This window comes from Bacillus sp. Brlt_9 (assembly GCF_051948935.1).
Lineage (GTDB): Bacteria > Bacillota > Bacilli > Bacillales > Bacillaceae_G > Bacillus_A.
Genome location: NZ_JAYJLO010000005.1, coordinates 287080 through 344750, shown reverse-complemented (window position 1 = coordinate 344750; position 57671 = coordinate 287080). Strand labels below are relative to the sequence as shown.

The 57671-nt window shown below is 32.6% G+C and carries 50 protein-coding genes, 6 pseudogenes, 3 riboswitches and 1 other annotated feature (2 of these 60 only partly in view); of the genes and pseudogenes, 45 read left to right on the top strand and 11 right to left on the bottom strand.

Features of this window, described 5'->3' with window-relative positions:
• A protein-coding gene (locus VF726_RS21785) for a lipoprotein BA_5634 family protein (RefSeq protein WP_440172037.1) crosses the window boundary here: on the top strand, nt 1-493 show its 3' portion. 179 nt of this gene lie to the left of the window's left edge; the window shows 493 of its 672 coding nt (coding positions 180-672); its start codon lies off the left edge, out of view; it ends in the stop codon at nt 491-493.
• A 74-nt stretch (nt 494-567) separates the two neighbouring features.
• Here the strand turns inward: VF726_RS21785 and VF726_RS21780 are convergent, their stop codons facing one another.
• Complete coding sequence (locus VF726_RS21780; RefSeq protein WP_440172035.1) at nt 568-909, bottom strand: DUF3914 domain-containing protein; 342 nt, start codon at nt 907-909, stop codon at nt 568-570.
• A gap of 269 nt (nt 910-1178) precedes the next feature.
• Between VF726_RS21780 and VF726_RS21775 the strand changes: the two genes are divergently transcribed.
• The 7 genes from VF726_RS21775 (at nt 1179) to VF726_RS21745 (ending at nt 8560) form a co-directional block, all read left to right on the top strand.
• Nucleotides 1179-2420 carry an esterase/lipase family protein gene (locus VF726_RS21775; RefSeq protein ID WP_440172033.1) on the top strand — a complete coding sequence of 414 codons (1242 nt, stop codon included), beginning with the start codon at nt 1179-1181 and terminating at the stop codon, nt 2418-2420.
• Between the two features lie 87 nt (nt 2421-2507).
• Nucleotides 2508-3548, top strand: coding sequence for a homoserine dehydrogenase (locus tag VF726_RS21770; protein WP_440172031.1), 1041 nt, complete (start codon nt 2508-2510; stop codon nt 3546-3548).
• A 165-nt stretch (nt 3549-3713) separates the two neighbouring features.
• A complete protein-coding gene (gene pdxR, locus VF726_RS21765) occupies nt 3714-5162 on the top strand; it encodes a MocR-like pyridoxine biosynthesis transcription factor PdxR (protein ID WP_440172029.1) in 1449 nt (482 codons plus the stop codon).
• A 4-nt stretch (nt 5163-5166) separates the two neighbouring features.
• On the top strand, nt 5167-6081 hold the full coding sequence (ddlB, locus tag VF726_RS21760) for a D-alanine--D-alanine ligase (RefSeq protein ID WP_440172027.1): 915 nt from the start codon (nt 5167-5169) through the stop codon (nt 6079-6081).
• Between the two features lie 72 nt (nt 6082-6153).
• A riboswitch (TPP riboswitch) is annotated at nt 6154-6259 on the top strand.
• Nucleotides 6260-6386: 127 nt separating this feature from the next.
• A complete protein-coding gene (tenA, locus tag VF726_RS21755; protein ID WP_440172025.1) occupies nt 6387-7076 on the top strand; it encodes a thiaminase II in 690 nt (229 codons plus the stop codon).
• 294 nt (nt 7077-7370) lie between these two features.
• Complete coding sequence (locus tag VF726_RS21750) at nt 7371-7712, top strand: heterocycloanthracin/sonorensin family bacteriocin (RefSeq protein ID WP_170957599.1); 342 nt, start codon at nt 7371-7373, stop codon at nt 7710-7712.
• A 368-nt stretch (nt 7713-8080) separates the two neighbouring features.
• The gene (locus VF726_RS21745; RefSeq protein ID WP_440172023.1) at nt 8081-8560 is read left to right on the top strand and encodes a homoserine dehydrogenase; all 480 of its coding nucleotides are present in this window, start codon (nt 8081-8083) and stop codon (nt 8558-8560) included.
• A 300-nt stretch (nt 8561-8860) separates the two neighbouring features.
• Here the strand turns inward: VF726_RS21745 and VF726_RS21740 are convergent, their stop codons facing one another.
• The gene (locus tag VF726_RS21740) at nt 8861-9718 is read right to left on the bottom strand and encodes an exosporium protein D (protein WP_440172021.1); all 858 of its coding nucleotides are present in this window, start codon (nt 9716-9718) and stop codon (nt 8861-8863) included.
• A 404-nt stretch (nt 9719-10122) separates the two neighbouring features.
• Nucleotides 10123-10814, bottom strand: a pseudogene (locus VF726_RS21735) (collagen-like protein).
• Nucleotides 10815-11718: 904 nt separating this feature from the next.
• Here VF726_RS21735 and VF726_RS21730 point away from each other — a divergent pair.
• Nucleotides 11719-12000 (top strand): ArpU family transcriptional regulator, encoded by a 282-nt coding sequence (locus tag VF726_RS21730; RefSeq protein ID WP_440172019.1) that lies wholly within the window; start codon nt 11719-11721, stop codon nt 11998-12000.
• Nucleotides 12001-12241: 241 nt separating this feature from the next.
• A complete protein-coding gene (locus tag VF726_RS21725) occupies nt 12242-12838 on the top strand; it encodes an ABC transporter permease (protein ID WP_283791614.1) in 597 nt (198 codons plus the stop codon).
• Nucleotides 12839-13149: 311 nt separating this feature from the next.
• On the opposite strand, the gene VF726_RS21720 is transcribed toward VF726_RS21725, so the two are convergent.
• The gene (locus VF726_RS21720) at nt 13150-13329 is read right to left on the bottom strand and encodes a hypothetical protein (protein WP_440172017.1); all 180 of its coding nucleotides are present in this window, start codon (nt 13327-13329) and stop codon (nt 13150-13152) included.
• 442 nt (nt 13330-13771) lie between these two features.
• Between VF726_RS21720 and VF726_RS21715 the strand changes: the two genes are divergently transcribed.
• The 5 genes from VF726_RS21715 to VF726_RS21695 all read left to right on the top strand — a co-directional run bounded on the left by VF726_RS21715 (nt 13772) and on the right by VF726_RS21695 (nt 19754).
• Nucleotides 13772-14593, top strand: a complete 822-nt coding sequence (locus VF726_RS21715) for a VOC family protein (protein ID WP_440172015.1) — start codon at nt 13772-13774, stop codon at nt 14591-14593.
• An 886-nt stretch (nt 14594-15479) separates the two neighbouring features.
• Complete coding sequence (locus VF726_RS21710) at nt 15480-17867, top strand: RNaseH domain-containing protein (protein WP_440172013.1); 2388 nt, start codon at nt 15480-15482, stop codon at nt 17865-17867.
• A 208-nt stretch (nt 17868-18075) separates the two neighbouring features.
• Entirely contained in the window at nt 18076-18849 is a 774-nt protein-coding gene (locus tag VF726_RS21705) for a DUF3959 family protein (protein ID WP_440172011.1), read from the top strand.
• Nucleotides 18850-18992: 143 nt separating this feature from the next.
• Nucleotides 18993-19409 carry a DUF3995 domain-containing protein gene (locus VF726_RS21700; protein ID WP_440172009.1) on the top strand — a complete coding sequence of 139 codons (417 nt, stop codon included), beginning with the start codon at nt 18993-18995 and terminating at the stop codon, nt 19407-19409.
• Nucleotides 19410-19550: 141 nt separating this feature from the next.
• Nucleotides 19551-19754 carry a hypothetical protein gene (locus VF726_RS21695; RefSeq protein ID WP_000878375.1) on the top strand — a complete coding sequence of 68 codons (204 nt, stop codon included), beginning with the start codon at nt 19551-19553 and terminating at the stop codon, nt 19752-19754.
• A 248-nt stretch (nt 19755-20002) separates the two neighbouring features.
• Here VF726_RS21695 and VF726_RS21690 read toward each other — a convergent pair whose 3' ends face one another.
• Nucleotides 20003-20215, bottom strand: a complete 213-nt coding sequence (locus VF726_RS21690; RefSeq protein ID WP_212959066.1) for a hypothetical protein — start codon at nt 20213-20215, stop codon at nt 20003-20005.
• Between the two features lie 228 nt (nt 20216-20443).
• Here VF726_RS21690 and VF726_RS21685 point away from each other — a divergent pair, with 228 nt between their 5' ends.
• From VF726_RS21685 to VF726_RS21655, 7 genes and pseudogenes are all read left to right on the top strand, one after another.
• Complete coding sequence (locus VF726_RS21685) at nt 20444-21445, top strand: DUF1835 domain-containing protein (RefSeq protein ID WP_440172007.1); 1002 nt, start codon at nt 20444-20446, stop codon at nt 21443-21445.
• A 175-nt stretch (nt 21446-21620) separates the two neighbouring features.
• Nucleotides 21621-21905, top strand: a pseudogene (locus tag VF726_RS21680) (hypothetical protein); the annotation flags it as partial.
• Nucleotides 21906-22051: 146 nt separating this feature from the next.
• Entirely contained in the window at nt 22052-22456 is a 405-nt protein-coding gene (locus tag VF726_RS21675) for a hypothetical protein (protein WP_440172005.1), read from the top strand.
• Between the two features lie 159 nt (nt 22457-22615).
• Complete coding sequence (locus tag VF726_RS21670) at nt 22616-23851, top strand: cytochrome P450 family protein (protein ID WP_440172003.1); 1236 nt, start codon at nt 22616-22618, stop codon at nt 23849-23851.
• Nucleotides 23852-24118: 267 nt separating this feature from the next.
• Complete coding sequence (locus VF726_RS21665) at nt 24119-25402, top strand: MFS transporter (protein WP_440172001.1); 1284 nt, start codon at nt 24119-24121, stop codon at nt 25400-25402.
• Nucleotides 25392-26024 (top strand): Vat family streptogramin A O-acetyltransferase, encoded by a 633-nt coding sequence (locus tag VF726_RS21660; RefSeq protein WP_440171999.1) that lies wholly within the window; start codon nt 25392-25394, stop codon nt 26022-26024. Before VF726_RS21665 ends, VF726_RS21660 begins: the two co-directional genes overlap by 11 nt.
• 70 nt (nt 26025-26094) lie before the next feature.
• Nucleotides 26095-26250: a DUF1540 domain-containing protein gene (locus tag VF726_RS21655; RefSeq protein WP_000046091.1), complete on the top strand. Its 156-nt coding sequence runs from the start codon at nt 26095-26097 to the stop codon at nt 26248-26250.
• A 101-nt stretch (nt 26251-26351) separates the two neighbouring features.
• Here VF726_RS21655 and VF726_RS21650 read toward each other — a convergent pair.
• Both VF726_RS21650 and VF726_RS21645 read right to left on the bottom strand, forming a co-directional pair.
• Nucleotides 26352-26420 (bottom strand): annotated as a pseudogene (locus tag VF726_RS21650) (PadR family transcriptional regulator); the annotation flags it as partial.
• Nucleotides 26420-26788: pseudogene (locus tag VF726_RS21645) on the bottom strand (hypothetical protein); the annotation flags it as partial. The pseudogenes VF726_RS21645 and VF726_RS21650, both read right to left, overlap by 1 nt.
• A gap of 255 nt (nt 26789-27043) precedes the next feature.
• Between VF726_RS21645 and VF726_RS21640 the strand changes: the two are divergent.
• The 7 genes and pseudogenes from VF726_RS21640 (at nt 27044) to VF726_RS21610 (ending at nt 36140) form a co-directional block, all read left to right on the top strand.
• Nucleotides 27044-27346 (top strand): hypothetical protein, encoded by a 303-nt coding sequence (locus VF726_RS21640; RefSeq protein WP_000717620.1) that lies wholly within the window; start codon nt 27044-27046, stop codon nt 27344-27346.
• A gap of 42 nt (nt 27347-27388) precedes the next feature.
• Nucleotides 27389-28216 (top strand): annotated as a pseudogene (locus VF726_RS21635) (cytochrome P450).
• A 215-nt stretch (nt 28217-28431) separates the two neighbouring features.
• Nucleotides 28432-29010 carry a cysteine dioxygenase gene (locus tag VF726_RS21630; RefSeq protein ID WP_440171996.1) on the top strand — a complete coding sequence of 193 codons (579 nt, stop codon included), beginning with the start codon at nt 28432-28434 and terminating at the stop codon, nt 29008-29010.
• Nucleotides 29011-29187: 177 nt separating this feature from the next.
• Entirely contained in the window at nt 29188-30039 is an 852-nt protein-coding gene (locus tag VF726_RS21625; RefSeq protein ID WP_440171994.1) for a Cof-type HAD-IIB family hydrolase, read from the top strand.
• A 451-nt stretch (nt 30040-30490) separates the two neighbouring features.
• A complete protein-coding gene (locus VF726_RS21620; protein ID WP_440171992.1) occupies nt 30491-32278 on the top strand; it encodes an ATP-binding protein in 1788 nt (595 codons plus the stop codon).
• A gap of 220 nt (nt 32279-32498) precedes the next feature.
• Entirely contained in the window at nt 32499-34625 is a 2127-nt protein-coding gene (locus VF726_RS21615; RefSeq protein WP_440171990.1) for a peptidoglycan D,D-transpeptidase FtsI family protein, read from the top strand.
• A gap of 336 nt (nt 34626-34961) precedes the next feature.
• Nucleotides 34962-36140 (top strand): macrolide family glycosyltransferase, encoded by a 1179-nt coding sequence (locus tag VF726_RS21610; RefSeq protein WP_440171988.1) that lies wholly within the window; start codon nt 34962-34964, stop codon nt 36138-36140.
• A gap of 49 nt (nt 36141-36189) precedes the next feature.
• On the opposite strand, the gene VF726_RS21605 is transcribed toward VF726_RS21610, so the two are convergent.
• The gene (locus VF726_RS21605) at nt 36190-36870 is read right to left on the bottom strand and encodes an aspartate/glutamate racemase family protein (RefSeq protein WP_440171986.1); all 681 of its coding nucleotides are present in this window, start codon (nt 36868-36870) and stop codon (nt 36190-36192) included.
• Between the two features lie 153 nt (nt 36871-37023).
• Nucleotides 37024-37139: riboswitch (SAM riboswitch) on the top strand.
• A gap of 139 nt (nt 37140-37278) precedes the next feature.
• Between VF726_RS21605 and VF726_RS21600 the strand changes: the two genes are divergently transcribed.
• From VF726_RS21600 to VF726_RS21585, 4 genes are all read left to right on the top strand, one after another.
• The gene (locus tag VF726_RS21600) at nt 37279-37827 is read left to right on the top strand and encodes an ECF-type riboflavin transporter substrate-binding protein (RefSeq protein WP_440171984.1); all 549 of its coding nucleotides are present in this window, start codon (nt 37279-37281) and stop codon (nt 37825-37827) included.
• 10 nt (nt 37828-37837) lie between these two features.
• A complete protein-coding gene (locus VF726_RS21595) occupies nt 37838-39538 on the top strand; it encodes an ABC transporter ATP-binding protein (RefSeq protein WP_440171982.1) in 1701 nt (566 codons plus the stop codon).
• Complete coding sequence (locus tag VF726_RS21590; protein ID WP_440171980.1) at nt 39531-40331, top strand: energy-coupling factor transporter transmembrane component T family protein; 801 nt, start codon at nt 39531-39533, stop codon at nt 40329-40331. The genes VF726_RS21595 and VF726_RS21590 overlap by 8 nt, the downstream gene beginning before the upstream one ends.
• A gap of 135 nt (nt 40332-40466) precedes the next feature.
• Nucleotides 40467-40574 (top strand): YjcZ family sporulation protein, encoded by a 108-nt coding sequence (locus tag VF726_RS21585; RefSeq protein ID WP_000120182.1) that lies wholly within the window; start codon nt 40467-40469, stop codon nt 40572-40574.
• Nucleotides 40575-40666: 92 nt separating this feature from the next.
• On the opposite strand, the gene VF726_RS21580 is transcribed toward VF726_RS21585, so the two are convergent.
• A complete protein-coding gene (locus VF726_RS21580) occupies nt 40667-41935 on the bottom strand; it encodes a LytS/YhcK type 5TM receptor domain-containing protein (protein ID WP_440171977.1) in 1269 nt (422 codons plus the stop codon).
• A gap of 86 nt (nt 41936-42021) precedes the next feature.
• A complete protein-coding gene (locus VF726_RS21575) occupies nt 42022-42903 on the bottom strand; it encodes a protein kinase domain-containing protein (RefSeq protein WP_440171975.1) in 882 nt (293 codons plus the stop codon).
• 127 nt (nt 42904-43030) lie between these two features.
• Between VF726_RS21575 and VF726_RS21570 the strand changes: the two genes are divergently transcribed.
• From VF726_RS21570 to VF726_RS21520, 11 genes and pseudogenes are all read left to right on the top strand, one after another.
• On the top strand, nt 43031-43534 hold the full coding sequence (locus VF726_RS21570; RefSeq protein WP_440171973.1) for a GrpB family protein: 504 nt from the start codon (nt 43031-43033) through the stop codon (nt 43532-43534).
• A gap of 148 nt (nt 43535-43682) precedes the next feature.
• Nucleotides 43683-44672 (top strand): zinc-binding dehydrogenase, encoded by a 990-nt coding sequence (locus VF726_RS21565; RefSeq protein WP_440171971.1) that lies wholly within the window; start codon nt 43683-43685, stop codon nt 44670-44672.
• 97 nt (nt 44673-44769) lie between these two features.
• Nucleotides 44770-45926, top strand: a protein-coding gene (locus tag VF726_RS21560; protein ID WP_440171969.1) for an IS3 family transposase whose coding sequence is annotated in 2 segments (ribosomal slippage) — nt 44770-45019 and nt 45019-45926 — 1158 coding nt in all. Because the reading frame shifts where the segments join, the coding sequence is not laid out codon by codon here.
• Between the two features lie 300 nt (nt 45927-46226).
• The gene (locus VF726_RS21555; RefSeq protein WP_440171967.1) at nt 46227-48365 is read left to right on the top strand and encodes a penicillin-binding protein; all 2139 of its coding nucleotides are present in this window, start codon (nt 46227-46229) and stop codon (nt 48363-48365) included.
• A 177-nt stretch (nt 48366-48542) separates the two neighbouring features.
• Nucleotides 48543-48802, top strand: a binding site (T-box leader).
• A 65-nt stretch (nt 48803-48867) separates the two neighbouring features.
• Nucleotides 48868-50103 carry an MFS transporter gene (locus VF726_RS21550; protein WP_440171965.1) on the top strand — a complete coding sequence of 412 codons (1236 nt, stop codon included), beginning with the start codon at nt 48868-48870 and terminating at the stop codon, nt 50101-50103.
• Nucleotides 50104-50210: 107 nt separating this feature from the next.
• The gene (locus VF726_RS21545) at nt 50211-51233 is read left to right on the top strand and encodes a serine hydrolase domain-containing protein (RefSeq protein WP_440171963.1); all 1023 of its coding nucleotides are present in this window, start codon (nt 50211-50213) and stop codon (nt 51231-51233) included.
• Between the two features lie 4 nt (nt 51234-51237).
• A pseudogene (locus VF726_RS21540) lies at nt 51238-51853 on the top strand (GNAT family N-acetyltransferase).
• Between the two features lie 47 nt (nt 51854-51900).
• Nucleotides 51901-52407 (top strand): DUF3189 family protein, encoded by a 507-nt coding sequence (locus tag VF726_RS21535; RefSeq protein ID WP_440171961.1) that lies wholly within the window; start codon nt 51901-51903, stop codon nt 52405-52407.
• Nucleotides 52408-52607: 200 nt separating this feature from the next.
• The gene (locus VF726_RS21530; RefSeq protein WP_144611499.1) at nt 52608-53414 is read left to right on the top strand and encodes a DegV family protein; all 807 of its coding nucleotides are present in this window, start codon (nt 52608-52610) and stop codon (nt 53412-53414) included.
• Between the two features lie 254 nt (nt 53415-53668).
• Nucleotides 53669-54082 (top strand): DUF6892 domain-containing protein, encoded by a 414-nt coding sequence (locus VF726_RS21525; protein ID WP_440171959.1) that lies wholly within the window; start codon nt 53669-53671, stop codon nt 54080-54082.
• 244 nt (nt 54083-54326) lie between these two features.
• Nucleotides 54327-55544 carry a MerR family transcriptional regulator gene (locus VF726_RS21520; protein ID WP_440171957.1) on the top strand — a complete coding sequence of 406 codons (1218 nt, stop codon included), beginning with the start codon at nt 54327-54329 and terminating at the stop codon, nt 55542-55544.
• A gap of 87 nt (nt 55545-55631) precedes the next feature.
• On the opposite strand, the gene VF726_RS21515 is transcribed toward VF726_RS21520, so the two are convergent.
• Nucleotides 55632-56816, bottom strand: coding sequence for an MFS transporter (locus tag VF726_RS21515; protein WP_440171955.1), 1185 nt, complete (start codon nt 56814-56816; stop codon nt 55632-55634).
• Between the two features lie 58 nt (nt 56817-56874).
• Nucleotides 56875-56974: riboswitch (purine riboswitch) on the bottom strand.
• Between the two features lie 258 nt (nt 56975-57232).
• Between VF726_RS21515 and VF726_RS21510 the strand changes: the two genes are divergently transcribed.
• Nucleotides 57233-57671, top strand: partial view of an MFS transporter gene (locus VF726_RS21510; protein ID WP_440171953.1) — the start only. It continues 860 nt past the right edge of the window; only the first 439 of its 1299 coding nucleotides appear in the window; it begins with the start codon at nt 57233-57235; the stop codon falls past the right edge of the window.

Genomic DNA, 57671 nt, shown 5'->3' with positions numbered 1-57671 from the left:
TGTGAAAACAGGTACATTTGGACAAGGACAAGTATTAATTTTAAATGAATCTACAGCACAAGCATTGATTAAAACAAAGGTTTTTCGTAAAAGAGAGAATGGATCCGAATTTAGACCTATAGATACGTTACCCAAGTTACCAAAAGAAGGCTCGCTTTTGTTGGCACAAGAAGATGAAAAAAATTTAAAAAGTATTGAATTAGAAGGAAAGGAGATTGCTGTTAAATACGGTAGTGATGCTTGGATAGGTAACGCTCGTAAATATCCAACGCAATGGTATGTGATTGTAGCAAAAGATAGTGTGTATAAAGAATTAAAAGCGAATGAAACGAAAATGCATCTTCTCCACCTGAACAAGTCTTTAGGTGATGAAAAACCTAAGATGTCGACAGATAATACATTAATAAATGAAAAAGTAAAAGTAGAAAAGTTAATTAAAGATCATCAAGGGGAAGTATCATTTCAGTTTGTAACGATTGGAGAAAAATCTTAAAAAAGAGTTCGAGGTTGATAGAAATTTTATCAACCTCGAACTCTTTTTAGTTTAGAGCATTCATATAACATAGATTACATTACTTCATTTAATCGATTCTCGTTTGTTTCTTCGATCACATTTGGATTTTGAACCGAATTATTTTGAGATTCCTTCTCTTTACGGAATTTTTGAAGCATTTCAAGTATCATCCATAAAGGAACACCTTTATCTTTTAACATTTTCCATAAATCTAATTCATTAAATTTATGCTCAGGTTGTTTCATATCTTTTTCAGATGAACGAATATCAAATTTGATTGGATCATTGGATTTTTTATCTTCAAGTTTTGTAGAAGAGATAGTATTATGCTCAAGATTAGATGGAGTTATTTTGGTAGTTTGAGATAATGTATGAATATTTAATCCGATTTGCATGCCTTTTCCTCCTCCTAAAGTAATGGAATTAGTTTTCTTATGATTTTTAAAGCTATTTAACTTGAGGAAACTAAATCTAATTATAAATTCAAATAATAAGATTTACAAGTTGTATTCTAAAAAGTAAATGCTTACTTGATTTAATATTTATCAACATTTGTGTATGTTTTCTATATATACAATGTATATAAAATACTTTACATTATGTTTAAGTTAAGAACTCTTTTTTTATAGAAATATGTAAACGTTTTATTAAGGGGGAAGTAAGAATGGGGAAGTTAATTTTAAAAATATGTTTTTTCGCATTAGTGACTGTTTTTTCGTTCACAGTGAAAACAACATACGCTGAGGAGAAGCAACAAAATAATTATCCTATCATACTAGTGAATGGATTTGCTGGATGGGGTAGAGAGGAAATGTTAGGGGTTAAATATTGGGGTGGTGTTCATGATATACAAGAAGATTTAAAAAGAAGTGGCTATACAGTACATACTGCTGCTGTTGGACCTGTTTCTAGTAACTGGGATCGCGCATGTGAATTATATGCGCAAATTAATGGTGGTACAGTAGACTACGGTGCCGCACATGCTGAGAAACATGGACATAATCGTTTTGGCAGAACTTATAGTGGTTTCACGCCGAATTGGAGTGAAACAAATAAAGTTCATTTAGTTGGGCATAGCATGGGTGGACAAACGATTAGAACATTAGTACAGTTATTAAAAGAAGGTAATTTAGAAGAAAAAAATTATGTGAAAAATCATCCGAACACGAATATATCACCACTATTTGAGGGAAAGAAATCATATGTTCATAGTGTGACGACAATAGCAACTCCTCACAATGGTACGACACTTGCGGATGGTAGTCTTCTAGTACCGTTCGTTAAAGATTTGCTCATTACAGCTGCAAGTTTTGGAGGGAATAATAATTTATCGTTATATGATTTTAAATTGGATCAATGGGGTATAAAAAAGAATACCGGAGAGCCTTTTTTCCAATACACAGATCGTATTGTAAATAGTTCACTTTGGAAAGATACAAAAGATATAAGTCAATGGGATTTAAGTACAGATGGTGCAAAGGAGCTTAATAATTGGGTAAAGACGCAATCAGATGTGTATTACTTATCCTATAGTGGACATGCATCACAAGCAGCACCTATTACAGGTTTACATCTACCCCATATAACGATGAATAAAGTGTTAATGGGGAATGCATTTTTCTTAGGTTCCTATGCAAGATATGAAGAAAACCGTCCATTCATTGATACTTCTTGGTGGCAAAATGACGGTGTAGTAAATACAAATTCTATGATCGCGCCTTCTTCTAATACTGCGGTAAATAATAATGAGACTTTACAGATTGGAAAATGGAATCATATTGAAACGAAAGCAAATTGGGACCATCTCGATATGGTAGGACTTAGTGTTTCAGACACGTTAGGTTTTTCTAGCATTCAAGAGTTTTATAGAACAATTGCAGAAAAGATATCAAGATTACCGAAATAGGTAATAATAAAGCGCTCTCGATGGAATTCGAGGGCGCTTTATATTATATTGAAAGAGGGATTTAGTAGAAAAATATGGGGGGATATTATGAAAATTCAAGTTGTATTATCAGGATATGGAACAGTTGGCAGAGAGTTTGTAAAATTATTAAACGAAAAATATTCATATATATATGAAACATATGGGATTCAATTAATTGTAAGTGGCGTGTTAGGTAGAAATGTTGCAATTCATAATGAGGATGGCTTATCTATTCAACACTTATTAAGGTATGGTGGCGGTAGCTCTGCAATTGAAGAATATATTGAACATCATCCGAAGGAAAGAGCAACAGATAACATACGTGGTACTGTACTGGTGGAATCGACTGTTACAAATCTTAAAGATGGAAATCCAGGAAAGCAATATATAAAACAAGCGATTGAGAAACATATGGATATAGTAGCAATTTCAAAAGGTGCGCTCGTTACAAACTGGAGAGAAATAAATGAAGCAGCAAAAATCGCAAATGTACGAATTCGATATAGTGGTGCAACTGCGGCGGCATTACCGACACTAGATATTGGGCAATTTAGTTTAGCTGGATGCCATATTGAAAAAATAGAAGGAATATTAAACGGGACTACAAATTATATTCTCTCGAAAATGAATGAGGAAGATATTACGTTTGAAGAAGCACTGAAAGAGGCGCAAAGTAAAGGAATTGCTGAGACGAACCCCACATTAGATGTAAGTGGTTCTGATAGTGCGTGTAAATTGTTACTTTTAACAAACAGTTTAATGGGAACAGAGAATACGCTTTCAGATATACATATAAAAGGAATCGAACATGTTACGCAACAACAAATTCGAAATGCTAACGAACATAATAAATATATTAAATTAATAGCTTCTGCATATAAGGATCAGGTTGGAAATGTGGCTCTTAATGTGGAACCGCGCGAAATAGATAAAGATCATCCGCTGGCAAAAGTAAATGGGACAGAAAAAGGGATTACGTTCTTTACAGATACGATGGGGCAAATTACTACAATTGGTGGTGCTTCTAATCCACGCGGAGCCGCAGCAGCGGCTTTAAAAGATTTAATTAACTTATATCGTAAAGATTTATCACGTGTTAACGGGTAGTAAAATTCCTGATTGGTGAGGGCTAATAAAAAGTGAGCGGGATGAATCCCCTATTGATTAAAGTTTCGTTTTATAAGACCGTACCGCCCTTTATAAAAAATACAGATGTAGTGGACCTTTTGAGAATGAAATAAATATGCAAAAATAATTGCAGGGGGTAAGGAATTGTTTAAAGATTTTAAAGTTGTGAAAGATCGTCCCGTTTATATTCAATTGAAAGATTATTTGAAAAAGATGATTATGAAAGGGCATTTGCTCGGGGATCAAAAAATCCCTTCAACAAGGGAACTAAGCGAATTACTAAGTGTGAGCAGAAATACTGTTCTTGCTGCTTACGCAGATTTAGAGCAAGAAGGACTCATTTATGCAGTTAAAGGTAAAGGGAATTTTGTAGCGAAGGTTGATATATCGAACACTTCGTCAGTTGAAATAGATTGGAAAAATAAACTTAATACAGTTACTTTATTAGCGGATGAATTAGATTTAATGAAACATGGTGTTCGCTGGGAAAAAGGAATGATTGTTTTTAACAGCATTGCTCCGGATGAAAAGCTATTTGATGTGGAAAATTTCAAAAGAGCTTTTCTTACTCGTATGTCCATTGAAGGGGATGTCGTACTAAACTACGGATACGCAAAAGGTTATAGACCTTTAATGAATTATCTACTTCATTATATGGAAATGAAAGGTGTAGATATATCGAACAAAGATATATTAATTACAAATGGATTTACAGAAGGATTAGACATTGTACTATCCTCGTTATCGAAGAAATCAGGGCGAGTTATTTGTGAGAATCCAACTCATCATGCTGCACTGAAGCTTTTCCGCTTACATGGACTTGAAGTTCATGGAATTAATATGAATGAAGATGGTATTGATACGAACGAAGTTGAAAAAAGCTTACGTGAAAAAGAGTTTGATTTCGCGTATTTAATTCCTTCCTATCATAATCCAACCGGTATTGTTACGAGTTCGGAGAAAAGAACGGAACTGATGAGATTATTCTCAAAGTATAAGGTTCCTATTATAGAAGATGGATTTAATGAAGAGCTACGTTATTCAGGTTCACATTTAGCACCATTATTAACTTTTGCTGGCGCTGGTAATAATGTAATTTATATTAGTAGCTTTTCAAAGGTACTTTTCCCTGGTTTACGTGTAGGCTGGATTATTGCAGATAAAGAACTGATTCATCATTTAGAAAGTGTAAAAAGAGCAAGAACGATTCACACATCTACGTTAGATCAAGCCGTTCTATTTCAATATTTACATGAAGGATATTTTGAAAAATATTTAAAGAAGGCAAGATCTGTTTATAAGAAAAAATATGAGTTAGCTGTTGGGGCGTGTAACGAGTACATTCCGTTTCAAAGAATGACCGGTGATGGTGGACTCCATTTATTTATAGAGTTAGAAGAAAAAATTCATGCCCGCACACTTTTACAAAAGTGTTATGAGCAAGGTGTTACATTTTCTCCTGGAGATGTTTTTTATTCTGATGGAGGAGGATCGACTACTTTTCGATTAGGATTTTCACGTCTGAAAGAAGAAGAAATAGTACGGGGAATCAAAATAATCGGTGATACAATAAAAAATGAAATTTGGAGTTGAGGAAATGAGAATTGGCGTTATTATGGGTGGAGTATCTTCTGAAAAACAAGTATCAATTATGACTGGAAATGAAATGATTGCAAATTTAGATAAAAATAAATATGAAATCGTACCAATTACGTTAAATGAAAAAATGGATTTAATCGAAAAAGCGAAAGACATTGATTTTGCGCTGCTCGCATTACACGGAAAATACGGAGAAGATGGGACGGTTCAAGGCACGCTTGAAAGTTTAGGTATTCCGTATAGTGGCAGCAATATGTTATCTAGCGGTATATGTATGGACAAAAATATTTCGAAAAAGATTTTACGTTATGAAGGAATAGAAACACCAGATTGGATTGAACTTACAAAAATGGAGGATCTTAATGTTGATGAATTAGATAAGTTAGGATTTCCGTTAGTAGTAAAACCAAACTCTGGTGGTTCAAGTGTTGGAGTAAAGATTGTCTACAATAAAGACGAATTAATTTCAATGCTGGAAACTGTGTTCGAATGGGATTCTGAAGTTGTAATAGAGAAGTATATAAAAGGTGACGAGATTACATGTTCCATTTTTGATGGAAAACAGTTACCTATCATTTCAATTCGACATGCAGCTGAATTCTTTGATTACAATGCGAAATATGATGATGCTGGTACAATTGAAGAAGTTATCGAACTTCCAGCTGAATTGAAGGAACGTGTAAACAAAGCGTCATTGGCTTGTTATAAAGCATTGAAATGCAGCGTTTATGCAAGAGTTGATATGATGGTGAAGGACGGTATTCCATATGTAATGGAGATTAATACATTACCAGGGATGACACAAGCAAGTTTACTACCGAAAAGTGCAGATGCAGCTGGTATTCATTATAGTAAACTATTAGATATGATTATTGAAACTTCATTGAGAGTACGAAAAGAAGAAGGATTTTAAGTAGCAGTGTCATGAATACTTTTGACAGTAACATGAAGTATGTTATGATGAATACAATACGAAAATTAAATATTTATCCACTAGGGGGGCCTATTATTGGCTGAGATCAAATGGGAATTTGAGACTCTTAGTACCTGATCTGGTTAATGCCAGCGTAGGGAAGTGGGAAAGACATTGCTATTTCATGAATAAACACTGTCAATTTCACTTTCTTTACGTCTGTAAAGAAAGTTTTTTTATTTTTAAAGCGGTTAATAACTGTGGATAAATACTTATATTAAATAAATTACTTGGAGGGGATTTATATGACTTTTTCACAATCATTACGTAAAGAAGTAGATTCAATTTGGGAAGCTAGTTTTCATCATCCTTTTGTAAAAAAACTTGGTGAAGGGACGTTAGATTTAGCTAGTTTTCGCTATTACGTGCTTCAAGATTCATATTATTTGAGTCATTTTGCTAGAGTACAAACTTTAGGAGCTGCAAAAGCACAGGAATTAGAAACGACAGCTCGTATGGCACACCATGCTCAAAATACATATGAAGCAGAATTATCTTTACATGAGAATTTTGCGAAGAAACTAGGGATTACACAAGAAGAAAAAGATAATTTTATTCCTGCTCCAACTGCATACGCATATACTTCACATATGTATCGCGCTGCGTATGAAGGACATTTAGGTGATATCATTGCAGCCATTTTACCTTGCTATTGGTTGTATTATGAAATTGGAGAGCGTTTAAAAGAGTGTCAGCCAGAAGAGCCAATTTATAATGAATGGATTTCTGCTTACGGATCTGATTGGTTCCGTACATTAGTTGAAGAGCAAATTACACGATTAGATACTATCGCTGAAAAGGTGACAGAGTCTGACCGTAAGCGAATGAAGCAGCATTTTATTATTAGTAGTCAATATGAATATTCATTTTGGGAAATGGCTTATACTCTAGAAAAGTGGCCAGTGAATACAGACATAAAAGATGTAATTGGATAATGAGTAGAGGTATTGCTATTCACAGGTATGAATAATACTTAAATATATGATTTCATAAAAGAAGTATTACAAAAAGACGCATCGATCTAAGTGCGTCTTTTTTCAATTTATAAAAATGAGCCCATGGAAAAAATAACCTAAAAATAAGTGTATGAACAAGGTGCATCATCTAGTGATAGGTCATATTTTGTAGGTGTACGTATTGAACTTAGTTTATAGCGCTATTTCTACTTAGATTTAACGAACAGAAATATAGGAAAGCATTGAAAAGGTTGAAGTTTATAAACGGAGGTCATGAAAATGAATAAGTTTCAACAAGAACTACAAGCATTAAGCCTTAATGATTACCAGCCTGGAAATATCGTGTATTGGGACCAACAAAACCAATATCCATATTACTATATTGAAGATGCTGTTCGTCGCTGTGGAGGTTGTGGAGGTCGTTGTGGAGGTTGTGGAGGTCGTTGTGGAGGTTGTGCAGGTCGCTGTGGTGGATTCCGTTGTATTGGTTGCTTCGGCTGTTTTGGTTGTGGCGGCTGCGGAGGTTGTGGTGGCTGTGGTAGTTGTTCAAATTGTTTTAGCGGTTTTAATGGTACTACTGATACAACTGGTACTATTGTAACATATGAATATTGATAAGAGAAAAAAGGAATCCATTAGTGAAGCATTATATAATTTTTATCAAAGAATTTAATCAAAACACATGTAGCATTCAAGTGAAAGAATGATATTTAGATTTTTAGTTGTAAATCAAGATAAAATCGAAAAAGCAATGACTAGATTTAAAACCTAATCATTGCTTTTTTATATTTTTACCATCAAATAAGAAATCTGTTGCTTCTAGTTAGTGGGTATCGAAAGAAATTATTACAACTATGTAAGGTTAATGTAATGTTAATCGATAGTAAATGAAGATACTTGAGTGTATTTTAAATAAGATTTAAAAGTACTGTTTATTTTTAAAATATTGGGGTAAGTAAAATTTTATTAGGAAGTGTATTAAAATGACTGAACTTAAATCTATTATCCATTCATACAAACTAAAGAGAAAAATAGCAAGGGATTTATACGGAAACAGAGATGAATTGACACTGTTATTAAATGAATTTAATAACATGAAACACACAGTAACATGTGAAAAGAAGAAAAATATTACATTATCTCGTTTACAACTGATCTATCAAAATATGAAATTTGATAAGCAGTATCCTCTTCCAATTACTTTTAATAGTAAATTATTGGATCGATTAGAAAAAGAATCTCTTCATTCTATTGAGGAAGGTATAGCATGTCTACAATTAATGTTAGATATGAATTATGAGAAAATAAAACAATATGGATCGAGTACAAGTAGGTCATTTGTTCCATTATCGCAGTCTACCATTTGTCTTGCTGATTGTATTTGTTTAACAGGATTTGTATTAGGTTTACTAGGAGCAATTTCAATTGGAGGATTCATGTTATCTATATGTTCAATTACATAATGATTGATATTTGTAAGGAGTGCACCGACTTAAGGTGTTCTTTTTTAGTTTTATTGTAAAATCATTGTAAATTTTAAATACATTACATTATATAATTCGAATGTATTAAAATCGAGATTTTAGGGGATGCTGTATAAGCGATTAAATATCATTCTTGATGAAAAAGATGCACTTCGAAAAGAGTTAAGTGAAGTATCAAAAAAATGAATAAAATAGTTATTTTAATAAAATAAGAGGAGATCAGGGGAGTGAAAAGAAAAGAACCCTCTATTTAAAGAGTTCTTCTGGTGATTTAATCTATTACTTGCACTCATGGTAATATTCATCGTACGAATCATTCTTATCATTGCAACAGATGCAAAAAGTTTTTTGGATCAAAATATCAATAAAATCAAGGATTTCAGTATTATTAGTGAGGGTAAGACTTTGGAAATCTTCTACTTGAAATACTCTTGTTTCACCTGGGACAAGGGTGGCGATAATTGGTGTGGGGGATCTTCTTGTTCGAATAGTTACTTCAATCGAGCTAACATCACTGGGAACAGATATTTGAATTAATGTTTTATTGTGGTTATTGGTGAAATCTTCAAAAACTCTTCTTGAAGCGCCCGGAGGTACGATAATAGTTAAAGGTGAATTTTCAGTTGGGGTGTTATTTGAACCAGCTATGGTATGAGTTTCGATATAGCAGTTATCTTTTTGACAATGAGAATACGATGGTTCATTATAATACTTTTTACAATAATCATTTTGATTATTGCAGCAGATACAAAATGTTTTTTGAATAAATATAGAAATGTTGCTATTGATATTAGTATTATTTGTGAGAGTGAGGCTATGAAAATCCTCTACTTGGAACACCTTGGTTTCACCTGCAACTAATGTTACAGTAATCGGCAGACGAGAACTTCTTGTTCGGATAGTTACTTCAATTGGTTGAGAAGTACCAGGAATGCGAAGATCAAGTAATGTTTTATTGTGGTTATTGGTGAAATCTTCAAAAGCAGTTCTTGTAGTGTTAGCTGGTACGTTGAAATTTAAAGCTGTATTCGAACCAGTTATTGTATGGGTTTTGATAAAACAGTTATCTTTTTGATGGTGAGAATACGATTGTTTTTTATAATACTTTTTACCACCTTTATAAAAATAATCAGCCATATGAATTTATAGCTCCCTTCTTTTTGATGTTTATATAGTCTATTTAATAAAGCGAAGTAGTGCTTGTACAAAATTATAAAATTTGCTCTCGTAATTACTTGAAAATGTTATTTGAAAATTAAAGAGCGCCATCCAAGGCGCACTCGGATAAAAACTAATATTGAAAAAGAATACCACATGATATCGTATGTATGCTTCTAAGGGGTGTGCAGATTTAATATAAAATAGATATTTGAATGAAATGAAGAGTAACCCATGTTTATTAATGAATATATATAGTGAGCAGGCTCATGGTTGAGGAACGGGATTTTATTGATTTCTAATGTGAAAAGAGAGCCAGAAGGCCCTCTTTAATAGTTATTGGATTCGCTAGAAAAACGAAAAGCTTCAAATATATTAATGCATTAAAAATTTTGTGAACATGAGGTACAAGGTCCACCAGTAGGTTGAAATACAACATTGTCAACAAAAGCTGTTGCGCCTTCTCCACCTGTAGCAGTATTTTGGAAAGAAATACAAGCTATACTCACAGTAGCAGGTATACACACAACAAGAACATAATGTTGGAAAAGAGGTTGTGGTTGATTCATAACTGGTACAATATGTGGAATGTTTGATGGACCAAGAGTTGCAGGGGCAGGGGGACATGTTTGCCCAAGTTCTGGAAAAGATACAGAAGCTATAAGAAATGCGCCATCCCTTACATCTGCAGCAAATGAAAATGTATAACAACAACCTTCGTCAACATCAACTGTTTGATTAATATTTCCACCTGGACCAATTGATGCAGCTAAGAGACTAAATGACCCATCTGGCAGAAAACGACCACTATGAACGTTTGGAAAACCTACTTCTGAAACAGAACCAGCTTGATTCCAACCTGGAACTGGATCTACTCCTACAGGTGGTATGTCAAATCCAGGGTTGTTGAGAACATTATTACATGGACAACATCCTACAGCAGTTGGTCCAGTTGCTCCGGTTGGTCCAGTTGCTCCGGTTGGTCCAGTCGGCCCAGTCGGTCCAACTTGAGGTGGGGGTACAGGGGGAGAAAACAATCACATGGAATATGAAATTTCTTTTTAAATTCACTCATTTTTACACCATCCTTATCACTCATTCACCCACTTACACACTACAACTTATGAATTGCTTAACACACAAGTATAAGAAAAAGGCCCTTGAAAATTAAAATAAATAAAAAATAAGCCCTTATGTCACAAATATAAACCCATTCCATAATATATAAGGAACATGGGTTCACTCCGAAAATCTTTTAATATATATATATGAAGAATCGATTCCAGAATCAATACAGTTGAACCTGTTTCTCCTGTTGCTTCTGTTGGTAAAGTGAATGACGAAAAATAGATAGAAGTGTTGAATCGATTAAACTTGATTTAATAGCAGTTCCATGTAAAACAATATTTTCTTCATTCATTCCTTTACCTCTTATGATTGCTCGTCATAGGAGGTAAAGGTAGCAAAAAGCAAATCATGAAGTTGGAATGCAATTATCTAGAAGTGTAAGGATTGTTAAGAGGAATTAAAGAATGTATCGAAGTGAATGGAAAATGCAAGAAGAATTATACGATCATAGTGGTTAGATAATATATGATGGTGAATGGATTGAAATGGACAAGCAGTTTTATTTTATAAATTAAACAAAAATTTCAATTGATAAGTATTCAAAAATCAAAAAAGAGCACTTAATAAAGTGCTCTCGTGACGAGATTCATTTTGTAACGACTATTTTATAAAGAAAGGAACGCAGAATATTATATGTGCGTACAGTCAATTGAGTTCTTTTTTTACAAACAAAGTGCAGCTAGCAAAAGCTAACTGCTCGTTCTAAAGGTGACAATCTAGATATATAAATGTAGTCTGGCCAAAAAAGGAGAACCATTCAAGTAAGTAGATCGAACGGAGAGGGACCGTATCGTATGAATCAATTGTTATTTTTTGAAGACATCAATGAAAAGGAGATGTGAAGACTTTTGGTGAAGGAGCTGAAAAACTACAAAGCATTGTGTGTTCGAATGAAAAATCAAGAAGAACAGGCTCAAACTGAGGGCATTGTTCTTTTTCCTAAAATGAAAGGTGACGATATGAATCATGAGATACGCTTTAAACAAATTGAACGGACGTTACAGAATGCACTTGATAAAGAGCGGCGACAGATTATTGAGTTAAAGTATTTGAGGAATGAGAAAGTGAAAGATTCCTATGTTTATAACGAGTTGATGATGCGACGTAATAAATTTTATGAGAATAAAAATTAGCTATCCGTTTGATAGCTACTGCTTTAGGGATTATATGAATGTGTTTTAATTCTAGTGAAAATAAAATTATGGCTTTTTGTACCGTTGAGATAGATTTTTCTACTTTACATGTTTTACTTTAGTAGTGTTCTGCCATTATGGTGGGGCTTTTTTATTTTATTAAAAATAGTAACAGCTCGTCCAAGCTTATCTAATCTATCTTACATAGTATGTAGTAATAAATTTAAAGGAGGAATCTAGTATGTCTTATTACTACGATGATTATTGTAAGGATTACAAAAAGAAATATTATGATTGTCATAAAAGCAGTAAGAGTTATGACAAATGTGATAAAAAACATGAGGAAAAACCTTGGGTTAATGTGAAAGTGAATTGTTGTTCTGATGATAATGGATACAATCTTGTGCGAGCATCTGCTTTTAGAGCTGTGAGCACAGTTAATCAAAATGTGCCAGCAAATACATTTATTAAAGTTTTATTCCAAAATGAACAATTTGATTTAGCAAATGAATATAACCCTGCAACATCCATTTTTATACCAAAGACAAGAGGTGTTTACTCTGTTATTGGAACAATTGCGTTCATTCCTAATAATCTAAACGTAAACTATAGAGCACGGGTAGAAATTCGAGTTAATGGAAATCCGGCAATTGCAATCGATAATGATTTTTTTGGTCCAATAAACTTTGCTAATGTTGTAGCTGTTTCATCAATAATTCAATTGAATGCAGGGGATGTAGTTGAAGTTTTTGCACAAAGTAGCGTAGCTGGAGTTATTTCTACTGTAGAAAATAGTACGCATTTTGAAGCTGCAAGATTTCCGTCTCCAAAAGAATAAGTGATATGAAATCTCGTCACTAATTTATATTTGATCTGCATAAATGCAGGTCTTTTTTTCGATAAAAAGGGGGATGGAAAAGGGGACGTTTCCGAGGATTTCTCAAAACAGAATCAATATTACGCTATAGATATACAGTTCTTTGAAAGAAGAATAGTGTGGGCCCTTTTATCAAAACGTTACCGGAGAACGGGCATGGGTGGTAGGAATCCGCAAAAAGGATGAAAAGACCAATTATAAGTTTAAATTCAGCCGTGATGCATTTGTATCGTGGCTTTTTTATTTTATAAAGAAAAAAGCCCTATCTGGAGCTATATGATTTTCTTCATACCACATTGACGACATACTCTTAATGAGATGAAATTTTTAACGGAACTTTTGAATGCGGTATTGCTACAATTATCACAGCGACCACTGATCTTATCAGGATGCTCTTTGTATTTGTATATTTTGCTTAGATCATACTCTTGTCCAGGAATTTTATTTTCCATTCGTTTCACCTACTTATCAATCTGAATTTCCGTAGTCTTTTCAGAATAAATTAGTTAAAAATAAAAGACTACATACTATACGCGAAAGAGTATAAAACACAGGAATTATATAAGGAATTAATTGGTTCTAGAGGAAGGCATAGCCTATAGTGGGAGGCGTATCCGCAGATGTAAAGCATCGAGGTTCTTAAAAATAAGAATAATCAATTAAAAAAAGGATTATAAATTGGGGTATCACCATATTGCTATCAACTTAAGAAAACAAGTCACCCAAAAAATGATAAATAAGCTTCTTTGTTACAAGAAAGCCTAAAAACTTCGTTCTAGGGGTGCAATAAAACTTTAGCTTGATGGTTTTGTGTCTTTACCCCAAATTGTTCAATGCAATTAAAATAAACTTTTCTTTTGTCACAATTATTGAATTCAAGGAGAGTGGATGCAGATGCATGCTGAAATCAAATTCATTCATCACGTCGGCCATATAGTTTCCGATATGGAAGCTGCACTCGAGCTGTACAGAAAACTGGGATTTGTCTGTTCGCCGCCGTCCTATCCGGCGATGGCCGAAAATGAAGGAGAATCTCCGAAGCCATTCGGAGCAGCAAATTCGCATGCTGAGTTTTTAGGCAGTTTTATCGAAATCGTAACGGTTGCCGAGAAAGATGCGAGAATTCCGATCAATGCAAAGCTCGTTCCGTTGCAAGCATCACCGGATGTGCTCCAAGTAATAATCGGAAAAATCAAACGCACTGTCGATACTGTATCCAGATGTCTGTCCCGTTATGAAGGAGCGCATATTCTTTGTTTCGGTACCGAGGATGCCGACCAGACAGCGGACCGTTTCCAACGGAGTGGAATCAGTCATGACGGCGTTAACACCGTACAGCGACCTCTTGAGATGTCTGGGGGAATTCAACTTATTCCCGTGCGCTATTTGGAAGTTGACGGGGATAACGTGCACGAGGGGCGTCTGGCTGCAGCGGAAAATCCACCCTCAGCCATAATGGAGGAGCAAACACCTCCGAACCATCCGAATGGGGCAACGAATCTAGTCGAATCAATCTTATGCGTAGAAGATTCTGAGCTGGATGAATTTATTAGGCGATATGGTCGATACTTGGATTGTGGGGTTCGGACGGATGGATTGACATACACCTTCAACTTGGAAGGGGCTCGCATCACAATCGTTCCCGGATCGCGGTTGTCAGAGCTGCTACCAGGAGAGATAGCACCCCAATGCCAGGATTCGCCGGGTACGCGGTAGCAGTGAGCGACATCTCTCACACTCGAAGTTGTCTCGAAGAGAACGGTTTACCGGTAGCGGAGACGACCTCGGGCGACCTCTTCGTACCGGCGGCCTCGGCGCTCGGTACTGCTATCGTGTTCAGGAAAGCGTAGCTGCGAAAAGCAAATAATCCGCGTTAAATTGAAACAGGAGTAGATTAAGACCTAAAAAATACTAATTTCCTGTATGTTTAGAAATTCTAATAAACTATAACCATGAGAATTAACAGCAATACTCATATATTATTTCCTTACTTGATAAGATAAAATCCGTTATACGTAGTAAATAAAAAGGCTAATCCCTGAGTGAACTGTACCCCGAATCGTGGACACTAAAAAAGTTCATGATTCGGGGGTTTTGTGTATCTAGACACTTATTCATTGTTATAATGGAAACAACGATAAAAGTGAGGTACGGGAAATGGGTAAAATTATTTTTAATGGAATGCTAATGAAACAACTAGAAAAAGAATGAAAATCTCGTGAAGGTATCAGAACGTTCTTTCTGTAAGTGTTTTAAAAAGCACCAAACAACTGTTTACGGTATAAAAATAGTGCTATTATCAAGAGTGATTTTTTATTTTTCCTTTTAAGGTTTTCTTTTTTAGTTTTATTGTAAAATTATTGTAAAAAATAAATAATTACATCAATAACATTGTATAATTCGAATGTATTAAAATAATAATATTAGAGGTGTCGTATATGATAATTACTTTTAATTTTTAAATCAGTCTTTTTAATAATTTATTATTCGGAGGAATCTTTATACTTTTCTTTTTAATACTTGGTATAAATCGATTAGATTAAGTGATAATTTTTCTAGCTTTTTGTGATCAAGAAAAATGAAGAAAGGAAGTAATCATTTTATGGAAAAATTAAAGTTGTTAACATTTGAAAATATAGTAGAACCTCTTTTAAATGAACGTGTATCATTTATATATTTCCCTATTGAATGGCTCGATATTGTAGAGATACATTATAAAACGTTTTTATTAACAAGTAAATTGAAACGATTGAATGAAAGATTATATGATATGTTTTCTGATATATTATTTATTCAGCATAATCCATATGTATTAAATGAAAATATACCGTGGATTGTATGTAAAGAACCTATAAGAAAAGAACAACTTGATTATATTTTTCAAAGTTGGTATGAAATTATTCATGATTGGAAACCTAATAAATTAATAGAATCGCCAAAATATGAATGGCATTACGATTTAATTTCTAATTTAACAGTATTACAAGATAATGAAATATATTCTAAGTGGGTACCTGCTTTAATTTCACATATTTTTTGTGAACGTCCTTTACAATTAGAAAACATACACGAAGAAAATATATATTTTTCTCCTCTTAGATCACAAAATATTTGTGAGGCTATGTCAGAGCCTATTAAAGACGAAAAAACACAAGATTTTTTCGCCTATGTATATCGGTTCGAATGTATAACGCGCGGAGGTGAGAATATTCCATTATTAAATGTTTCAATAGGAGTTCGGAGATTTTATCAAGAATATAACCATCCAGATATTTCTTTGCTTTTAAGACGAAAACGAGGCATGATTTTAATTTCTACTCCAGAATTTGCATCGAATAATAAAAAAACTCGGTTTGTAAAGCTAAAAGTGCAACAAGCAACAAACGGTATAAAGTGGATTAAGATATTTAGAAATTTAAAAGATGATTTTCATATAGGTGGAGAAGTTGATTTGGAGCATATTCTTCAATATCCGAAAGATTATATGTTGGGAGAAAATCTTAGGGTGTTACTTCCATATAATGAGAGAATATATAAAGTTCAAGGTACTAAAATAAAACCTGGTATAAAAGTAAAGGAAAGAGAGTATTTATTTAAAGGATTTCAGCAAAAATTCTCTTATTTCACATTACTACCGGAATGTAAAAAGGTAGTCACAAATAATGAAAATGAATTATTCCCTTTAATTGCACCAAAAGGATTAGAGACTATAACGTTAGAAATATGGTCTGAAAAAATATCGTTGGAAGTAGAAGAAGCGTTATTTGAAAGTGAAATTGTGATAACTCAAATTGGTGAGTCATCATATGTATTAAATGCAGATTGGCCAATATTGTTAAAAATAGTAAGACATAATATTGAAAAAGTATTGCAAAATCCATATAAAATGCAATATTGCCAGAAATATAAAAAAAATTTAGTGGAGGATGTTATGAAAGCGGTTTATGCTACTGCAGGTGAGCGCAATGATGCAACATTGGCGTTAATCGCAATGAAAAATTGTGATGGCCGTGAAAAAATTGATCCGAAGCAAATTGTTAGAGAAGGGTTTGCACGAACAAACCGTATATCAGCATTTATTAATTTATTTATAGGCCAAAGTGTATCTCGTAAAACAATTATAAATTGCATTTTTAGTTTATTAGAACAAAAAGGATTTTTAAAACGTAATTGGAATAAGATAAATTTACCTTGTACATATGTTAATTTATCAATTGAACGAATCTCGAAATTTGATTTCTTACCTATTTTTTCACAAATAAAAGGAAAAGAAATTTCATATAAATTATATGGGAATACAGAGTGGCAAACGATTGATCGTTTATTATTACATGTAAATAAACATAATACCTTTTTACCTCAGCCTTCAAAACGGAATGATATGGGAATTCAATTTAAACAATTTGTTTCTGAAACATTAACAGGAATTTTACAACATGCAAAAGAGCAAAATGAGCAAGTATACTTCATTATAGATGCGAATGTAAGAAAACATTGGATAAAAGAGTTACAAAATAGAGAAATTGATATAGATACTTTCCCTGACATTGTTCCAGATTTGCTAAAAGTTCCAAACTTAAATGCTGTAAGAATAAATACATCTTTTGATGTACCAAAATACGGTACGATAGAATGTGATGACGTACTGGATAGTACGGGTTTATATATAGATCAAAAAGGAATGTATTATAGTACTGGTGAGTATTCGTCTAATGGTAGCGAAACATTATATCGATATATACTGGAAATATTACCGCTAGGTGTAAAAGCTGTTGAAAGGAACTATATTGCCAAAATGGTACATTACATGTGCTGTAATTCAAGTATGCTTTTGGAAAAGAATATACACATGCCATATTCCATGCATATGGCGAAAGTAATAAAGAGCTATATGACGGATATAGATGCAAGAGAGTTTAAAGAGTTTGATGATGAATTGGATGTAGATATTATAAAAATAGAAAAGAAAGATTCAATTATTCTACTTTAAATAATAATAGACAAATCCTGTTCATTATATAGGTCAGGATTTGTCATTTTTTCATGTAAATAAGGATATCTTTTGTCATGTATCTTCTCTTTTACATATTTACTTTATTTCCATACAGGATTAAGATGTTTTTTAGAAATAAAAAACTACATCATATGGAAAAGCAATATGTATTAACTCAAAAGAAATTTGAAAGGAATGAGGAATTGTGAAGAAATTAGATGTGCTATTAATGCTATTGAGCGGCCTCTTTCCAGTTGCAGGAATTTTAAAGCAAATCCCGCTAGAACAATCTTTATATATTGGAGGCCTTTTATTTTTTACTAGTTTCGGTAGTTATTTTGCGAAAAAAATATATTCACGTATATGTAGTTGGATAGCGTATGCACCATTTATTACACTATTGTTAGTCATTTGGCATCAAGATATTTCAACTAGTTCAATAATAGCGAATGCGAAAATTGCCGCTTGTATCGCTTTAATTCCATGTTTATTTCGTTTTCGTACATATGGACTTACTTTCGGTTTATTCGCATTATGGGCCGCTTTACTATGGGATATGAAAGAAGTACAGTCGTTAGTCATACTTGAACGTATGTCTAGTTTAATGACAAGCAATTTCAAATATATCATGCTCTTAGTTGGTGGACTGATATTAGGTGGATTACTTGCGATGTTAATTCACCGCAGAGAGAAAGATGATAATAAAGAAAATATAAATCTATTTAAACAAAAAAAGAAACGGAAAAAATTATCCTTTAAGATTCCACTTCCGAGATTACCGAAATTTAGGATGCAATTATTTAAGTTTGGTGGAAAAGTATCAAAACGAAAAATGCCAGAAAAAATACGTGAACATAATTACGAAGAACCAGCTCCAGCTGCAACATATGAAATGAGAGAGCAAATAGAACAATATCAAGAAGGTACTGCTCAAGGACAAACGAGGATGGAACGTCGTAGAAATAGGTATAATGCGTGATAAAGTGAAAAACCCCTTAATGATTAATCAATTTTAAGAAAAATCATTAAGGGGTTTTTATGTTATTAAATATAGAATTGCTAAGGTGAAATTTATAGCATACTCTAAAATCGAGAACTAAAATAAAATAATAGGAGGACAAAATGCTTATTATTACATATATTTCTGTCTGTATATTATTTTTAGTTAGCTTTTTACATGTTTATTGGGCTTTCGGAGGTAAGTGGGCGACAAGTAGTGTCATTCCAACAAAAGCTGGAGAAAAGGCGTTTACACCAGGTATAGGGATGACATTGTTCATTGCGCTATTACTAAGTATGGCAGCGATAATTTTATTACAACAAACACATCTTGTTCATTTTGCATTTCCTAATATTATTGTTCAAACGGGATCCTGGATTTGTATGATTGTTTTTTTCATAAGAGTAATTGGTGAGTTTCATTATTTTGGAATCTTTAAACGAAAAAAAGATACGCGTTTTGCTAAATTAGATACTGTTATATATATACCACTTTGTGGATTTTTATCTTTATCATTTTTATTAGCAATTATTATGTGAACATTAAAATTCCACTTGTTTTCTTCACAATGAATATAAACGTAAATTTGCAAGTGTAAAAGTGAGGAATCTAGGAGTGAATAAAAAGGATGTTAGCGCCTTCATATCGAATTATAGATTATTATGAAAGGCGGGTGCACGATGAAGTACGTAAAAGTTAGTATGAATGGCGGAAGTGAGCATAAATTCTCGATGACTTTAGAACGGTTTGAAGAACTTATTACAACAGAGAATGGACTATTAGAAAATAAATTAGTTAGTATTGAAAACGTAATGATTAATCCTACTAATATATCTTCTGTAGTTGAAAAAATTGGTGTACCGGCTAAGTTTATGGAAGCTTAAAAATCGGTACATAAAAAACATCCACAGGGATGTTTTTTTATTTATAAATATGATAATTGTAAAATAAATATATGAGCAGCGTTTTTAGCAATACTTATACATTTGACGTGTAATAGGAGCACAATAAAATAAGTACAAGCATATATTATCTAGTAGGACAAGACCTTCGTGTCCTACTTAATACTCAGAAAAAACCTCTATCACATGAGAGCATCAGATTGCAGGGTGCTCTTTTTTTATCCGGCTCTTTAACTTTCAATTTTAAACATGTCTTTGATGTTAATAAATATTAAAAATAATATAATAGCAAAAATTAAGTTAGATAAATAGAAATCTTGATGAAATAGTAATTCGAAGATGACATCGAAAATATATAAAAAGGCGATAGTAGGTAATATACAAATAAATATAAATCTCCAATTTTTTAGATACTGTTTATAATTAGGAAATACTTTCTCCATAAACATAGCTCCTGTACTTTTTATTTTCTATATAATTATACATTTAAATAAAAGGATTTTCAAAAGATTATTTAGCAATTAAGAATTGTAGGGAAAGCTTTTGTTGAAACCTTATATAGCTGTAGCAATCTTTCTAATACATGATTTGACTAAAAAAACTTTTAAAGAGTGATTCTTTAATGATACACTATAATCTACGTTATTTTTGAAGTGAATAGAGGGATTTACATGATAGATAAAATTAAAAATGCTGTAGAGGATATGTACGAAGATGAAGCAAAACACTTACTGCAAAGTATTTTAATCCAATTAAATTTATTAGAAGAAAACTATAGTGAAGATACAATTGAAAATTTAATGGATATCCCTAAGCAATTAACGAGTAATACATCTTATAAAAGAAATGTAAAAGAAAGCTCACACGTACATATTGCTTTTGATGATTCAACAGCTGGAAGTTTAAAGCATATGCTAGGTCAAGAAGAGCGATTGGAAGAGATGGTTGTTGCTTTTTCTGAATTCTTTTCAATTGGGCCGATTTACAAGTTACATATGAATGAGGGTCAATTAGCAAGACAGAAATGGTTAGTGAACAACTTAACCACTTATGAAAATTATTTTGAAGAAGAGTATTTATCAAGTTTTTTAGAAACTATGGAAGAACTATATACTATCCCTATTGAAACGCCTATTACAATTTGGAAAGCCGATAACGCACATGAACATGTGGGCCTATGTTTTGTAATGGCGCAATTAAAAGATAAGAAAAACATTCGCGTTATGAATACATCTGAAGCAAGTAAAGAAATATTAAAACAAGAATATGATATTCGTGGAACTGGAGAGTTAGCACCTGAAAGTTTAGCTCTATTGCAAAAAGGTTTGGCAGAATTTCCGTACTTAACTGAAGAGAACCGAACGCAGTATGAATATGAGTGGGATAGTCTATCGAAAAGTACGGAATTTTTAAGAGTTTGGACGGACGATGAAGTGCGTTCTGTACAAGAAGATTATTTTGATCAATTTATTATTGAATGCGCGAAAAGTATAGGTGCTGATCGAGAATTTTTAAAAGCCCCTAGAGTAATTGGTGAAGCACTTGGTCTTGTAGAGCAGTTAGTAGGCGATACGTTTTTAGAATATCGTTTAAAGGAATTAATTAAACAAGAAGTATTTGAATTTATAGGTTCACTAGATGAAATGCGCTTTTATAGTGTGAAGTTGAAATAGCATTTAAACAAAAAATCCCCTTCTATTAAAGAATTAGAAGGGGATTTTTTAATAATTAAAAGAGAAGATTTTCCTTTATAGAAGTTTCATATAAAAAGAAAATTCATATACTATATAGTATTTACTAATAATTAGGAGGAATAGTTCATTGAACAATCAGTTCTGTTTTTGTCAATCGGATGATGCTCCAAAGTTACTACCTCCATCGAACCCTCCCAGTTTACCTTCTTCATTTTCTACTCCTATATCAATAGTCGAAATGAAATCATGGATGTGCAATTGTCTAGGAAGATGGGGCTATTTACGTTTACATCGTTCTGGTTCTTTCGGAAGAGACTTATGGTTTTTTCCAGCAGAAGTTCGGCAGCGTGATGTATCAGGATATACTTGGCAAGATGGACAGCGTTTTAAAGTAACTTACCGATATAAACAAATTAGTAATTTCATGTGCTTTGCTTAGTGCAAATAGGAGAGATTTATTATGAATCTCTTCTATTTGTAGTTTGCAATATTTTTATGAATTTAGGCTATACATAAGCTTCCTATAGAGTGCTTATCACATATGAATGTTAAAGGTACTGAATGAAAAGTAGGTGATTTGTTAATATGTATAACCAGCAAAATTATTTATATGATCAAGGGATGTATTATAATCCACAAAACTACGGGTATGAACCTGTAAATGAAGTGAGAGATATGGAACAAGAAGATTATAGACCAGATGATGCAGAAGATGCACCAGCGTCACCACCACCATCACAAGCGCCGTCGTTACCGTCTACATTTGCGTCTCCAGCACAACCAGGTAATATGAAATCATGGATGTGTAACTGTCTAGGAAGATGGGGCTATTTACGTTTACATCGTCCAGGACCTTTCGGAAGAGACTTATGGTTCTTCCCGACTGAAGTGAGAAGAAACGGAGTATCAGGTTATACTTGGCAAGGTGGTCGTCGTCGTAAAGTAAGCTACCGCTATCAGCAAATTAGTAATTTCATGTGTTTCGCATAAAGAAAAGTGAGAGAGTAGAAAGATTTTACTCCCTCACTTTTTTATTTTTCAATATATGAAGTAAGATTTTGATTAAAAATTTACAATTTTCACGTTTTTATTAGAGTATAATGCATATGTTGGTTCATTTTCAAAAACAAATGAGAGTGAGGGAATACAATGTCAATGAAAAACAAAGTTGGGCTAAGAATAGAGGATGGCATTAATTTAGCTTCAGCGCAGTTTAAAGAAGATGCATATGAAATTTATAAAGAATCTCGAAAAATGCAACCTATCTTATTTGTGAATAAAACTGAATTAGGTGCAGAGTGGCTGATTACGAGATATGAAGATGCGCTGCCACTTTTAAAAGATAATCGCTTAAAAAAAGATCCGGCCAATGTATTTTCTCAAGATGCATTGAATATGTTTCTTACTGTTGACAATAGTGATTATTTAACGACGCACATGTTAAATTCAGATCCACCTGATCATAATCGTTTACGATCACTCGTACAAAAAGCTTTTACGCCGAAGATGATCACACAATTGGAAGGAAGAATACAGGATATTGCAGATGATTTGTTAATTGATGCTCAGCAAAAAGGTTCATTAAATCTTGTGGATGATTATTCGTTCCCTTTACCGATTATTGTAATAAGTGAAATGCTCGGCATTCCGAAAGAAGATCAGGCGAAATTTAGAATTTGGTCTCATGCTGTCATTGCTTACCCAGAAACGCCAGAAGAAATAAAAGAAACCGAAAAGCAATTAGCTGAGTTTATTACATATCTCCAATATTTAGTTGATGTTAAAAGACAAGAACCAAAAGAGGACTTGGTGAGTGCTTTAATACTTGCAGAAAGTGAAGGGCATAAACTTAGCGCTCGGGAACTATATTCAATGATAATGTTACTAATTGTGGCGGGACACGAAACAACTGTAAATTTAATTACAAATACAGTATTAGCGCTTCTTGAAAATCCGAATCAATTACAGTTATTAAAAGAAAATCCAAAATTAATTGATGCAGCTATTGAAGAAGGATTACGATATTATTCTCCGGTTGAGGTTACAACTTCAAGGTGGGCAGATAAACCTTTTCAAATCCATGAACAAACAATCCAAAAAGGAGATATGGTTGTCATTGCATTAGCTTCGGCAAACCGCGATGAAACAGTATTTGAAAACCCAGAAGTATTCGATATTACTCGGGAAAATAATCGTCATATTGCATTTGGTCACGGTAGCCATTTCTGCCTTGGTGCCCCGCTTGCTAGGTTGGAAGCAAAGGTTGCTATTACTACTTTGTTTAATCGAATGCCTAATTTGCAAATAAAAGGAAGTCGCGAAGAAATGAAATGGCAAGGTAATTATTTAATGCGTTCTTTAGAGGAATTACCATTAACATTCTAGAATATTTATTTTTAGACATGCATACATCGAAAATGATTTACATAGAGTATGTATGTGTTATTTAAATTCGAAGCGGAAGGGTGAAAACATCCCAATGATCAACTAATTCTATTTGTAAGAGATCTTCGTTAAAAAACGAAATATTCTTCTGAATAGGATTAGTCTGTGCATTTATAGAAAAGGGATGTATTTCGCTCTGCGAATATATAGTCTTTTTATATGATTTGTGCTGCCTCCTATTCAGAACATGAAATAGGGGGCTTTTTTATGTCGACAAATGTAGTAACGAAACAAAACAATGGGGTATCACAAGTATTGAAAAATCGTTTTGTGCAAGGAATTCTTGCATCAGCATTATTTTTACAAATTGGAATATGGGTTCGGAACTTTGCGGTATTACTATATGTAATGGAAATGACCAAAGGTGATGCTTTTGCTATTTCAATGATTTCGGTTGCTGAGTTTGCTCCAATTTTCATCTTTTCCTTTATTGGTGGAACCTTTGCTGATAGGTGGAAACCGAAGAGGACAATGATATGGTGTGAAACGCTAAGTTCTATCTCGGTATTCGCTGTATTAATTACACTTATGTTTGGAACATGGAAAATTGTGTTTTTTGTCACACTTATTTCTGCAATCCTTTCGCAATTTTCTCAGCCATCTGGCATGAAATTGTTTAAACAGCATTTATCGGCGGAACAGATCCAATTAGCGATGTCTATATATCAAACAATATTTGCGATTTTTATGATATTAGGGCCGATTCTTGGAACATTTATTTTTCATAGTTTTGGAATTTATATTTCAATTATCATAACAGGAATCGCTTTTTTACTGGCAGCAGCTGTGTTGTTATTTCTTCCGAAAGATCTTGAGAATGATAATGAGAAGAAAGAAATCACGCTACTACAGGAGATGCTTGATGGTATTAAATATGTGAAAAAGAAAAAAGCATTAACTTTGCTAGGGCTGTGTTTTATGGCAGCAGGACTAGGTATAGGATTGATTCAGCCATTAGGTATATTTATCGTAACTGAGCAGTTAGGGTTATCAAAAGAGAGTTTACAGTGGTTACTAACAGTAAATGGTGCAGGAATGATTGTTGGCGGCGCTTTAGCGATGGTATTTGCGAAAAACGTTGCTCCGCAAAAGATGTTAATTATCGGTATGCTTGGCCAGGCAATCGGTATTGGTATTATAGGTTATTCCACAAATTTATGGGTAACACTGACAGCACAACTTTTTAGTGGGCTAGCTCTTCCTTGTATCCAAATAGGTATTAATACGCTCATTATTCAAAACAGTGATACAGATTTTATTGGTCGCGTAAATGGCATTTTAAGTCCGCTATTTACCGGTTCAATGGTAGTAACGATGAGTATTGCTGGCTCATTAAAGGAGATGTTTTCATTAAGTATGATGTATGAAGGGACCGCTTTACTTTTTATAATTGGATTATTGTTTATTTTACCTATATACAATTTAAAACCAGTAATAGCGGTAGAAAGTGAAATAAATGGTAAAGGAAGTGCTGTACAACATGAATCCTAATCCAAATGTTAAATATCCTATTGAAGGAAATCAAAATGTCCATTTTATAAAAAATACAATAACGAAAGCAAATATACTCGTTGGAGATTATTCATATTATGATGCGAAAGATGGAGAAACATTTGAAGATCGAGTATTACATCATTATGAATTTCTTGGAGATCATCTTACTATTGGAAAGTTTTGTTGTATTGCAAATGGAGTTACCTTTATTATGAACGGAGCAAATCATCGGATGGATGGATTTTCGGCATATCCATTTAATATATTTGGAAATGGGTGGGAGAAGTATACACCGAATTTGTCTGATTTACCTTACAAAGGTGATACAGTTATAGGAAATGACGTTTGGATTGGTATGGATACAACGATTATGCCCGGAATAAAAATAGGGGATGGTGCAATCATTGCAGCTAAATCTGTTGTGACTAGAGACGTCGCGCCATATACAATTGTTGGTGGAAACCCTGCAAATAAAATAAAGGAACGATTTACAAATACAATAATAGACGAATTATTGCAAATTCAATGGTGGCATTTTGACATTGAAAAAATAACCGAAAATATAGATGCAATTGTACAAGGAGACATTGAACCATTAAGAAAGTTAAAAAGGGAATAAAAAATGCATGGCAAAGAGTATCATACCTCCGAATTTTGTTAATGATAATAGAACAAGGAGGTGTGATACTATGGCACAAGACGTTTTATGTGAAGTAAACAACTGTAAATTTTGGGCAAACGGCAATAAGTGTAGCGCAGATGCAATTTATGTAGTAAGTCATAAAGGGAAACAAGCATCTACTACGGAAGAAACAGATTGCAAAACTTTCGATCCAGAAGTATAAATTTTTGAAGGGTAGCCAAATCGTGGTTGCCCTTTTATTAATTATAGTATTGATAATAAATCTCATTTTCATTCATTGTTTTTAACTTTTCTTTTTATTTTTCATATTTTCTTCATAAGTGATGTAATCCAAAGCAATTCATGTTCAATACGTGATTTACTAAATTCAATTTCAGATATGTTAGTGTATTTTCTCTAACTTGTGATAATTCATTCAAATAATAATCTAAAGATTGCTTTTTTATTCCTTCCCTTGCTTTGTCTCCAAGTTCTAAAGAAATTCGCCACTTTAGATATTCACTTTCAGTTAAATCTCTTTTTTCAAACGAGATAACTTGATGAACAAACTCCATCGCTGCAATATGTGATAAGAGAGAACCAATAGTGTTTGAACTACCGTTTGGTAAGAAATCTAAATCACTTTGGTTTAAATTGGAGATTTCGCTCAATGTAACATCTCTTGTATGTTCAAGCATTGTTACAAGCTCTCCAATCTTATTTGAATAGTTTTCTCTTGGAATTATTCTATAATCTATCATATAGCCCTCCAATTCATGCTAAGCATAAGTTTACCAATAAAATAAAAAAAACAAAGTCTGAAAATTTATGTAAAATAATGGTATAATTTAATTGAATATAAAGAAAAAGGAAACCTGTTTTTATCAGTGTTACCTTATCCAAGACTAAATTTTACCCATACATCATTTTTTTGATGTAGCTCTTGAAGATAAAAACTATTTAATTTTCAAGGAACAGTTATTAACTTAAAACTAATTATACGAGGAGGGTGTATCATGAAAAAAATATGCTTTGTATTAATTGTCGACGCCGGTATAAATTATGGTTCAATATTTTCTCTACCATTTTTAAGGAATCAGGATGATTTGAAGGGATATTTTTCTAAGTATTATGATGTTTCAATTAATTATATTAGGGATAAAAACTCAGTTGACTATTTGGTAGTTCCCAAACCGTGTCCACCTTTTGATAATGAAAATAATCTTCCAATAATTGAAGTACCAGCAATCTTATTTATGGAAAAGGATTTTGAAAAAATAAAGACTTATATAGACAATTATTTTTCTAATAACTCATAAAGAAAATAAAAGTACAGTAAAAAGAAGTCCGATAAAAAACGAGTGGCGTGGAATATTTCTATTAATCATTCGTTTTTTATTATATTTACATATCAGTCTATCGCAAATGAACTTGTACAACATATCGAAAAATATAGTGAGGTTAATATCGTTGAAGAGTTTGCTGCACCTTTACCTGTTACCGTCATATCCGATTTATTAGGAGTGCCAACAAAGGACCGTAAAAAAATTAAAGCATATCTTCTACCGATTGTTCAGGGAAAGAGATACCATTTAACCGATGATATTATTTCGGATTTAATACGAGCTGAATATGAAGGCGAAAGATTAACAGATGAAGAAATTGTAACTTTTTCTTTAGGTTTATTAGCGGTAGGTAATGAAACAACTACTAATTTAATTATTAATAGCTTTTATTGCTTTTTTGTGGATTCAGCTGGAACATATAAAGAATTAAGAGAAGAACCTAAATTAATTTCAAAAGCAATTGAGGAAGTATTACGCTATCGCTTTCCCATTACATTAGCTAGGAGAATCACAGAGGATACAAATATATTTGGACATTTTATGAAAAAGGATCAAATGATTATTGCATGGGTAAGTGCAGCAAATTTAGATGAGAAAAAGTTTTCGCAAGCCTCTAAATTTAATATACACCGAATAGGAAATGAAAAGCATTTAACATTTGGTTAAAGGTGCTCACTTTTGCTTAGGGCACCACTTGCACGTTTAGAAGCTGAGATTGCATTAAGAACTTTCATAAATACCTTCGAAAAAATAGAGTTATCTCCATCGTTCAATTTAGAAAAATGTCTAATGGAAAATGAGCAAATGTTAAATTACTTACCTATTCTTTTGAAAACTAGGTAAATCGCTCAGCAAGGTACAAATTTACTGTACCTTGTATTTTTAGCCCGCTTTAATGGGCAGTAAGACCCCACCTCAAAATTCAGCGAATGTAAAGAATTTAGGTGGGGGATGAACAAAACCCCCACTGATTAAAGTTTCACTTTATTTCTCAATTGTAAAATTTTAGTTAGTTATTTAGTATGGAGGTGTGTGACAAAGAATGGAGGAGGACGCTTATGTTAACGTGTAATGGAAGTAAAACGTTTCAAACATTTATTAAAGCTGTAACGGATTTAGTGGATAGTAATTTATTGGAAGATCAAATTGTTTGTGCGATTGAAAAATTACTAGGAGAACTTTTAGAAAAGAAAACATGGCTTCCGTTAGAAAAACAGAAGGCGAATTCGGCTCAATATGCACGACACTTGTTATATGAAGATCCTTTTAATCGTTTTGAAGTATTAGCTCTTGTATGGAAAGATGGACAATCTACACCTTTACATGATCATGATGGTACATGGGGAGTAGAAGGCGTTTTTACAGGAAGGATAATGGTACAAAACTTTATACAAACTAAGCAGCTTGAAAATTCACTTGTTTATTTAACGCATACAGGAAATCTTTATTTGGGAGAAGGAGAGACAGATAAAGTCATTCCACCAGCTGATTGTCATATTCTTGAAATATCCAAAAATGAAAGCGTTGTCACTATTCATGTTTACGGAAAACGTTTAGAAAAGTTTAAAATATATGTCCCAACTGAAGAAAAGAATGTGTACATGTGTGAGACGAAATATATTAGTTATAGTTCATAGATTAAAATCAAAAGCTTTTCTTTAAAAAGAAAAGCTTTTGATTTTATTTTTAATTATTTCTTGACCTGAAACGCTTTTCATAAATTATAAATAAGGAGTACTTCACGAAATCAGTATGAAAACGATACCTTTCGTTTAATATAAATTCGTGTATATATAGAAAGTGGTGAAGAAATAATGAAATTAATTGCAATTGATTTAGATGGAACTCTTCTTTCGGGAAATAAAATGATTAGTAAAGAGAATGCAGAAGCGATTCGAAAATGTCAGGAAGCAGACCATGTGGTAGCAATTTGTACAGGGCGTTCGATCGTCGACATTGAACGATTGTTGTTAGAAGTTAATTTAGAGTGCCCAATTATTGCGGAAAATGGTGCGCTTATATATAAAGATAAGAAAATGATGAAGAGATATCCAATTCAAAATATGCAGGCACTTGAGATTGTGAATTATCTTGAAGAAAATGGCTTATATTATCAGCTGTATACGAATAAAGGTGTGTACGTACCGGATTATGGGGTAGAGAGTGTACGTAATGAAATCGAGTACGTAAAAAATTCAAATGAAAATATCGACTTGAAAGAGTTAGAAACGATTGCAGCATTATACCTTGAACATACAGCGTTTCTTAGTGCAGAAAGTTGTAAACCAATTGTAGAAACTGATATACATGTGCATAAGCTTTTACCATTTTCTTATGACATAGAAAAACTAAAAAAGTTAAAAGAAACGTTTTTGCATAATACTGATTTAGCAATTACATCTTCATATTGGCATAATTTAGAGATTAATCACCGAGATGCTCAAAAAGGAAATGGATTATATACTTTAGCAAAACATCTAAATATTCCAGTTGAAAATACTGTAGCGATTGGTGATGGGCTAAACGATGTATCTATGATGGAAAAAGCAAACATATCAATTGCAATGGGGAACGCAGTCGAGGAAATAAAAGCAATGTGTAAATATGAAACTTTATCAAATGAAGAACACGGCGTTGCACATGCTTTATATAAATATGTAATGTAATATAAAAAGAAAAAAAGAATCTAAATAGATTCTTTTTTTCTTTTTATTAGGGGTAAGGTATTCTATGAGCTTCATAGAAGCCTTACTACTTTTTATTATATAGAATATATTGGAATAAATGTTTATATTTTTCATAATAATTGTGAATATTTTATGAACTTTATATTTTGTGTATTTTTATACTTCTCCATATGATGTGTATAACGGTACTTTAATAATGAAATGTATACATGAGGGCACGCGTTAGGTTGCTGATCAAATTAGATGATGAACAAAACACATACTGATTAAAGATTCGTTTTATACGTATATATTTTTCTTTTTTAATTGAAAAATAAAATTTGTTCGAATAATTATTCTGCAGCTATATACCTAAAGGCACATTCTTCGTATAATGGAGAAGTATAAAATTTGAATTTGTATTAATTTTACATATTGAGGTGAAAAAAGAATGAATGCGCGGCTAATGGAACTTATTGATGTGAGTACAATAGAAACCATGGCAGAACAATTTTATCAATTAACCAACATATCACATCAACTTCTTGATGCTGAAAAAGAATGTATATTTTCTTTCGGAATAAATGAGACGAAAATATGTAAACTTCCCAAAATTGAAATCCCCATTTTTTTATACAATCAACATTTAGGATCATTTGTAGTATGGTCAAACAAAAGTGAAATTTTCAATTGTCAAAAATATTTCGAAATGCTTTCAAATCTAATTATAGATGGGGCAACAAAAGTATTTCAAAGTAAAAATACAACATTGCTCTCTCGAAAAGAAGAGGAATTACATACAATTTTACAAAATATGCCCGTTATGGTTGATGCGCTTGATTATAATGGAGATTTTGTTCTGTGGAATCGTGAGTGTGAAATTGTAACGGGTTATACCGCTGAAGAAATAATAGGGAATCCACATGCACTTCAATTATTGTACCCAGATCATAATTATCGTCACCAAATACAAACGAAATTTTTAACTTGCGGAAAAAATTTCAGAGATTGGGAAATGCACTTAACATGTAAAAACGGTGAAACCAAAACAATCATGTGGTCCAATATTTCAGAACAGTTTCCTGTAACAGGATATAGCTACTGGGCTGTTGGTGTAGATATTACACATTTAAAAGCGATAGAAGAGCAGTTAAAACAACAAACGTCTGAATTGGAATTAATTTTTAAGGCTTTACCGGATTTATGTTTCTTAACAGAAGATGATGGCACAATTATAGACTATAAAGCAGGGTCCCCTACAAAATTTTACGTACCGGCAGAAGCTTTTATGGGAAAAAAGTTTTTCGAAGTATTACCATCACCAGTGGCGCAGCAGTTTCATGAAGCAATTCATCAAGTGAAGGAAAAAGCAACGAATGTAATTGTTGAATATCCACTTACAATTAATGGTAGTGTTGGTTTCTTTGAAGCTAGGTGTTTACCTTTATTACATGATAAAATTATGATCATTGTACGTGATATTACAGAGCGAAAAAAAACAGAAGAATTGCTAAATAAATCAGATACACTTGCAGCAATCGGTCAATTAGCAGCTGGTGTCGCTCATGAAGTGAGGAACCCATTAACAGTTATTAAAGGATTTATACAGTTATTCCAAATTAATAAAGAAGATCAAGAAAAATATTTTGATTTAATGCTTTCTGAAATTGAAAGAATAGAAGCGATTCTTCAAGAGTTTTTATCAATTGCTAAAACAGATGAAATAAATACAGAACAAAAAAATATTTATCAAATTTATAAAAATGTCGTTTCGTTAATGAATACAAAAGCAATTATGACAAATATTCAAGTGGAACTATATGCAGACACAAAAGATATAAGTATTGACTGCTCAGAAAATCAATTGAAACAAGTGTTTATTAATATTTTGCAAAATTCAATCGAGGCTATGCCAGATGGTGGGAAAATTACAATTCATATAAAAGAGATAAACGATGAAGGTGTCATTATTCATGTAATTGATGAAGGAATTGGGATACCTGAAGAAAGAATTAAGAGATTAGGTGAGCCGTTTTATAGTACGAAAGAAAAAGGTACCGGTATTGGATTAATGTTGAGTTATAAAATTATTGAAAGTCATCAAGGGAAAATAAGTATTATGAGTGAGGTTGGTGTCGGGACGACAGTAACTATATATTTGCCGAAAGTTCAGAGCGAAAAATCTTTATCTGCTTGTGACGATAGATTCGAATCAATGCGTCCCATTATTAATTCTTAAATGACTAAATACCCAATAACCAAAACTTAATTTTTGGTTATTGGGTATTTTTACATTTAATTTAGTAAACTTTACCTTTTCTTTAGTTTTGTTTTAATTTCTATTAAGTTTTAAACATTATATTAATATTTGTACAAGGTAATGTATGGAAGTTATACATTACTTTTAATATATAAATAAAATATTATTTGAAATGTTGTAAGGAGGAGATTAAGACGAAGTGAAAAAACAAGAGAAAACAAAAGGTAGAGCACTATCGATGCGGTTAAACATTTTATTCTTTTGTGTATTTTTATTATTTTCTGCCATGATTATACAATTAGGTAAAGTACAAATTATCGATGGAGAAACGTATAAAAATGAAGTAGAGAAGAGAGAAAATGCAACCGTAAGTCTTTCTGTCCCGCGGGGGAAAATATTTGATCGAGAAGGGAATCTAGTAGTTGATAATAAATCTTTACGTACAATTACATATACAAAGATGAAAGGTGTAAAATCAGAAGAAATATTAGAAACTGCAAAACAACTTGCAGACATAATTGAAATGCCGCAAGAAGATATAGATAAGTTAACTGAGATGGATAAGAAAGATTTTTGGATGCAATTAAATCCGAAACTTACCGAAAAATTAGTATCTAAAAAAGAAATAAATCAGTTCAGAGATAAAGATATTACCGGAAAAAATTTAGATAAAAAAATAGAGGATTTAAAAAGAAAGCGTGTAACAGATAAAAATCTTCAAGAATTAACAGATAAAGATATAAAGGTATTAGCTATTAAAAGTAAGATGACTTCTGGTTATCAAATGGCTCCTCAAATTATTAAAAAAGATGTTAGTGAAAAGGAATTTACTATAATTAGTGAAGGTTTAGCGAATTTCCCAGGTGTAGACGTATCGGTTGATTGGGAGAGAGTATATGTAAATGATGGATTATTCCGATCTGTTCTTGGAAATGTTTCTAATTCCGATGAAGGATTACCAGGTGAGCGATTAGATTACTACTTAGTACGTGATTATAGCCGAAATGATAGAGTTGGAAAAAGTTATATCGAACAGCAATATGAAGATGTACTTCATGGTACAAAAAAAGAAGTAAGAAGCGTTGCAGATAAACAAGGTAATACAATAAGAGCCGAAACTGTTTCTGAGGGGAAGAGTGGTAAGAATTTAACTTTAACAATAGATATGGAGCTGCAGAAAAAAGTAGAAGAAAGTATTGAAAAAATATTAAAGGCATATAAAGGGTCAGAATCCATGTTGGATCGTGCATTCGTTGTGATGATGAATCCGAAAAACGGACAAGTATTATCCATGGCTGGGAAAAGACTTGTAGAAAAAGACGGGAAAACAGAAGTTGAAGACTATGCATTAGGCACAATGACTAGTTCTTATGAGCTTGGATCAACAGTGAAAGGTGCGACAGTTTTAACTGGATTTGAAACGAAAGCTATAACTCCAGGTACATATTTTTATGATGCACCAATGAAGTTTAAAGGAACTAAGGAAAAAAAGTCTTGGAAAGAGTTTGGTAATATTGATGATTTAAGAGCGTTACAAGTCTCTTCAAACGTTTATATGTTTCATACAGCATTAAAAATTTCAGGTGTGGATTACGTGAAAAATAGTTCATTAAACATTAAACAGGAGTACTTTGATAAAATGAGGTATTATTTCAAGCAATTTGGATTAGGTGTTCCAACGGGTATCGATTTACCGAATGAAACAGCTGGACAAATTGGTAAAAAAGATAATCAACCTGGTTTTTTATTAGATTACTCAATTGGCCAGTATGACACGTATACACCACTTCAGCTTGTACAGTATATTTCAACAATTGCAAACGGTGGATATCGAATGAAGCCACAAATCGTTCAAGAGGTAAGAGAGCAAACGTCGCAAAAAGATGAGATTGGTAAAGTGGTGCATGCAGTAGAACCAATCGTTTTAAATAAAATAGATATGAAAGAGGAATATATAAATCAAGTAAAAGAAGGATTTAGAAGGGTATTCCAGGAAGGGGATGGAACAGGAGTAAGGGCGTTCCAAAAAGCATCTTATAAACCAGGAGGTAAAACAGGGACAGCACAGACAGTTTACGGTGGAGAAAGTGATATTGGAAGAAATGAAAAGGGTGAAAGAAGAGAATGTTATAATTTAACTTTAGCAGGATATGCGCCATATGATAATCCTGAAGTAGCATTCTCTGTAGTTGTGCCGTGGGTTATTAATGATAAATCCGGTATTAACTCTGATATTGGAAAAGAAGTTTTAGATGCTTATTTTGATTTGAAAAATAAGAGATTGACTGGAGAAACTATAAAAGTAGATAGCTCTCAAGAAGGTTAAAACATATGAAATAGTATAGAAACTAGATTCGTTTAATTTAGGAATAGATTCAAAATGGGTGATAGAAAGGTAAAATCATTCTATCAATTATTCACGTTTTATAAAATAAATCATATATTGATAGCATAGGACAAGCTGAAAAGCTTATTCTAACCTCACAGAACACTCCTTATCACGGTTAGGCATCTACATATGTAGATGCCTTTTTTAATTTAATCACTAAGCATTATTTATCAACCTAAAGTAGCAAACATATTAGGACTATTAGGTGAAGATTGACGGTAATAATTACAGTATGCTTAATAAGTGAATTGAAATGTAAGGAGTGAGAAATAAGTGCTAAATATTTTAGTGGTTAATTTTCCAGCAGAGGGACATGTAAATCCTACATTAAGTTTAGTCAAAGCTTATACTGAACGGGGTGATCACGTACATTATATTACGACAGAACAATTTAAAGGCAGAATTGAAGATTTGGGAGCTACTGTATATACACATCCAGATTTATTAAAGAAGATTTCTATTGATTCTGAAACTCCTGATGGGCTGAATTCTTTCTTTCGTGTACATGTTCAAACTTCTTTATATATATTAGAAATTACGAAACAATTATGTGAAAACATACATTTTGATTTCGTAATTTATGATATATTTGGCGCTGGAGAGTTAGTAAAGGAATATTTACAAATTCCAGGCATAGTTTCTTCTCCTATATTTTTAATTCCTCCAAAATTTTTGGAGACATTACCTTTTCATCCAAATGCAGAAATACGATTCCAACCCGATGAAATTTCCGAACAGTTACTATATCAAATGGAACATGAATTTGGAGTAAAGCCTAAAAATAATCTTCAATTTATGCATAACAAGGGAGATCTTACTCTTGTGTACACAAGTCTTTATTTTCAACCTAATAGCGATTTGTTTGGAAGAAATAACATTTTTATTGGGCCGAGTATTTCAAAGCGTAAAACAAATGTAGAGTTTCCACTTGAATTGCTTAAAGGTAAGAAGGTTATATATATTTCAATGGGGACACTGCTTGAAGGATTTGAACCATTCTTTAATACGTGCATTGATGCTTTCTCAGATTTTGATGGAATAGTTGTAATGGCAATTGGTGATAGAAATGATCGTTCTAAAATTAAGAAAGCGCCAGACAATTTTATAATTGCTTCATACGTACCCCAATCAGAAATATTAAGTGAAGCAGATGTTTTTATTACACATGGCGGCATGAACAGCGTACACGATGCAATTCATTATAATGTCCCATTTGTTATAATACCTCATGATAAAGACCAGCCAATGATAGCACAACGATTAACTGAGCTGGAAGCAGCCCATCGGTTATTGAAAGAGAATGTTAATGTGCGAACGTTAAAAGAAGCGGTATCAGATGTTCTTTCAAATGAAAAGTATAAGCATGGAATACGAAAACTGAATGATAGTTTTTTAGAATGTGGTGGTTCAAAAGAAGCAATTGCAGTGATAAAATCTCTTTTAAATAAATAGTGTAGACGATATAAAAGCATAGAGGCTCTACCTTTATGCTTTTATAATATTATCCTGCAAACTGCACAGCAGTATTCGCATGTAAAAAAGCGGTATCAAAAACAGGTACAGTAATATCCTTTTGGGAAATGAGCAATGGTATTTCAGTGCAGCCTAGCAGTATACCTTCTGCGCCATTTTGAATTAATGATTTTGTAATTTTTAATAGCTTTTCTTTTGATAATTCTGAAATAATCCCTTTACTTAATTCATTTAAAATAACATGATGGATAAAACTTCTTTCCTCTTCATTTGGAATGATTGTCTCAATGTTATAGTTCGCTAGACGTGATTTGTAGAAGTCTTGTTCCATCGTTTGTTTCGTACCTAATAGTCCGATACGCTTTATATTCTGGTCTACCATTTCTTTAGCACTTACATCACCGATGTGAAGAAGTGGAATGGATATTGCATTTTCTACTTCTTCAGCAAATAAATGAACCGTATTGGAACACATTAATAAACATTCAGCCCCAGATTTTTCAACCTTTTTTGCAACTGCGACTAATTCATTTTTCACTTCTTCATATTGATGATTTTGTAATAAAGTAGTTACCTCACCAAAGTCCATACTATATAAAACAAGCTTTGCATTTTGATCATATTGAGAGAGTGTAAGTGTATTAATATGTTTATAGTATAATGATGTAGATTCCCAACTTAGTCCACCAATTAAACCGATTACTTTCATCGTACATTCCTCCCGTAACTATGTTGAATTTATTATTTCATAATTCCGATAAGAATACAATGATTTAAATGTGCTGTTAAACGAAAAATAAAAATAGTTAGAAAAGTATTGAAATTTATTCATCTTAATGCCATAATACGAATTACAAATTAATACTTATCCAGAGAGGTGGAGGGAACGGCCCTATGAAACCTCAGCAACCCCTATGTAATTTTATAGGAAGGTGCTAATTCCGCAGAGGACACGATGTGTTTTTTGGAAGATAAGAGGATTCTTGAACGTGAAAGAAAATGACCTCTTATGTAAGAGGTCATTTTTTGTTGGATAGAAAGGGAGTGTAGATGCATAATTCATTTTCAAAATAAATATAGAGTAATAAAAGTTGACTAATATGAGAGGGGAATTGTAATGAACAAATTATCAACAAAGTTAGTAGTAGCAATCGGAATTGGAGCAGCATTATACGGCATATTAGGACTTTGGGGCTTTTCTATAGCACCAAATACATTTATTAAACCTGCATTAGCTATTTTAACCGTTTTTGGAGCGTTATTCGGTCCGGTGGCAGGACTGTTAATAGGACTTATCGGTCATACCGTAACAGATACAATCGCTGGATGGGGTATTTGGTGGGGATGGGTTATTAGTTCAGGCATTATCGGTTTTGCAATGGGGCTCATTCAAAAAAGAATTGGCTTTAGTGTGAAAAACGGGACGTATAATAAAGGCGATATTTCTTATTTAGCTATTACTGGGTTACTTGGTATCGTCATTGCTATCATATTTGCGGGTGCATTCGATATTATCGTCATGGGAGAACCGTTTGACAAAATTGTAATACAAGTATTAGGTGCAACAATTGCTGATGTTATCGTATTTTTAGTTCTTGGATTGCCAATTACGATAGGCCTAGCTAAATCTAATAAAAAACATAGACATTTAAAAATTGAAAAGTAGGGATGTTAACATGCAACCAATTATTTCTTTTGAACAATTCAGCTTTCAATATAAGCATGCGGCGCAGCCTACTGTAAAAGACATAACGTTTCATATATATCCTGGGGAAAAAGTATTAATTGCTGGGCGTAGTGGTTCAGGAAAATCAACGTTAGCTCATTGTATCAATGGGCTAATCCCCTTTTCTTATGAAGGGAGTAGTACTGGAACTATTTCTATTGCGGGAAAAGATCCGAGGAAAGGGAGTATTTTTGAACAAAGTAAACAGGTAGGAACAATTTTACAAGATCAAGACGCTCAATTTATTGGTCTTACAGTAGAAGAAGATGTAGCTTTTTCTTTAGAAAATGAATGTGTAAATCAAAACGATATGAAAAAGATTGTTTCGGAATCATTAAAAAAGGTAAAGATGCATTCTTTTCATAAACAAAGTCCGCATGAATTATCTGGAGGGCAAAAACAAACTGTTTCTTTAGCGGGTCTGTTAACGACAAATGCTGATATATTATTATTCGATGAACCGTTAGCAAATTTAGATCCAGCTAGTAGCTTGCATACGATAGATCTTATTAAAGATATACATAAACAATATAAAAAAACAATTGTTATTATTGAACATCGAATAGAAGAAATGTTAAATCTGGATATAGATAAAATTATTTTAATGGATGAAGGGGAAATTGTTACGATAGGGACACCAGAAGAGATATTAGCGTCAAATATATTACCATCAATCGGTTTAAGAGAACCTATGTACATAGAGGGATTAAAGAGATTACAGTTTTATAGTAATAATGAGGTAATATACCCACTTGAAAATCTTCAAAGAGAACGTATTTGTAGTGCAATAAATGAGTGGGTGGAGAAGCAAGTTTTTTGTAAAAGTACTCCTAAAAACAAAGAAATATTGAAAGTAGAAAATTTGTCATTCTCCTATCCTAATAAACAAAAAGTATTAGACGATATAAATTTTTCCATAAAAGAAGGGGAAATTGTTGCACTTTTGGGCCATAACGGCGCGGGGAAATCAACATTAGCTCATAGTCTAATAGGGATAAACAAAGCAAAGAATGATAGGATTTTATTTGATGGAGTAAATATTAATTCTTGGTCTATTCGTAAGCGCGGAGAGATTATAAGTTATGTGATGCAAAATCCAAATCATATGATTACACAACCTACTGTTATAGAAGAAGTTTCATTTTCATTAAAATTAAATAAGTTTTCGAAGGGGGAAATTAAGCATAGAGTGGAGGAAACGTTAAAAATTTGTGGCTTGTATCCATTTCGAAATTGGCCAATCCAGGCATTAAGTTATGGACAAAAGAAGAGAGTCACGATTGCATCTGTACTAACAACAAATCCGAAACTTATTATTTTAGATGAACCGACAGCGGGACAAGATCATTATCATTATAAACAGTTTATGACGTTTATAAGAAAACTAGCTGCAAAGGGAATATCTTTCATTTTTATTACACACGATATGAATCTCGCATTAGAATATACAGACAGAGTGATAGTTCTACATGAAGGAGAAATTATTGCGAATAATACCGCCTCTACTGTATTAGGGCATTCAGAAACTTTACATAGAGCGCACTTAGTGGAGAGTTCTTTATTCAAATTAGTTAAATTTAGTGGTATTGCAAATCCTGAAAGATTTATAGAACTTTATTTTGATGTTATGAGGAGGGAGGCAGGTGTATAATACATATTTTCATCGTATGGATGGAGCAGTGAAATTGCTGTTATTCATTTTTTGCATGACGCTTACTTTTTTATTTTTTGATTTTCGCGTATTGCTCTTTGTATTTATAATTGGATGTATCGGACTTGTATTTGCTAAAATTCCACTTCGTAAAATCATTATTGTTTTTACTGTTATATTTACATTTAGTTTATTAAATTCTGTCATGATCTTATTTATTACACCAACACATGGATCTGAATTAACCGAATCATATACTTCATTTTTACATATTGGATATGCAACAATTACTTATGAAACATTATTTTATGCAGCTACACTTTCATTAAAATATTTTACGTTATTACCATTTACACTTATTTTTATTTATACGACTGATCCAAGCGAATTTGTGAGTAGCTTAAGTAAATTTCGAATTCATTATAAGATTATATATGCGATAAATATTGCATTACGTTACATACCTGATATTCAGTCTGAATATCAAATTATAAAACATGCGCAAGAGGCGAGAGGAGTAGCTTTTGAAAAAGGAGAAGCAAGTCTATGGGTTCGTATGAAAAATCGTGTCTTAATTTTCTGGCCTTTAATTATTCATTCTCTAGATAGAATCGATACAGTTTCAAATGCAATGGATTTAAGAGGATTTGGAAAGAAGGATACACGTACGTGGTTTTATACAAATAAAGCGAAAAGCGGGGATTTCATTGCTTTACTTGTAGGTATTTTTATTTTAATAGTTGCAGTGTATGCAAAATTATATGTATTCCAAAACTTCTGGTATCCATTTTAAAGCACTCTCAAATGAGTGCTTTTACTTATTTTTATATAGACATGCTCAAAAAAGGGATATTCACATAATGTATAATACGAACCAGTTAAAATGATCAACTACCTATTAGTTTTCAAACCAAAAGGAGGAGAAAATATGAGTTACGGTGGTTCTTGTGGTTTTGGTGGAGGTTTCGCTTTATTAGTTGTGTTATTCATTTTGTTAATTATCGTTGGATGCAGCTGCTGGGGCGGAGGGTACTAATTACTAATTAGTCTCCACAAATGTAAACTAAAAAAACATAGAAGATACTTATGTATCGAAACAAATAAAAAAGGAGCGATTATGCTCCTTTTTTATTTGTTGTTAGATGAGTTTTTATTACATTTCGGGAATGTAATTGTCAAAGTAGTTCCTTTATTAATAACGCTTCGGATTTTTAAACTACCTTGCATCGTTTCAATGATTTTTACAGCAACCATTGTACCTAAACCTGTACCTTTCGTTTTCGTACTAAAATACGGTTCACCAAATCGGTTTATTTGCTCTTGTGACATACCAATTCCGCTATCCTCAATTCGTATAATAACTTTATTATTACTAATAGATGAGGAGATATTTAAAGTACCACCATTCGGCATTGCTTCAATACCATTTTTTATTAAGTTTAAAAAGCATTGTTGAAAGTGCTGTTTATTACCTACAATTGTTGCCGTTGAGAAATCTTTGGTAATATGTATTGTGTTCATGTTACATAAAGGTAAGATCATATTAATAACTCGATTTAACTCTTGTTCTACTGAAATATGATCTAATTTTTCTGAAGCAGGTTTGGCAAACGTTAAATAATCATCAATAATTCCTTGGGCACGATGTAATTCTTCAAGTATATGTTCAATATACTCATCTCTTGATTTTGCAGTTAAATTTGGTGTTTTTAAAAGTTGAGTAAATCCTTTTACGACAGTTAAGGGATTTCTTACCTCGTGCGATATACTAGCAGCGAGTTGGCTAACAATCTCCATTTTTTCCATTTTAATTAACTTCGATCGCATACATACTGCATCTTTTAAAACTTCATTAAAATAAATTACAAACAATATCAAAATAGTTGGTAATATTATGAAATAAATAATGTATAAATTATTTACTTCAAAATCTGATAAAGTCAATACAATTACAGTTGTAAATATTGCTAGAAAAAATGTTAAAAACATTCCATAAGCTACTTTAACTTTTCTATTATACTTATTAAATTTTGCAGATGCGAATGCTGTAATGATAAACATTGTGCCATAAACTAATATTGTTAACACGCTAAAACCATAAAATGTAAACCTTGTAATTAGTAAAATAGCAAACAAGATTATACCAACAGGGAATCCACCATAAAGCGTACCTATTATTACTGGTATTTGTCTTAAATCATGAATACAATTTTCATCCATATAGATAGGATATCGCATACATAAAATAAGGGGGATACTCGTACAAAGTATAATAAGGAGTTTTTTATATTTTTTTAAATAGCGACCGCTATCATATATAAAATAAAAAATAAATATACTACTTAAAATGTATAGAAGATTATTTAATACGTTTTGATTAATATACACAAAGTCCATAATATATGCCTCATTATTTTGAATTTCCATTTCAAATATATTATACATGATTATAGTAGAAACTATTTGTTTTTAATGATATAAGTTTATATCTTTTCAGCGTTAGCCACGTTTATCCACTCTTTATAAAACGTTTCAACCGACGCATATCGTTCATTCCGGTTTTCATTTACAGCACGATACGCTATTTCATATAAATCTTTACTTGCTTCCCATTTTGTAAAGGAACGATCTTTTCCACCGCCCAAGAGAGCAAACGCCATTGCCCCCATATTAAATACATTTGTTCTTGCATCAATCATGGCATTTAGTTCAAATTCTTCAGGAGACATAAAACGCGAGGAGCCCCATAATCTTCCCATTTTATTTACATATGGTTTTTTAGAATATAAATCAATATCACAAATCTTCGTCTCGTTTGTATGAAAATTATATAAAATACTACCGTCATAAAAATCTATTGCTACATAGTTTTTCTTTTCAACAAATGTATGGAAAGAAAAAATGGAATGTAATGATTGAATTCGTTCCATAACTGATAAATGCTTAAATTTATAAAATGGAGAGCTTGGATTAGTATATTTTTCAGGAGGCGGGAAACTCCAATGTGAATGAAGACATTCACCATCAAACCAATCGAAAATTAATACATATCCAGAATGAACTGGAAAGTGTTCAATTAGTTTTATAAGCGAGTCATGCTTTAGTTCCTTGTATAGGGAAGCAGAATTTTTTAATCTTTCAATAGCGTCTTTCATAGTTCCTTCATATGCAATTGTTTGTGCCCCTGCATATTTAATGAATTGCTTACGCCCATCTTTTTCTACACCGAAAGATAGATTACCTGAATCTTGCTGGTCAAAAACCGCAAATACGTTTCCTAATTTCAATAGCCAATCAAAATTATGATGTTCTTTTAACTGGAATGTAACTTGATTCAACTGAATTTTAACTGGAATATATTTCATATTATACCTCGCATTTATTATAATTAAGTTGTATATCTCAGTATTCGACATATTTTGTGAAAATCCTATGTTAATCACATGAAATTTTATAAATATAATAATAAATAATTTTAAGAGGGTGGATAAAATGGATCAACAAATCGTCATTAAAACATATGAAAAAGGCTGGCATGAAGAGTATGTAATAGAAAAAGAGAAATTTATTTCTTTATTCGGAGGAGACTGTGTTGCTATTGAACATATAGGAAGTACATCCGTTGAAGGATTAGGAGCGAAACCGCTAATAGATATGATGGTAGGTGTAACGGATTTGCAAATTGCCGAAAAGTGGATTGAAGCGCTAATAAAAATTGGGTATGAGTATGTTCCAAAAGAAACCCCTAATTGGCATTTTTTTAGAAAGGGAAAATGGAGAGCTGGTACTCATCATTTACATGTTTATATTTATAATAGTGAGGAGTGGAGGAATAACATTTTATTTCGTGATTTTCTTATAGAACATAAATGGGCACAGAAAGAATATAGAGAATTAAAAGAGACACTTGCAGCTACATATCCTTTTGATCGTCCTTCATATACAAGTGCCAAAGCACCGTTTATTCAAAAAATATTAGAATTGGCTAAAACTTAAAAAAACCCTGCCTTTCCTACGTTATTTATAGGGAAGGATTTTTTCTTTTGTCATAATGATATACATTATTTCTAATTATTGGAGGCAGATTCTTTTATTTATTTTGATATATCTAGTACATTGAAATTATTAAGGGGGGAATGAAGCAATGAAAGCTATTGTACATCAAGATAAAAAAGGGGTAGAAGGATTAGAATATAGATTGTCATCTGAAATAAATCCTAATGCTGGTGAAGTAAAAGTAAAATTAAAAGCTGCAGGATTAAATCATAGAGATTTATTTATTATAAACAATAGAATAGAAATGGATCTGCCGTTAGTAATAGGCTCAGATGGTTCAGGAATCGTTACAGAAATCGGAGAAGGCGTTTCAAATCATTTATTAAATAACGAGGTTATTATAAATCCTAGCATTGGATGGGATAATATTGCCGAAGTACCAGAGTTACCAGAGGTGTTAGGTGGACCGAAAGATGGAACGTTTGCTGAATATGTCATTGTGCCAGCTGAAAATGTAGTGGCAAAACCGTCATATCTTACTTGGGAAGAGTCTGGCGTATTATCTTTATCGGCATTAACAGCATATAGAGCACTTTTTACAAAGGGTAGATTGAAGTGTGGAGAACATGTATTAATTCCGGGAATAGGCGGCGGGGTAGCGACATTTGCTATGTTATTTGCGAAAGCAATTGGCGCAAAAGTAAGTGTAACTTCAAGGATAGAGAACAAAAGAAGATTTGCCGAAACATATGGTGCAGACTTTTCTTTTAATAGTTCTGGAAATTGGGAAGCGAGTTTATACGGAGAGAAAGTAGATTTAATCATCGATAGTATAGGTCCAGCAACATTCTTAAAATATTTTGATGTATTAAAACCAAATGGGAGAATTGTTAATTTTGGTGCAAGCTCAGGTGATAAAATTGAATTGCCTTTACGAGCATTATTTTATAATCAAATCGATATAATGGGGACATCTATGGGTAGCCGTGAGGAATTTAATGAAATGATTAAGTTTATAGAGAAATATCAGATTAAACCAATTATGGATAAAGTTTATTCATTAGAAGAGGCTATTCAAGCATTAAAACGTATGGATCAGGGAGAACAGTTCGGTAATATCGCTTTACGTATGGAATAAAAATATGATTTAATAACCTATCTTTTTATATAGATATGTTATGTAATATATACACTTATAGTTCGTGAATCATTTGATTTAAAAGGTTTTTTAACATTTGAAAGAAAGAGTACATTATCCAGAAGAAATAAAGTGGAAAGTAATTGAGATGAAAAAGGACGGTCATTCCAATCGTACCATTATGGAAACACTCGGAATTAAAAATGTTTCCCAAATTAAGACATGGATGAAATGGTATCACACCGGTCAAACGTACCGTTTTCAACAACCTGTAGGAAAACAATATTCTTATGGAAAAGGGCCAAAAGAGTTAAATGAATTGGAACAACTACGGTTAGAAAATAAACAGTTAAAAACAAAATTACTTATATGGGGAAAGTATCTGGAAATAGAAAGGAGTTGAACCCTGAAACTGTAGTTACTTTATGGACCGATTTAAAAACAAAACTAACGGTAAAAGAATTGTGTAATGTATTAGAATTACCCCGTTCTACATTTTATCGTTGGTTACAACGAACAGAGGACCTGAGAGATGAAATAGAAGAGGAAATAAAGGACGTTTGTCTTAGGCATAAATTACGTTATGGATATCGAAGAGTAACCGCTACTCTTCGAAAAATGGGGCTGTGTGTGAATTATAAAAAAGTATTACGAATCATGAGACAAAATCATATTCTCTCAAAAGTTCGTCGGAAGAAAAAGAAATATATCAATGGTGCGGAACCAGTGGTAGCCCCTCATCGATTGGAACGCCAATTCGATGCATCGGCACCAAATGAAAAGTGGTTTACGGATGTAACGTATTTATTATTTGGAGAGCGTACTTTGTATTTATCAACGATTATGGATGCCTTTAATCGCGAAATTATAAGTTATGTCGTCAGTGAATCACAAACGCTGGCGTTAGCGATGAAGACGTTAAAACAAGCCATGAGAAGGCGAAAAGTAAAAGGTGTCCTCCTTCATTCAGATCAAGGAAGTATTTATACTGCGAAGGAATTCCAAGCATATGCCAAAGAAAAAGGCATTATCACCAGCATGTCCCGGAGAGGAAATTGCCATGATAATGCCGTCATGGAAAGCTTCTTTGGTCATTTAAAAAGTGAAGCTTTCTATTCACAAAAGATAACAAAAGTATCCAACACAACTGTGCGAAAGATTGTGCTAGAATACATTCATTACTACAATTGTGTGCGAATTCAAGAAAAATTAAACCACCTATCCCCTAAAGAATTTAGAGAACAGATGGTTTAGGTGTTTTGATCAGTGTCCCGTTTTCAGGGTTCACTTCAGTTTTTTATTGTATATAAGTGAGTAGATTATTTGCAATAAGAATTTGAATGTTATGGAGTAAGATCAAAAGAGGGAATGTTCTAAAAATTTCACGTACTGTATTTTAAGTATATAAATAAACTAGCAATAACAATAATTAGTTTTACATTGTTTTAAAGGAATTAATAAGAAAAGTTCGAAACATATAGTATTGAAAGCAAAAAACTACATAATTTATAGCACACCATCGTAGCAATTAATTGTGAAAGAAAGGAGATACATATGCATAAACTTGAAACGAATAAAGGTGCGCGGTATTTTATGGTTGCTTTTATTGCTTTGTTTCTTATTATGCTTTTGCGATTTTTCTATATTCAGGCAGTAGGTGTTGTGCATAATGTAGATGTAAAGGATCTAGCAAAGGAACAACATAATAAAAATGGTGTTTTGGAAGCGAATCGTGGCACAATATATGATCAAGCTGGAAAAGTGCTAGTCCAAGATTCCACAACGTATCGTGTTGTTGTGAATTTGAAAGGTACAGATAAGGTGAACAATAAAGAGGAAACCGCAGAGCGATTAGCTGATGCGCTTGAAATTGATAAAGAGGACGTATTAAAAAATTTTCATGAGGGACGCACGCAAGTTGAGATTGGAAAAGTTGGCCGGAATTTATCTAGAGAAGTAAAGGAACAAATAAAGCAATTGAAAATCCCAGGTGTATCTTTTATGCCAGAAAAAGCAAGAGTGTATCCAAATGAAGATTTTGCATCCTATATACTTGGTTTTGCGAGACCAGACGATAAAGGAAATACAGAAGGGAAATTTGGACTTGAAAAGAGTCTGGATAAATATTTGCGCTCGACAAACGGGAATATAGAATATGTGGGAGCACCGAGAGGGATCCCGCTTACAAATGATATAGGCAAAATAGAACCAGCTAAAAATGGGAATAACGTATACCTTACGCTCGATAAACAAATTAATAGTTTTTTAGAAGAAGCGATGAATAAGGCGCAAGAACACTATGATCCTTCTATGTTAGTAGGAATCATAGCGGATCCAAAGACAGGGAAAGTTTTAGCAATGTCTAGTAAACCTAGTTTTAATCCTAATAAAGGCGATATCGAATATTTTTTAAATGATCCAATCGCAAATGCATATGAACCAGGTTCAACCATGAAAATATTTACGTTAGCTGCCGCAATTAATGAAGGTGTATATAACGGGAAAGAATATTTCCAATCCGGGAAATATTCAGTCGGTTCATCAGATATTAAAGATCATAACGGTGGATTTGGATGGGGGTCTATTACGTTTGATGAAGGTTTTGAAAGATCATCTAACGTAGCATTTTCTATTTTAGAAGATCAGCTATTGAAACCAAATAAATTTAAGCAATATATGAATAAATTTGGATTCAATCAAAAAACCGGAATAGATTTACCTGGTGAAAGTAAAAATACTTTATTATTAAATACACAAATTCAACAAGTCACAACTTCTTTCGGACAAGGTTCTACAGTAACTCCTATTCAATTAATCCAAGCTGCTACCGCTATAGCAAATGACGGGAAAATGATGCAAGCTTATATAGTTGACAAAGTTGTAAATCCAATAAATAAACAAGTTATTATGGAAAATCAACCGAAAGAAATTGGGAATCCGATAAAAAAAGAGACAGCGGACAAGGTAAGAGACTTAATGGAGCGTGTTATTACATCTTCAAAAGGTACTGGTACAATGTATAAAGTAGATGGTTATCCAATAGGCGGTAAGACAGGAACAGCTCAAATTCCGAATCCGGAAAATGGACGATATATGGAAGGGAAAGAAAATTATATTTTTTCATTTTTAGGAATGGCTCCGATTGATGACCCCGAGTTAATTGTATACTTAGCTATTAAGCAGCCAAAGTTAAAGGGAGATGAGTATGGAGCTCAGCCGCTTGCTGAAATATTTAAACCAGTTATGAAAAATAGCCTTGAATATTTAAAGGTAAAGCCATATACAGAGAAACAAATGGCAGATGTAACGAAACGATCCCAATTAAAAGTACAAAATTATGTCAATCAATCAATGGATACAGTAGAGAATCGTGTGAAAAAAGAGAGGCTCCAACCGATAATATTAGGAGAAGGAAAAATAAAAAAACAATATCCGCAGTCTGGTGAAGTAATGAGTGAAGGAGATCGTATATTTTTATTAGGAAACAACGCAAAAATGCCTAATTTACAAGGTTGGTCCATGCGTGATGTTATGTATTTCTCTAAGCTATTAAAATTAGATTTAAAAACTACAGGTACGGGCTATGTAACGAGTCAAAGCATTGAAAAGGGACAAGATATACAAGAAGGCGATGCATTAGAACTGAACTTAGAACCACCTTTACAACCGTTAGCAGAGGCGAATACAAACTAATTCGTACAAAGTGAAGGGTCTATATACTATAGGCTCTTTTTTTATAGATTCAAATAATTTCACGCGCCGTAATTTTTAGAAAAAATAATAAATAACAAAATCCAATATAAACACATTGTTAAATATCTGATTATTTTTTATTTACAGTCATACGAGATTGTGATAATATGGAAAAAATCAAATGCAGTGAAGAGAAGAGTAAATAAAACGAATTTTTCACAGAGAGCTCCATTTAGCTGAAAAGGAGTAAAAATTCTTTATTGAACCAAGCCTCTGAGCAGCGCATCGGAACCTATTATTAGGGAGATGGTGTGACGGGAGCTCCCGTTATAGAGCTATGGTATAAGCATGAATTACAATGCAGTACCTGATAAGGTTAATATGGCGACATATTAACAAACTAGGGTGGCACCGCGATGATAAATCTCGTCCCTAAGGCTAAAAGTCTTGGGGGTGGGATTTTTTTATTGTTTTAAAACAATTTGGAAAGCGGGGGCCTAAAATGAAAAACTTACTTAAAGATTGGAAATATCCTTTATTACTACTGTCTGGCGTTGGTATTGCAAATTTAGGGGCATGGATTTACTTAATAGCACTGAATGTACTTGTCTATAATATGGGGGGCTCAGCCTTAGCTGTTGCTACTTTATATGTAATTCAACCGTTAGCTGCTTTATTTACAAACGCATGGTCAGGAAGTTTGATTGATCGTTTAAATAAACGGAAGTTAATGATTCACCTCGATATATATCGTGCGGTATTTATCGTTATTTTACCTTTACTTCCATCACTTTGGATGGTTTATGTATTTGTATTCTTTATAAGTATGGCCAGTGCAATTTATGAGCCAAGTGCTATGACATATATGACGAAATTGGTTCCAGTTGAGCAAAGACAACGTTTCAACTCATTACGTAGTTTAATAGGATCTGGTGCATCTTTAATTGGTCCAGCAATAGCAGGCTTATTGTTAATAGCAAGTACACCAGAGTTTGCTATATATATGAATGCTATAGCATTTCTCTTATCAGGATTAATTACATTGTTACTACCTAATCTTGATAAAAAATCCGATATTACTATGTCAAACGATAAGTTATCTTTAGCTGTACTAAAAAAAGATTGGAACATCGTTTTAAATTTTAGTAAAAAATCTTTATATATCGTTTTTGTGTATTTTTTATTTCAAGGAATGATGGTTTTAGTTGCTGCAACTGATTCACTTGAATTGTCATTTGCGAAAGAAATTTTACTGTTAACAGATAATGAATATGGCTTTTTAGTTAGTATCGCTGGAGCCGGATTTATTTTAGGAGCCATAACAAATACAATATTATCAAAAAAATTAACACCTTCATTTTTAATTGGAATTGGACCATTATTCATCGCAATCGGTTATTTAATTTATGCTTTTTCAAATGAGTTTTTAATAGCTGCCATCGGATTCTTTATTTTATCTTTCTCTATGGCATATGCAAATACAGGATTTAATACCTTTTATCAAAATAATGTCCCTGTCCATATGATGGGACGAATTGGGAGTATATATGAGCTTGTGATTGCGGGCATCACCATTTTAATTACGATATTGTTCGGAGTTGCAACTCAATTTATTTCTATACAACTTGTCGTTATTGTAGGATCATTCGTAATGCTACTTATAACTATCATATTGTGTGTATTTACTTTTTTGCCATCACAATCTAAGGCGCATTCCTCTGAGTCAATCAATTCATAATAGTTCTCTTGGTTTAGATTTAAGGTATTCAATAGGAGGGTTCACCCTCCTATATATGGAAATGTAAGAAGGGTGAACAATATTGATAAACGAGGGTGGTTTTTGTGATGAAAACAAAAGATCAAATAGATAGCATTGTTAAAGAAATGCATCGGCATATAGATTTCTCTGGGGTAATTTTAATGAAAGAAGAAAAAGGCTTAGTCTATGAAGAGGCGTTTGGTTACGCAAATCGAAATGGATGTATAAACAATACGTTACAAACAAAATTCGGAATTGCCTCCGGTTGTAAAATATTCACTGCTATCGGTATCTGTCAACTTGTTGAAAATGGGGTAATTACTTTTCAAACAAAGTTAAAAGAGTGTTTAAGTATTAACTTTCCAAACTTCAATGAAGATATTACAATACATCACCTTTTGACGCATAGTTCGGGTATTCCAGATTATTTTGATGAAAGTATTATGGATAACTTCGAAGATCTATGGAAACAAACACCTATGTACCTTTTAAAAAGTTTAAAAGACTTCTTACCATTATTCCAAAACAGAAATATGATGTTTGCACCTGGAAGCAAGTTTCACTACAACAATGCAGGTTTTATCATACTCGGATTGATAATCGAAGAACAGACAGGTATTAAATTTACTGAGTATATAGAAAAACACATATTTAATCCAATTGGTATGAACGATTCTGGCTATTTTTCTTTAGATAGATTACCAAGACGGACAGCACTCGGATATATAAAAGATGAAATTAACCAAAATTGGAGGACAAACATCTATTCTATACCAGTAATAGGAGGATCTGATGGTGGAGCTTTTATTACTGCACCAGACATGCTGAAGTTCTGGGAAGCATTGTTTAACTATGAAATTGTAAGCCGGGAATATACAAAGATACTTTTAACCCAACATATTCAAGTAAATAATAATCAGTCTTACGGTTATGGAATATGGATTGAAACAAGAGAAAACAAGATATTCAAATATCATGTAATGGGATATGATCCAGGAGTCAGTTTTCGCTCGGCCGTATATCCAGACTTAGGAATTACATTAGTTATCCCATCAAATAAAGGGACAGGACCCGAAAAAATAATGTTAGAAATAGAAGGAGCTTTTTAATTATATGGATATAGAAATTAGAGCGTATAAAAAATCGGATGAAACAGGATGGTTACGTTGCCGTGTATTATCTTTTTTTAGATATAGCATATTACGATAACGTATTAAGAGAGAAAGAAAAATATGAAAATCCTGCTATTGAATTAATAGCTGTATATGAAAATCAAATTGTGGGATTAATAGATATTGAATACGAATTAGAAGAACGTACTGTTTGTTCGAGAGGAACTGGTCTTGGCGGCATGATTTGGCATATTGCAGTTCACCCGGATTTCCGAAGAATGAAAATTGGTAATCAACTATTAAATGAGGCAGAGAAGTTAGCGAAAGAACGTAACCTAAATCGATTGGAAGCCTGGACTAGGGATAACCTATGGGTACATGGATGGTATGAAAAGAACGGATTTCTAAACGTAGATTCATATTTACACGTATACTCCGATCGTACAGACGAGATAAAAGGTGTAATGAAAAGTAATATTGATCAGTTATATCCAGTGCAAACATTTGCTCATTATACAGGTGAAAATAAAGAAGACATAAGAAAACAATTTAAACGAGTTCATGATTGTTTTTGTTTTGAAAAGTATTTTATTCATCCTTGTTTATCCATACCGTGAACGGTAATACTAAATAACATTGAACTTTGACAACAAGGAATGATAATATGATATTCATTTACACAGACTTCGGCGGAACACATTCAACTTCACTTGCTGCAGCTTATCATTTAAATAAATTACCAACTGATCGTAAGTTAACGAAAGAAGAAATTTTGAATGTAGAGTACTTTAATAAATTGAAAACAGAAGATATGGGGAAAATCATTTTTCATGGAATAGACGAAAATGGTAATCCGGTTTATACAATTGGATGCGGCTCATCAAAAGTCGTTGTACCTGCAATGAAGCATTTAGGAGAGATTCTGCAAAAACATTATCAAAATCAGGAAAAGATAGTTTTTTCTAATACATCACCAACAGTTCCTTTACCGATGACTTTTGGTGGCCTGTTTTCCAGAAGATTTCACATTGACTTTATCGGTGTACCGTTACTTGTATGGGGAGCGAAACTTTGCTGTGATAACGTACAAAGACTTGTTAGTTATACGAAAGAAGCTGGCCGATTGACGAATGATTATGTTGTAATTTTAGATAATGAAACTTTTAAATAATGCACGATAAGAAGAAAATTGGGCAAATACTTCGGTTTTCTTCTTTTTTTCGTGAAAATGACAAAAAATATTCACATTTAATATGCATCTACTATAGCCAAAACAATAAAGTCCTGTTACTATTACAGGGATATTCTCTTTTCGTAACGTAAATATATAGAAAAGTCAGAAAAGAGGAATTGAATTAAGGGAGGAACAACATGAAGCGTGTTGCTTGGATTACTGATAGTACAACTGCGAGTTTTAAAACAGAAGGAGATAACTTTGTTATCCCAATTGAAGTTATTATTGATGGTGTGTCGTACAAAGATTGTGAAGAAGGTGTGCGTGAGCGCGTCTATAATGCGTTAAACGAAGGTAAAACTGTCACTACATCACAACCTAACATAGGGGAAATGGTAGAGTTATTTTCGAAATGCAAAGAAGAATATGAAGAGGGATTTGCAGTTGCTATTAGCGGAAAAGTAAGTGGAACTTATCAAAATATGAAGTTAGCTGCAGACATGGCAGGTTTCCCATTAACGGTATTGGATAGTGAAACAACAAGTTATCCAATGGATGAACTAATTAGAAAAGCGAAATCGTTATACAATGATGGTATGACGTTACAAGATATACACAAAACATTAGTAGATGAAAAAAGAAGACCTTTCCACGTATTCCCGAAAAGTTTAAAAGGCCTTTACGCAAGTGGACGTGTAAAGGGAGTTCAATTTTTACTTGGAAGTTTATTAAGTGTTAACTTAATATTAGAAGTAAAAGGTGGAGAACTTTTACTTGAAAAGAAAGTTCGCAAAATCCAAAAATGTCGAGAATACATTAAAAATGAACTTGAAAAAGAATTACCAAAAGTACTTCACATGTTCCATGCTAACGATAAAGATGGAGCTGAAGAATGGATTTCGGATATTAGACAAGCATTCCCTGAAATGGACTTTAAACTATATCCATTACCAATTTCATTTGCGGTTCATGCAGGTGAAGGTACAATAGCAATTAGTTATTAAGAGGAAAACCCGTGAATGATTCGCGGGTTTTTTATTTATTTTAATTGGAAGTAAGGTCCCAATACATTCCTTTCAAGCTAAAAACACTCGTAATAATTGTAATAATTTGTTAGTGTTAAACTGGAAGCATTTTTGTTCTTAATATTTATTTCGTTACTTAATTGAAATGGTAGTGATCACTGGATTAGATATTTTACAGAAGACTCTCTTATAGTGAAAAAGGCTAGAAAAAGATAATAATGGGGGTAGTTATCATGGGAAAGAGTGAGATGTTTAAAGATTTTAATTTTAAATTAGTAGTGATTGAAGCTTTATTAGATAAAGACCCACTATTTCTAAAAGAATTAACAGGTTTAATAGATAGGTATACGAATGATTTTGAATGGTATTCTGGTGCTGGATTAATTGTTGAAATTAGAGAGTATTTAGAAGAGTTGACTTTAGAAATAAATGATTTGGAAAAGATTGAATCCCTTTGCTTTGATGGAGGTAATGAAGTTTATCATATTCTAAAGCCAGATTGGGATGGTGAAGATAATTTATTTGATGTAACATCTGTTGAAGGATTTCAGATTTTAAAAAATTTAAAAACAGTAGAATATATTTCAATGTGTTATCCAAAAGTATTAGAGCCATTTAAAAAAGCTGGAATTGAAATTGAGGATTAATGAGGGGAAAGTTTTGTATAATTGTAGACAGCTTCCGCGGGTTTGTTTACTGCTCACAACAGAAAAGTATTTAGAGAAACATATAACCTAACAGAATAAGTTGTTGTTTTATACAATATTGATGGTACTGTGACAACTTAGATATAAACTAGGTGAAAAATGGTGAAGACCCTGGTTTCTTGTGAGCCTACTTTTCCATAAAAAGAAGTATGTATAAATAAAAATGTAAATGGTAGTGATTGGGATGAAAATAGGTAAATTTGGAGAGTTAAATAACATAAGTATTGATACAATAAGACATTACATGGATCTCGGCCTCATTATTCCTGAAAAAAAGGGAGGTCACTATTTTTTTGACGAATATTGTCAAACTGATTTAGAGCTTATATTACATTACAAAGAGCTAGGATTTAGCTTAAATGAAATTAAGGAACTATTTTTTTATAAAAATTTAGCAAAATCTATGAATTACGAAAAAGATACTTTTTACCAATCTTTATTTAAACTGAAATATGACAAGATGGAACAGGAAATAAAACTTTTGGAGAAGAAACGGGTTAAATTAAAAGAAGTGTTACATGATTTATTATTAACAAATGAAACTTCTAATTCAATTATAGGGGTAGATTTAAGTGTACTACATTTACTTACATGTTCTAAGTGTAGACAAAAACTAATTCTTCAAGATGGAATTATTAATAACAATCAAATTACTGAGGGGAAGATCATTTGTAATTGTGGTGAAGAATATATTATTACTTCAGGAATAATAACTGCTGATAAATCATTTAATGCAAATGAGCAACCGTCACATAAAAATACTATTTCGGATTATATTCATGAAACTGATAATGCGTATTTAGAAAATATGCATAGAGAAGGGCAATGGGCGAAAAAGAAACTATTACATTTAAATTTAAATAACAAATTAGTATTGGATATAGGATCGGGACTTGGGTTCTTTTTGAGAAATATTTATGAAGAACTGCCAGAAGATTGCCTATACATTGCAGTGGATCGAGATTTTAATAAACTTTTATTTTTAAAGGATGTATTAGCGAGTAGAAATCCGAAAAGAAATATTCTCTTTATCTGTGCTGATTTTTTGAACATCCCTATTCAGAATCAGTCTGTTGATATTGTAATTGATCATTCTGGTACGAGCAATTATAGTTTTGAGCATGAGAATTTTTTACTTCACGATATAAATCCACTTTTTAAAACTGATTGTTATTTATTAAGTCTATTTATTTTATTTAAAAATTTCAGCCCAAATAGCCAAATTACAAACAATTTTCGAGCAAATTTTACACTTTCAAAAGTAACAAAAGAAATCCAAAATCTACAGTTTCAATCCATAGACGAAAGTACTTCAAACTATTTGAAACGAGGTGGAAAGTACGAGGATTTCTTTGTTCAAGGAGAAGAAATTTATACATATTCATTTTTTGGAAAAAGATGAGGTTAACTTTGACATAAAAAGTCCGGTTATAAAACTGGACTTTTTATGTTGCTTTTTAATTTTTCTAATTAAAAGAAAAAGAGAATGTTAATCTACATGTTTAGCACTTACATGACGGTCTCTTGTTGGTATTTGTCTAGTAAGAGAAAAGATAGCCAAAGCTAAAGACAATAGAACTAGAGATCCACCAACCCAGGCCATGTTGGCAACATTATGTACTTGTTTTAAAGCTATACCTCCAACTGCAGAGCCGAGTGAAATCCCTATTTGTAGGGCTGAATTATTAAAACTTTGCTGTATATCTGACGTATCTGGGGCAGTTTGGATTAAATAACTTTGTTGAGGTGGTGCAAGCCCCCAACTCAATGCAGCCCAAACTATCATAACAGGAATAAATAGCATAATAGAAACTGCCGTGAACGGTAATATAAATAAGATTAGAGCAAATAAAGTAATAACTATCACAATACTTTTTGGAGCGCCTATTTTATCTGATAAAACACCGCCGAACGCTCCGCCACTTACTGCCGCTATACCAAATACTAAATAAAATATGCTAATCCAATAGGGGGTTAGCTGAAATTTCTCTTCTAAGAAAGGAGTAAAATAAGCATATAAAGTATAGTGTCCTGCTAACAGAAACATGGTAGCTAGATGAGCAGCGCCTAGTTTTGGACTACACACCGCCTTTAATTGAAGAGATAAAGGAATTTGGTTTTCCTCTCCAGGTATTTTCTCTAAAAATACTGAAATTAAGATGATAGATCCCAATGATAAAATAGCAATACATAAAAAAATAACTCTCCAGCCAAATGTGTTTGAAATTAATATGCCTAGCGGTACTCCTAGAACAAGTGAAGAGCTAATACCCATATAAATTAATCCTAATGCCTTTGCTCGGTAAAAGGGATTAACAATCTTTGCTGCAATTGTAAGAGAAAGTACTACAACTAAAGCCGTACTCATAGCGGTTAAAATTCTTGATATCATCATAAAAGTAAAGTTCGGACTGAAATACGTAAGTATATTACCAATTAGAAAAATGTAAAGTGAAATAATATACAATTTTTTTCTTTCCATTTTACTCGTGAAAATTAATAATGCAGGACCTGCTATTGCATAAGTAAAGGCGAAAATTGTAATTAATTGACCAGCGGAACTTAATGAAACGTTAAAATCTTTAGCGATGTCTGGCAATATTCCTCCAACGATAAGCTCTACAAGCCCTACTGCTATTGTTGCTAAAGCTAATATAAATACTTTGAAATTCATTTTTTGTATTCCCTTCTCATCATTATTTACCTTAGAACAAAAAAACTCCTGACTACAAACGCTAAAAAACGCATTTTGTAGTCAGGAGTTAGTGGTTCCTGGTAGAGACCCCCAAGCCATATTCTTGGAGTTATACATGATTCTCATATGTAATTAATCAATGTATAGAAGATACCATATTACTTTTTACATTTAAATAAAAAATTAGCATTCGTAAACATAATCCTAAGTCTATTATAGTAATCATTTTATTTTTATCATTGTTGAGAGCTGTAAAAACCTTCAGTTGACGTGGATGGGGTTAACCCCATCTTTTATTTATTTCTCCTTAAAATTTTTCGAATTGTACATGTTGATATTGGGTTGACCCAAGAACTTACACTATATGTAATACAAAGAAATGCGGGGGAGATGTTATGGGAGGTTTACGATTACATATACAAAATAAAAAAAGCAACCAAGAACTTAGAAACATTTTTTTATATTCAATCGCAAAAACAGTATCAATATTCGGTAGCTCTATTTATAGTTTCGCATTAGGATTATATGTTTTACAAATAACTGGATCTGCGTTAAATTTTGCGATTACGCTCATATTAGGAACAATTCCAATGATTGTAATGAATCCATTTGCTGGTGTTATTGCTGATAAAGTTAATAAAAAGAAACTAGTTGTTTGTATGGATTTACTAAGTGGAGGAATATTAATAGCTGTTTATTTATTAAGCAGCTATTATGGATTAAACTTACTCATCATTTATGCTACAACCTTTCTTATGACGGTATTTACAACCTTTTTCGGGATAGGATTAGAAGCTGCAAAACCAAATATCGTCTCTAAAGAGAAGCTTATGA

Bases quoted from the DNA above. Each gene is read 5' to 3' on its own strand.
- VF726_RS21780 (WP_440172035.1), bottom strand. From the start codon at position 909: ATGCAAATCGGATTAAATATTCATACATTATCTCAAACTACCAAAATA.
- VF726_RS21775 (WP_440172033.1), top strand. From the start codon at position 1,179: ATGGGGAAGTTAATTTTAAAAATATGTTTTTTCGCATTAGTGACTGTT.
- VF726_RS21770 (WP_440172031.1), top strand. From the start codon at position 2,508: ATGAAAATTCAAGTTGTATTATCAGGATATGGAACAGTTGGCAGAGAG.
- ddlB (WP_440172027.1), top strand. From the start codon at position 5,167: ATGAGAATTGGCGTTATTATGGGTGGAGTATCTTCTGAAAAACAAGTA.
- tenA (WP_440172025.1), top strand. From the start codon at position 6,387: ATGACTTTTTCACAATCATTACGTAAAGAAGTAGATTCAATTTGGGAA.
- VF726_RS21750 (WP_170957599.1), top strand. From the start codon at position 7,371: ATGAAAATGAATAAGTTTCAACAAGAACTACAAGCATTAAGCCTTAAT.
- VF726_RS21745 (WP_440172023.1), top strand. From the start codon at position 8,081: ATGACTGAACTTAAATCTATTATCCATTCATACAAACTAAAGAGAAAA.
- VF726_RS21740 (WP_440172021.1), bottom strand. From the start codon at position 9,718: ATGGCTGATTATTTTTATAAAGGTGGTAAAAAGTATTATAAAAAACAA.
- VF726_RS21725 (WP_283791614.1), top strand. From the start codon at position 12,242: ATGTCTTATTACTACGATGATTATTGTAAGGATTACAAAAAGAAATAT.
- VF726_RS21720 (WP_440172017.1), bottom strand. From the start codon at position 13,329: ATGGAAAATAAAATTCCTGGACAAGAGTATGATCTAAGCAAAATATAC.
- VF726_RS21715 (WP_440172015.1), top strand. From the start codon at position 13,772: ATGCATGCTGAAATCAAATTCATTCATCACGTCGGCCATATAGTTTCC.
- VF726_RS21710 (WP_440172013.1), top strand. From the start codon at position 15,480: ATGGAAAAATTAAAGTTGTTAACATTTGAAAATATAGTAGAACCTCTT.
- VF726_RS21700 (WP_440172009.1), top strand. From the start codon at position 18,993: ATGCTTATTATTACATATATTTCTGTCTGTATATTATTTTTAGTTAGC.
- VF726_RS21695 (WP_000878375.1), top strand. From the start codon at position 19,551: ATGAAGTACGTAAAAGTTAGTATGAATGGCGGAAGTGAGCATAAATTC.
- VF726_RS21690 (WP_212959066.1), bottom strand. From the start codon at position 20,215: ATGGAGAAAGTATTTCCTAATTATAAACAGTATCTAAAAAATTGGAGA.
- VF726_RS21685 (WP_440172007.1), top strand. From the start codon at position 20,444: ATGATAGATAAAATTAAAAATGCTGTAGAGGATATGTACGAAGATGAA.
- VF726_RS21675 (WP_440172005.1), top strand. From the start codon at position 22,052: ATGTATAACCAGCAAAATTATTTATATGATCAAGGGATGTATTATAAT.
- VF726_RS21670 (WP_440172003.1), top strand. From the start codon at position 22,616: ATGTCAATGAAAAACAAAGTTGGGCTAAGAATAGAGGATGGCATTAAT.
- VF726_RS21665 (WP_440172001.1), top strand. From the start codon at position 24,119: ATGTCGACAAATGTAGTAACGAAACAAAACAATGGGGTATCACAAGTA.
- VF726_RS21660 (WP_440171999.1), top strand. From the start codon at position 25,392: ATGAATCCTAATCCAAATGTTAAATATCCTATTGAAGGAAATCAAAAT.
- VF726_RS21655 (WP_000046091.1), top strand. From the start codon at position 26,095: ATGGCACAAGACGTTTTATGTGAAGTAAACAACTGTAAATTTTGGGCA.
- VF726_RS21640 (WP_000717620.1), top strand. From the start codon at position 27,044: ATGAAAAAAATATGCTTTGTATTAATTGTCGACGCCGGTATAAATTAT.
- VF726_RS21630 (WP_440171996.1), top strand. From the start codon at position 28,432: ATGTTAACGTGTAATGGAAGTAAAACGTTTCAAACATTTATTAAAGCT.
- VF726_RS21625 (WP_440171994.1), top strand. From the start codon at position 29,188: ATGAAATTAATTGCAATTGATTTAGATGGAACTCTTCTTTCGGGAAAT.
- VF726_RS21620 (WP_440171992.1), top strand. From the start codon at position 30,491: ATGAATGCGCGGCTAATGGAACTTATTGATGTGAGTACAATAGAAACC.
- VF726_RS21605 (WP_440171986.1), bottom strand. From the start codon at position 36,870: ATGAAAGTAATCGGTTTAATTGGTGGACTAAGTTGGGAATCTACATCA.
- VF726_RS21600 (WP_440171984.1), top strand. From the start codon at position 37,279: ATGAACAAATTATCAACAAAGTTAGTAGTAGCAATCGGAATTGGAGCA.
- VF726_RS21595 (WP_440171982.1), top strand. From the start codon at position 37,838: ATGCAACCAATTATTTCTTTTGAACAATTCAGCTTTCAATATAAGCAT.
- VF726_RS21585 (WP_000120182.1), top strand. From the start codon at position 40,467: ATGAGTTACGGTGGTTCTTGTGGTTTTGGTGGAGGTTTCGCTTTATTA.
- VF726_RS21580 (WP_440171977.1), bottom strand. From the start codon at position 41,935: ATGGACTTTGTGTATATTAATCAAAACGTATTAAATAATCTTCTATAC.
- VF726_RS21575 (WP_440171975.1), bottom strand. From the start codon at position 42,903: ATGAAATATATTCCAGTTAAAATTCAGTTGAATCAAGTTACATTCCAG.
- VF726_RS21570 (WP_440171973.1), top strand. From the start codon at position 43,031: ATGGATCAACAAATCGTCATTAAAACATATGAAAAAGGCTGGCATGAA.
- VF726_RS21565 (WP_440171971.1), top strand. From the start codon at position 43,683: ATGAAAGCTATTGTACATCAAGATAAAAAAGGGGTAGAAGGATTAGAA.
- VF726_RS21555 (WP_440171967.1), top strand. From the start codon at position 46,227: ATGCATAAACTTGAAACGAATAAAGGTGCGCGGTATTTTATGGTTGCT.
- VF726_RS21550 (WP_440171965.1), top strand. From the start codon at position 48,868: ATGAAAAACTTACTTAAAGATTGGAAATATCCTTTATTACTACTGTCT.
- VF726_RS21545 (WP_440171963.1), top strand. From the start codon at position 50,211: ATGAAAACAAAAGATCAAATAGATAGCATTGTTAAAGAAATGCATCGG.
- VF726_RS21535 (WP_440171961.1), top strand. From the start codon at position 51,901: ATGATATTCATTTACACAGACTTCGGCGGAACACATTCAACTTCACTT.
- VF726_RS21530 (WP_144611499.1), top strand. From the start codon at position 52,608: ATGAAGCGTGTTGCTTGGATTACTGATAGTACAACTGCGAGTTTTAAA.
- VF726_RS21525 (WP_440171959.1), top strand. From the start codon at position 53,669: ATGGGAAAGAGTGAGATGTTTAAAGATTTTAATTTTAAATTAGTAGTG.
- VF726_RS21520 (WP_440171957.1), top strand. From the start codon at position 54,327: ATGAAAATAGGTAAATTTGGAGAGTTAAATAACATAAGTATTGATACA.
- VF726_RS21515 (WP_440171955.1), bottom strand. From the start codon at position 56,816: ATGAATTTCAAAGTATTTATATTAGCTTTAGCAACAATAGCAGTAGGG.